This is a genomic window from Halomonas sp. LMYGS-3 (genome assembly GCF_059509875.1).
On sequence record NZ_JCAKFQ010000020.1, the window covers coordinates 1 to 57,244 of the forward strand.

Here is a 57,244-nt window from a genome sequence, read left to right on the forward strand (position 1 = left end):
AGAAGCGGTTGGCGACCCAGCCGCGGATCTGTTCCGGCGTGGCGCGCCCCGCGGCCATGTCGACCTGGTAGGGGTGATGGACATGGTAGTAGGCGCCCTTGGCCAGCAGGGCCTCGCGGAAGGCCTCGGGCGGCAATGGAGCTACATCGGATGGCGTGGCGGCGATCGCACTCATGGCTGGCTCCCGTCGGTAGGATTCACAGCGTCAGACGCATGCCGTCGTAGGCGACCTCGATGCCGTGGGCATCGAGCGTGGCCCGCTCGGCGGAGGTCGTGTCGAGAATCGGATTGGTATTGTTGATATGGATGAGCAGGCGGCGGGTGGCCTCTGGCAGGGCATCGAGCTCAGCGATCATGCCCCCTTCGCCTGCCAGCGCCAGATGGCCCATCTCCGCTCCCGTCGACTGCCCCACCCCCAGCCGCTGCATCTCGTCGTCGTGCCACAGGGTGCCATCGACCAGAACACAGTCGGCCCGCCGCATGAAGCCGCGCACCTCGTCGGTCAACCGGCCCAGCCCCGGGGCATAGAACAGCGTGGCGCCGCCGGCGGCGTCCTCGATGAACAGCCCGAGGTTATCGCCCGGGGTGGGCGAGCCGCGACGCGGCGAATAGGGCGGCGCATTGCTGTCCAGTGCCACCGCGGTGAAGCGCAGCCCGGGGCAGCTCGGCACGGTGAAGGCCACCCGGCGATGCTCGCCGTCGAGCCGGATCGGTTGCCAGCGCAGCCCGCCCCGCCAGTGATGCAGCATCGGGAACAGTGGAAAACCGCTGCTCAGGTCATGATGTACGCCGGGCGTGCACCATACATCCAGTGGGCAGCCTTCGCGCAGCGACAGCAGCCCGGTGACGTGATCGATCTGGGCGTCCACCAGCAGCACCTCGGCGATGCCGCTGTCGCGCAGCCCGCGGCGTGGATGCAGCTCGGGAGTGGCGGCGAGCTGAGCACGGATGTCCGGCGAGGCATTGCACAGCAGCCAGCGCTCGCCGTCGCTGCTGATGGCGATCGACGACTGGGTACGCGGCGTGACGGTCGGCTCACCCTGCCGTGCAGCCCGACAGTTAGGGCAGTTGCAGTTCCACTGCGGCAAGCCGCCGCCCGCTCCGGATCCCAGTACCAGAATCTGCATGCGTGATCCCCCCGGTGGCGCGTGCTCGGTGACGCCGGCGGGCCCGGCACGCGCCGTCAGGACGCACCCGGCCCGCCGCGGCTCTCAGCGGTTGGCGATATAGAGGGTCACCTCGAAGCCGAGGCGCAGGTCGGTATAGCTAGGCTTGGTCCACATGGGAAGTTCTCCTGTCGTGTGACGAGTGAAAATGGCATTGCCAGACACAGTTAAGCACCGGAAGCCGCTGCAGAATGCAGTACTTTGGCAGGAGCACGGCACCTCATTTCGACCCCCTCGGACACGGCACCGGGGAACCGGCCATGGGCCTTCGCCGGGTGCCGAGGCCGGGCCCGCGCGTCCCGCCACGCCGACGAGTATGAGCGTCTGGTACTTTGGACGGCAGGGAGGAAAAGTTGACAACGATCAAGGGCAATGATCGGGCAAGGAGCCTACCTTGTGTTGACGGAGCCCGGAAGAGGCCCGAGTGACAACAGGAGAGAACGCCGTGCCACCGCTTACGTCAAGCAACGCCGCCCACGCCTGCCCGACCGATGAACAGCTTCGCCTTGCCCACGACCACGAGCACCGCGAGATGCAACGCTATCGCGGCCTCGCGCTGAGCTTCCTGCCCACCCGCCCCCGGGTCAGCCGGCTGATGGCCGCCATCGGCATCGAGTGCGAGCAGCGACTCGCCGCGCTGGAGGCCCTGGCCGACCACCTGCGGCTGCGCCACTGCCTGCCGGCAGCGCCCCCCCGCCGCCTGCGGCTGCCGGAGGCCCATCGGTTGCATCTTTTCATCGCCAACGATGCCATGGCCTGCCAGGCCCTCGGCTATGCCCACGCCGCCGCCCATCACTCACGCCAGTTCAGCGAACTGCTGGTGCGGTTCTGCCACACGGCGGAACTCGAGGCCCTGCTCGGACACTTCGTCGAGCAGAAGCGACACGAATGCCGCCTGCTGGAAGAGGCCCAGGACTCCGCCTACGCGGCCTCCGCCTGGGCTTGACCATCGAGCACGCCCCCATTCGAGCGCCATGATGGGCCACCGCGGCACCGTCGTGAGCATCGAGCGCAAGACGCCCCCGGGCCTGGCGGTCCGGGGGCGTCGCGTTGCAGCGGCATCGGTCAGGCGCTGGCCTGGACCGCCACCTCCTGGCCACCGCGCTTGATCGTCGCGTAGCCAAGCCCGGTGACCAGTGAGCCAACGACGATGGCGGCGAGATACAACAGCACCGGCGTGATCGCATTGGGAATCATCAACACGAAGATGCCACCATGGGGGGCCATCAACTGAGCGCCGACCAGCATCGAGAGCGCACCGGTCACCGCGCCACCGGCGATGCAGGCGGGGATCACCCGCAGCGGATCCTTGGCGGCGAAGGGGATGGCCCCCTCGCTGATGAAGCACAAGCCGAGGACAAAGGAGGCCTTGCCCGCCTCGCGCTCCGGTTCGGAGAACTTGTGCCTGGCGACGAAGCTGGCGATGCCCATGCCGATGGCCGGCACCATGCCGGCGGCCATGATCGCCGCCATGGGCGCGTAGGTCTGGGAGGCCAGCAGGCCGACACCGAAGGTGTAGGCGGCCTTGTTGACCGGCCCCCCCAGGTCGAAGCACATCATGGCGCCGAGCAGGATGCCCAGCAGCACCGCATTGGTGGAGTCCATGGCGGCCAGGAAGCCGGTCAGCCCGGCGAGGATCGCCGCCACCGGCTCGCCGATCACGTAGATCATGGTCAGACCGGTGACCAGGCTCGATACCAGCGGGATGATCAGGATCGGCTTGAGCGACTCGACGCTCGACGGCAGCTTGACGTGACGGGTCACGGCCAGCGCCACATAGCCCGCCAGGAAGCCGGCCAGGATGCCGCCGATGAACCCGGCCTCGATGTTGGCCGCCAGCATGCCACCGATCATGCCCGGGGCGATGCCCGGCCGGTCGGCGATGGAATAGGCGATGTAGCCGGCGAGCACCGGGATCATCAGGGCGAACGCCGTGCCACCGCCGATCTGCATCAACGCCGCGGCGAGCGTCCCCTCCTGCTCGAAGGCCTCGATGCCGAAGACAAAGGAAAGCGCGATCAGCAGGCCACCCGCCACCACCATCGGCAGCATGAACGACACGCCGGTGAGCAGGTGCTTGTAGACGCCCTTCTCCTTGATGCTCTTCTTCCCTTCGCCCCCGGCACCTGGGGTGGCGCCGGCGCTTTCCACCTCAGCCTGTTCGAGGGCCGCCTCGATGGTCGGCTGCGGCTTCTTCAGGGCGTTGCCGGTGGAGGTACGGTAGATGCGCTTGCCGGCGAAGCGGGTCGGGTCGACCTCGATGTCGCAGGCCAGGATCACCAGGTCCGCCGCGGCGATCTCCTCTTCGGTGAGCTTGTCCTGGGCACCCACCGAGCCCTGGGTCTCGACGCGGATCGCATGGCCCAGCGCCCTACCCGCCTCGCTCAGCGCTTCGGCGGCCATGAAGGTATGCGCGACCCCCGTCGGACAGGCAGTCACGGCGACGATCCTGCGTGCCCCACTGGCAGTCGCCGAGTCGGCCGGGGCCGTCTCGGCAGGCGGTTGGTAGTCGCTGGCTTCACGGCTGGCCCGCTCGAGGAAGGCGCGCGGGTCGGGCAACGCCCGGTCGATGGCGGCGTGATAGAGCCGCTTGCCGGCGAAGCGCTGGGGCGCCGGCACGTGATCGGCGGCGACCACCACCAGGTCGGCAGCGGCGATGGCCTCGGCGGTGACCGGCGTAAGCGGTTCGAGCTCGCCGTGCATCTCTACATGGGTCTGCCAGCCGAGGCGTTCGGCGGCCTGTTCGAGCCGGCGGGCGGCGAGGAAGGTGGTGGCCATGCCGCTGGGGCAGGCGGTGATGATGATGGCGTTCATGCGAGTGCTCCCCCTGCATCGACATCGTTGAGACGGCGAACGCGGGTCTGTTGTTGGAGTTGAGGGAAATCCAGGGCGCGAGGGTTTCCCACGCCCACGTGGCGAACGGCTTCGGCGGAGAGCGCCGTGGCCAGCCGCAGGACCTGCTCGGGGGGGTGCCCGGACAGGACCCCGTGCAGCATGGCCGCAACCAGGGTGTCGCCGGCGCCCACGGTGCTGGCTACGGCAAGGCGTGGCGGCAGCGCCTGCCAGGCACCGCGGCGGCTGACCCAGAGCACGCCCTCGGGGCCGGCGGAGATCACCGCCTCCTCGACCCCCTCGGCGTAGAGCCGCAGCGCCGCCTGGAGCCGGGCCCCCGACGCCGTCAGGGCCATGCCGGCCCAGGCGGCGAGCTCCTGTTCGTTGGGCTTGACCGCGGTGGGGCCGGCCGTAATGGCGGCATCGAGGGCGGCGCCACTGGTATCGAGCCACACCGGCAGGCCGGCCGTTCGCAGGCGCGTGACCAGCTCGGCGAGCGCCTCCGGTGCGATGCCCGGCGGCAGGCTGCCGGCGATCACCACCGCCTGGGGCCGGCGGGCAGGATCGGCGGTGCGGCCGTCGAGCCAGTCGAGCAGCTGCTGCCAGGCACCGGCGCCAATGGCCGCCCCGGGGCCGTTGATATCGGTGACCCGCCCATCGGCCTCGGCGACCTTGGCGTTGATGCGAGTCTCACCGGGTACCCGGATGAAGGCATCCTCCACGCCCAGCGTCTCGAAGGCACGCAGGAAGGGGCCGTCGTTGTCGGCGCCGAGGAACCCCGAGACGGCGACCTCATGGCCGAGCCCGACCAGCACCCGGGCCACGTTGACGCCCTTGCCGGCAGCCTCGAGGTGGGTCGCGCGGGTACGGTTGACCTCGCCGGGAACCAGCCGCGGAAGCTCGATCGAGAGATCCAGGGCGGGATTGAGGGTCAGGGTCAGGATCCTGGCCATCAGCGCACCTCCAGGGCGTCGCGTACCGCCTCGCCGGTGGCCTGGGCCAGCGCCAACTCCGCCTGGGCACGCGCCTCGGCCAGGTCGAACTCGCGCAGCCGTGCCTTGACCAGCGGCACCTGGCGGGCGCTGACCGAGAGCTCGTCGACGCCGAGCCCCACCAGCACCGGCACGGCGGCGGCGTCACTGGCCAGCTCACCGCACACCCCCACCCACTTGCCGTGAGCGTGGGCGGCCGCCACGGTCATCTCGATCAGCCGGAGTACCGCAGGGTGCAGGCCATCGGCCTGGGCGGAGAGTTCCGGGTGGCCGCGGTCGATCGCCAGGGTGTACTGGGTCAAGTCATTGGTACCCACCGAGAAGAAATCCACCTCGGTGGCCAGGGTCGGCGCCAACAGTGCCGCCGAGGGCACCTCGATCATCACCCCGAGCTGTACGTCACTGGCGCGCTCGGCCTCGGGGATCTCGACCAGCAGACGGTCGAAGATCGCCTTGGCGGCGCGGAATTCGGCGAGATCCTTGACCATCGGCAGCATGATGCGCAGCGGCCGGGGCTGTTTATCCGCTACGGGCGCCGCCGCGAGCAACAGGGCACGCAACTGGGTCTCCAGCACCTCGGGGCGGGTCAACGCCAGGCGAATGCCGCGCAGGCCCAGGAAGGGGTTGTCCTCGCGGGGCACTGGCCAGTAGGGCAGCGGCTTGTCGCCGCCCACGTCGAGGGTCCGCGCCACCAGCGGGCGGCCGTCCAGCGCGTCGAGGGCTTCTCGATACTCGTCGATCTGGGTCTCCAGGTCGGGGGCGTCGGCGTGGGCCATGAAGATGAACTCGGTGCGCAGCAGGCCGACCCCTTCGGCGCCACGCTCCACGGCATCCAGGGCGTGGGCGGTGTTGCCCAGGTTGGCAGCCACCTCGACGCGGTGGCCGTCGCGGGTCTCGGCCGTCTGGTGGCGCGCCTCCCAGGCCTCGGCCTCGCGGCGGCGCTGATCGGCCAGCCGCTGCTCGGCGCTCGCCAGGCGCTCCCCGGAGGGCGAGGCGGTGAAGCGGCCGCGCTCGCCATCGAGGATCAGTGGCGTGCCGTTTTCGAGCGTCAGCACCCGCTCGCCTGCCCCCACCGCGGCCGGGATGCCCAACGCGCGAGCGAGGATGGCGCTGTGGGACGTGGCCCCGCCGCGAGCCGTGAGCAGGCCGCGAACACGGGCGGTATCCAGGCGCGCCACATCGGAGGGCCCGACGTCGTCGGCCACCAGGACATAGGGCTCGTCCGGCGGCGTCGGAAGCTCGACGTGGCACAGGATGCCCAGCACCCGTCGGCCCACGTCGCGCAGGTCGGCGGCGCGCTCGGCGAGCAGGCGGTCGGCGAGCATCTCCTGGGCGTGGGCAGCGGTCTCGATGGCGTCCCACCAGGCGGCCTCGGCGGAGCAGCCCTCCTGGATGCCCTCGCGGGCTGCCTGGGTCAGTTCCGGGTCGCCGAGCATCTCCTCGTGCATCGAGAGGATCTGGGCCACCTCGCCGCCGCGGGCCTTCTGGACCAGGGCCTCGAGCTGCTCGCCCCCCTCGTGGATCGCCTGCTCGAGGCGACGGGTCTCGGCGGCGGGATCCGAGGCCCGCTCCGGATAATCGAAGCGCGGGGTGCGCAACACGAAGGCCGGGGCGATGGCCAGCCCCGGCGAGGCGGCCACCGCCACCTGGGGTTCATCGTCGGGCAGCGGCAGGATCTCGACCTTCGGCTCGGGCATGTGGTGCTCGCGACTCTCGTCGAAGGGCTGCACCGCCTCGCCCAGGCCCTCGGTCACCGCCTGGCAGACGGCGTCCAGCGCGCGCTCGGCGGTAGTGGCCGGGATGTCCTCGCCATCGATGGAGAACAGCAGCAGCTGACCGCGGCGGGCACCGAGGTTGATCACCTTGGTCAGGCTGGTGGCCGAGACCGCCTGGCCACCCCCCTCGGCCAGGCGCACCCGGATCGACACCTCCTGTTCACGGACCACCTGGACCAGTTGCTTGGCGGGACGGGCGTGCAGACCGTGGGCGTTGAGCACCCGCACTTGACGGGTGGTGGCATCGGCGGACTCCCCGGCCAGGCGCGCCAGCACGGTCGCGGCATCGGCGCCGCGCAACTCGCCCACCGCGCCACTCTCGAGCAGGGCGACGATGCGCTCCAGCAGGCCGCGATGGGCATCCCCTCGGGCAGCCAGGCAGAAGACGCCGGCTACCGTCTCGCCTTCCTGCTCCAGGAGCGACGCGGGTGTGGCCAGCGACAGCGCCGGTGCCTCGACGCCACGGTCGCTGCTGACCAGCCACATCCCCTGGCCGAGCCCCTGGGGCGCATGCTCGGCCACGGCGGCGACGAAATCGCTGCCCACACAACCGGCCTGACGCAGCCGGGCGGCACCGGCAAGTGCCAGCTCCTGGTGATCGCGGGCGGGAAAGCCGAGGCAGAGGGTGTCGGCGTCGAGTCTCGCCTCGACCACCGCCTTCGACAACAGACCGGCGATCTCGCCGCGCGAGTCGGCGGCAGCCAGGCGCTCGGCGACGCCCTCCCGGTCCAGCACATGGGTCAGCTGGCGCAGGATGTCGAGGTGTTCGTCGCTCTGGGCGGCGATGGTCACCAGGACATGGACGCGGTTGCCGTCGTGCCACTCCACCCCGGCCGGAAACTGCAGCACGCGAACACCGGTGCGGAGCACGTGAGAACGGCTCTCGGGCGTGCCGTGGGGGATGGCGATGGCGTTGCCCAGGAAGGTCGAGGATTGGGCTTCGCGGTCGAGCAGGCCATCGCGGTAGCCGGGCGCGACCAGGCCGGCCCGGTACAGGGCGTCGGCAGCGCGATCCAGCGCCGTGCGCCAGTCGTCGGCTCGGCAGTCGAGCAGGATGTCTTCCTGGCGTAGGGTCAACATGTGGCGCTCCTGAGGTTACGAGACATTGTGATGACGCCGGCCGTGGTGGCCTGACCTTCAGCCGACATCGCATCGCAGCATGTATCCAGAGCTTGAAATGGCTGTCGGCTGAATCGTGTCACCTGTTATGATTCCAATGCTGGATCGATTCATACTGCTTGGCAAGGAAGAATATCTACGACATTGGTAGGGGGCCGTGGAGTGGCACCTGACGTAGAATCGAGGCAACGCATTCGAGGTGGCCCATGACACTTGCTGAAATAGCCCGCCTGGCTGGGGTCTCGCGCACCACGGCCAGCTATGTGATCAACGGCAAGGCCGAGGAACGACGCATCAGCCGGGAGACCGTCGACCGGGTAATGGCGGTGGTCCGCGAGCATCGCTACCAGGTAGATGCCCAGGCCGCGGCGCTGCGCCGCGGCTCCAGCCGGATCCTGGGGTTGATCATTCCCGATCTGGAGAACGTCAGCTATGCACGGCTGGCCAAGCGCCTCGAGCGTGGTGCTCGTGAACGGGGCTACCAGCTGCTGATCGTCGGCTCCGATGACCAGCCCGAAAGCGAGCGGGAGCTGGCCCTGGCGCTGCGTGCCCAACGCTGCGAGGTGCTGATCACTGCCAGCTGCCTGCCGATGGAGGATCCCTTCTATCGCGAACTGATGGCCGATGGCCTACCGGTGGTGGCGGTGGACCGCGGTTTCGATCCACGCCACTTCGCCAGCGTGGTCAGCAACGACCGGGAAGCCGCCGAACGGCTGACCCGTTCGGTGCTCGACGACGACGTGAAACGCATCGCCTGGCTCGATGCGGTGCCTCGGCTCTCGATCAGCCGGGAGCGACGTGCCGGCTTCCAGCAGGCGCTGGCGGATAGCCGTGCCGAGGTACTCACCGCCGCCGCCGAGCGCTACGATCGCGCCGAGGGCGCATGCCTGATGCGTGAGTTGCTCGACCGCCACGGCCTGCCCGATGCGTTGGTCACCGCGTCCTACACCCTGCTCGACGGGGTCTTCGACGTGCTGCTGGAGGATGGCGGCCTACCCCAGACGCTGCGCCTGGCCACCTTCGGCGACAACCGCCTGCTGGACTTCCTGCCACTGCCGGTCAACTCGGCGGTACAGGATCACGACCGCATCGCCGCCGCCGCCCTGACCTGCGCCCTGGCAGCGGCCCGGGGCGAGTACCGCCCGGGCCAGCAGGTGATCGCCCGCAACCTGAGGTGGCGGCTGCCGGAGCGTTCGGTGCCGTTCCCCGGGGCCCTCGGCCGATAGCGAACCCTCAGCCGGTGGGTGACCAGGACTCCAGGTGGGAGAGGGCGGTCGTCAGGCAGTCACGCAGGATGACCACGACGCCGGCGGCCTCCCCCAACCTCTCGTCTCGGCCCATATGCTCCAGGCGCAGGGCCAGCCCGGCCACCTTCACCGCCCCCAGGCTCGAGGACTCTCCCTTGAGCTGGTGGGCCAGCCCCCTGACCCGCGCCGCGTCCCCCTCCATCACGGCCCGCTCCAGCTCCGCCAGGCGGTCGATGGCCTGACGACGGTAGAGCGCGATCAGCGCCGCCAGGCCCGCTTCCCCGAGGCTCTCCCGCAGGGCCGCCAGCGCGGCCGGATCCAGCGGCTGATCGGCGGCGACCGACTCGCCCGGCCCCTTCGGCCTGACGGGCACCGTACCGACGTGTTTCAGCTGGCGATGCAGGATCGCCACCAGGGCATCCTGGAACAACGGCTTGGTCAGATAACCGCTCATGCCCGCCGCCAGACAGCGCGTCTGCTCGCCACCTGGCCCCCCGGCAGTCATTGCCACGATCGGTATCTCGGCCGCCCAGCCGCCCCGCTGACGCAAGCGGCGGGTCACCTCAAGCCCATCCATGTCGGGCATCTGCACGTCCATGAAGATCAGATCGAAACGCTCTCGGGACATCCGCTCCAGGGCATCGGCGCCACGCTCGACGACACTCACCTGGCAGCCGAGGCGCTCCAGCATCGCCTTCGCCACCTGCTGGTTGACGGGATTGTCTTCGACCACCAACAGGCGAGCCTCGTCCAGGTGCAGCGGGCGTGGCACCGACGCCTCGCTCGCCGCCAGCAGGGGCTCGACCGGAGCCGGCACCAGCGGCAGCGTGAACCAGAAGCGGCTCCCCAAGCCGGACGCACTCTCCACGCCGATTTCTCCCCCCATGGCCTCGACCAGGCGCCGGCAGATCGCCAGGCCGAGGCCGGTCCCCCCGAAGCGACGTGCGGTGGAAGCATCGCCCTGCTGGAAGGGCTCGAACAGTCGGGACAGGTGCACCGGCGCGATCCCGCAGCCGGAATCGATCACCTCGAAACGCATCGTACGCTCATCTTCAATCAACACCACGAGGCGGACCTCGCCCTCGGTGGTGAACTTGATGGCATTGGAGAGCAGGTTCAGCAACACCTGGCGAAGACGGCTGGGATCGCTGATCACCCGGGGTGGCAACTCGGGGGCCAGGCAGCTGACCAGTTGCACGCCACGGGCGTCGGCGCGGTGGGTGAAGAGTGTCAACACGCCGTCGACCAGCTCGCCGAGCTCCAGCGGGCGTGACTCCAGCTCCAGGCGACCGGCCTCGATCTTCGAGAAATCGAGCAGGTCGTTGATCAGTTCCAGCAGCAGGCCGGCGCTGTCGTGGATGGTGGCGGCAAAGTGGCGGGCACGCGCCTCGAGCGGCTGATCGAGGAGCAGGTCGCTCATGCCGATCACCCCGTTGAGCGGCGTGCGGATCTCGTGACTGACCGTGGCGAGGAACTCCGACTTGGCCTGGCTGGCCGATTCGGCGCTGCGGGCGGTGACCTCGAGCTCACGACTCAGCGCCTCGAGGGTCCGCCGGGCAGCGGCGTTGGCGCGTGCCTCGCGGAACAGGAAGATCACTACCAGCAGCGCCGCCACGCTCATGGCCAGGATCAACGCCAGCAGCAACGCGTAGAGCGTCTGCAGTTGCTCCCGCTCACGGGTGCTGGTATCGGCCAGGTAACCGTTGATGGCAATGATCAACCGCTCGGTGCGCCCCCCCAGGGCCTCGAGCTGACGGTCCAGAACGAGCCGGGAGTCGCTGCCCAGGCTCTCCAGCCGCTCGATAGCGGCATCCAGCGCCTCGATCCGCTCCTCGATCTCGCTCATCAGGCCGGGAGCCACGGGAATGGTGTCGAGCAGCTCGGTGATATCGCCCTCCCGCAGCAGGGTAAGGCGGCTGTAGAGCAGCTCGAAACGCAGGTCCAGCTCCTTCAGGTTGCGGTCCGGCTGTCCCAGGTAGTTGCGCAGCTGTACCGTATCGCGGTCGAGCTTGTAGGCATGCCAGGCCGCATCGCCGCCCACGCTCTGGGCCATGCTGTCCTGTCGCCAGGAGACCAGCCCGACCACCACCAGGGCGGCGGCGAAGAACAGCAGTGCCGCCATGGCGCCCAACTTCAGGCGCAGGGGGTAGTGCAGCGCCGAGGGCATCCGGGCGCTCAGCTCATCCAGGCCTCAGGGCACATGCAGGTGCCCCACCTGCCAGACCGAGCGGAAGCGGATCGTCTCGGTAAGCAGCTCGGGATGGTCATCGAAGGGGTAGAGCACGAACAGCGGCCCGAAGTCGCGGATCGCCATCTCCTCGCCGTTGCGCTTCATGGCCAGGATGACGTCATAGTCGTGGAGGTCGGAGAGGGGAATCTCGGCCTCGTAGTCGTTCAACGCGCGTACCCGCACCCGATCGCCATTGGCGCCGGCGGCCGCCAGTACGTCCCTGAACAGCGGTCCCTCGAAGCGGCCCGGCCCGCTGTGCCAGGGCGTGTGCGTCTCTATCGTCATCGCCGAGAGAGCCTTGAGCATGCCACGGTCGAAACGCGCCTCGTCCCCCACGTTGGGGTGGTCGATGTCGCCACTGATGGTCAGGATGACCTCGTCGGAGGGCGGGGGCAACGAGGAAGCCGCGGCCGATGCCCCGGTCAGCAGGACGGTGGTGATCAGACCGAGCAGAAGAGACGTCGCAGCTCTCTGGCGCATGAAATCGATCCTGTTCGAGCAAACGGATGTCGGCAAGATTACGCGATTCGCGGGCAAAGGTCAGGTCGCCGTCCGCGGTATGGCGACTCACTCAGGGCGACGGTTCCTCGTCCCTGGGTGCCGACTCGCGGATCGCCTCCAGTCCATCGAGGAAACGCTGCAGACGATCGACCCGTCCCTCGAGCACGGCATTGCGATGCAACTGGCGCGACAGGGGGATGAGTTCGGGGTCGCCGAGTTCGGCCTCCTCGAGCTGGGCATGGTAGGCATCGACGAACGCCAGGTCAGCGTCGCGGCTGACCCGCCAGGCCCTGTTACTCGCCTCCAGGGCTTCCCGTGCCTCGCTGCCGAGCACGCTGGCCAGGCGAGCCGTGAGGCGCTCGACCTCTGCCTGCCACTTCGGCTCGGCGGCTTCGGCGCAGGCCAGCATCGCCTCGGGCACCCAGTCGCCCTCCTCCATGCAACCATCGAGCTGATGCGCGATGGGATGACTCGCCGACGCCGGTGGCGCCTCGGCGCGTTCGGCGAGAACCGGCATGGCCAGCAGGCAGAGAGCCAAGGGGCCGGAGACGCGGAGAACGGAAAGCTGGGCGAAACACGGCGGTAGCATGGCGGCATCCGACGACACAAAAACGAAGGGGGCGATGAACGCCCCCAGCATAGCGCTGCTTGCCGGGGAGCGCGACCGCCCCTGGCAGCTCCCCGACCGGTCAGCCGTGCAATTCCTCGGCGCCCTCGACCGGGTCGATACGCACCAGATCCTCGTAGGCATGCCAACTGGCGTGCCCGAGCACCGGCAGGATCAGGGCCAGTCCGATGTAGAAGGTCATCACCCCGATCAGCACGCAGCCGGTGAGGATGGCTGCCCACAGCAGCATGGGTCGGAAATTGCGTCCCACCGAGCGCACGCTGGCCTCGATCCCTTCCATGAAGGTCAGGTCCTGGTCCATCAGGGTCGGGATCGCCACCACGCTGATGGCGAAGGCGCCGAAAGCCAGGATGCCGCCGATCACGGTACCCACCGCGATCATGCCCAGCCCCTCCGGCGTGGTCAGCAGGGAAGCGTAGAGGGTCGTCGGACTGGGCACCTCGAAGCCGAAGAAGAGGGCGAACAGCAGGGTCGCCAGGCGGATCCAGGCGAGGAAGAAGATCATCATCATCACGCCCATCATCGCCAACTGACCGGCATGGGGACGCCAGGCCCCGAAGGCGTCACCCAGGTGCGGGGCACGATTGGCCTCCAGCGCCTTGCTGATGCCGTAGGACCCCACGGCGACCAGTGGCCCCAGGAACATGAAGCCGGCCACCAGCGGCAATAGCCAGTGCCACAGCCCGAGGGTCAGGGCGCCGGCGGTGATGGCAATGCTCAGCCCTACCCAGAACATCCCGTAGGCCAGGCTGACGGCCGTGGCCCGGCGGAAATCCTCGAAACCCGCCGCCAGCCAGGCCCGCGGCCTGTCCATGCCCACCGGGTTGATGGTGATCTTGACCCTGGGCGCTGCAGCCTTGTCGTGCGCTTTTGTTGATGCCGCATTCATGGTTTCACCCCTTCCGCCAAGTACAGCCCGACGCTACCGGGCCCGATCATGGTGGCACCCCCGGCCTGTGCCTCGATACCACCGTCTTCCCTTGATACAGCCTTACTGTAGTCGAGCGTGGACCATCCCGCCGGCTCGCTGGTCAACGCAATGCCAGCAGGCCGATCCATCGAGAATTCATAATGCCAGCACGAATGGTTCTTTGGCGCCCACTCCCGTGGATCATAGGCTCTACTTGGTGCAACTGCATCAACAATAACCGGAATTTCCGGCGTTCGAATCTCACGATCGCGAGGGAACCTGACGATGACCTGGGTAACTCACCGCCCGGCAGCCTGGCTGCTGGGCCCCCTTCTGCTGGGAAGCCTGAGCCAGGCCGGGCTGGCCGACGACGCCGCCTCCGATGCCCAACTCGCCGTGATGGCCGGGGGTTGTGCCAACTGCCACGGCACCGATGGCCGTCTCTCCGGCGCCGTGCCTCCCATCGCCGGACGCCCGGCCGAGGAACTGGAAAGCAGCTTGTTGGCCTTCAAGCGCGACGAGATCGACGGTTCCACCATCATGCCGCGCATCGCCAAGGGCTTCAGCGACGAGGAACTCGCGGCCCTGGCGCAGCACTTCGCCGCCATCGACGAGCAGTGAGGGGAAGATCTCATGAGTCAGCCATCCAACCATCACGGCTTCACGCGTCGTCGACTGCTCCAGGGCATCGGCGCCGCCTCGGCCCTGCCCCTGCTGGGCGGCGTCGCCCCCTTCGCCATCGGCAACCAGAGCGCCGGCCGCGTGGTGGTGATCGGCGGCGGCTTCGGCGGGGCGACCGCCGCCAAGTACCTCAAGCGTGCCAACCCGGCCATCGACGTCACCCTGGTGGAACCCGCCGAGGTCTTCTATACCTGCCCGTTCAGCAACCTCTTCCTGGGCGGCCTGCGCGACATGGCCTCCATCGCCCACGGCTACGACGAATTGCGCGATCGCTATGGCGTCACCGTCGTGCATGCCATGGCCGAGGACGTCGACCCGGACGGTCATCGGGTGACCCTCTCCACCGGCGATACCCTGGACTACGACCGCCTGGTGCTCTCGCCGGGCATCGATATCCGCTGGAACGCCCTGGAAGGCTACGACGAAGCCGCCGCCGAGCGAGCTCCCCACGCCTGGAAGGCCGGCCCCCAGACCGAGCTGCTCAAGCGCCAGCTGGAGGGCATGGATGACGGCGGTACCTTCGTCATGGTGGCCCCCGCCAACCCCTTCCGCTGTCCGCCGGGGCCCTACGAGCGGGCCAGCATGGTGGCCCACTACCTGTCGCAGCACAAACCGAATTCCAAGGTGCTGATCCTCGATGCCAAGGACAACTTCTCCAAGCAGGGCCTGTTCACCACCGGCTGGGAGCGACTCTACGGCGATCGTATCGAGTGGGTGGGACTCTCCGACGACGGCCGCGTGACCCGTGTCGACGCCGACAGCCTGGAGGTGGAGACCGAGTTCGGCACCCGCCACCGGGCCGATGTACTCAACGTCATCCCGCCCCAGAAGGCGGGCTGGATCGCCGACCGCGCCGGGGTCACCGACGACTCGGGCTGGGTACCGGTCAAGCCCGAGACCTTCGAGTCCCAGCGGGTCGCCGACATCCACGTGGTGGGCGACGCCAGCGTGGCGGCGCCGATGCCGAAATCCGGCTTCTGCGCCAATGCCCAGGCCAAGGTGGTGGCCGCTGCCATCGCCGCCGCCCTCGACGGTCGCGAGGCCCCGGAGCCCTACTGGACCAACACCTGCTACAGCCTGATCGGGCCGGAGTACGGTATCTCGGTGGCCGGGGTCTACCGGGTCCAGGAAGGCGTGATTGCCGAAGTGGAGGGTGCCGGCGGCCTCAGCCCGACTGACGCCCCCGACACCATCCGGGCGCTGGAGGCCGAATACGCGGTGGACTGGTACAACGCCATCAGCCAGGACACCTGGGGCACCGGCGTCTGAGACCTGCCCCCGCCATCGCTGGTATTCTTTCGGGGCCATCCGCGGGATGGCCCTGTCAGTTCGGCTACCAAGGAATTCGTCGTCATGAGCCATACCGAGCTGGTGGTCTGGTCCGGGCTGGTGATCGGCCTGCTGTTCGGTGGCGTCGGCCAGGCCAGCGGCTTCTGCCTGATGCGAGGCCTGACCAACGCCTGGACCCAAGGCGACAGCCGCAAGCTGCGGGCCTTCGGCCTGGCCATGGCGGTGGCCCTGCTGGGCAGTCAGGCCCTGGCCTTTGCCGGCACACCATCGCTGGACGATGCTCACCACCTGACACCGGCCCCCTCCTGGCTGGCGGTGCCGCTGGGCGGCATGCTGTTCGGCTACGGCATGGTGCTGGCCAACGGCTGCGGGGCACGCTCGCTGGTGCTGCTCGGCAGCGGCAACCTGAGAAGCTTCGTGGTGCTGGTCTGCCTCGGGCTCGCCGCCTACATGACCCTCTCCGGGGTACTGGCGCCGTTGCGGGTCTGGCTCGAGGGCGCTACCACGCTCACCCTGCCCGCCCGGGACCTGCCCGGTCTGCTGGGGACGTCACGCTGGCTCCCGACCCTGCTGCTGGGGGGTGCCCTTCTGGCCTGGATCCTGGCCTCGCGTGAGTTTCGAGCCTCTCGCCGTGACTGGCTGGGCGGGCTGGTGATCGGCGCCCTGGTCCCGGCGGGCTGGTACGCCACCGGGGTCATCGGTTTCGATGACTTCGAGCCGGTACGCCTGGCCAGCCTGACCTTCGTCGCCCCCATCGGCGAGTCGCTGCAGTACCTGATGCTCGCCACCGGCACCCGCCTCGGCTTCGGCGTGGCCGTGGTGGCCGGCGTGGTGCTCGGCGCCCTGGCCACGGCCCTGCTGCGCCGGGACTTCGCCTGGCAAGGCTTTTCCGGCCCGGGACACATGGGACGCAGCATGCTCGGCGGCACCCTGATGGGCATCGGCGGCGTCATGGCCCTGGGCTGCTCCATCGGCCAGGGCCTGTCGGGCTTTTCGACCCTGTCGCTGACCACCTTCGCCGCCCTGGCCGGCATCCTCATCGGCACCCGCCTGGGAGTGAAAGGCCCCCTGGCGCTGTCGAACCCTTTATCCCATTGAACGAGAGCCCAGCAGAGAGGCAAAGATGCACCGAACCGTCCCTTCCCCTCGCCGACTGCTGCGTAGTCTGTGCTGTGCCGTGGCCGGCCTCGGCCTGCTGGCACTGATGCCGGCGGCCCTGGCCGACGGCCCCTGGCAGCGGCTGGAAGCGGCTCGCGACGTGCTGGGCGAGACCACGCCCAGCACCGAGGGCCTGCAACTCGCGCTCCCCCTTGTCTCCGAGGACGGCTCGGCGGTGCCGTTGAGCGTGAGCTTCGACGGCACGCTGAACGCGGGCGACTACCTCGAGGAGATCCACCTCTTCGCTGCCGGCAACCCCAACCCGGAGATGGCCGTCTTCCACCTGACACCGCTCGGCGGTCTGCCCGAGATCTCCACCCGGGTACGGCTCAACGAGACCCAGCAGGTGATCGCCGTGGCCAGGAGCCACCAGGGCGAGACCTTTGCCACGGCCCGGGAAGTGCGCATCACCGTCAGCGGTTGCCTGGCGCGCGGCGATGACGATCCTCCGGAGGCGCTCTCCAACCCCCGGGTCAGCGTGCCCTCGCGCTTCGCCGCCGGTGCGCCCGGCGAGGTACGCACCCTGATCAACCATCCCATGGAGACCGGCCTGCGCGAAGGTCTCGATGGCGAGCTCCTGCCACGCCACATCATCGAACGCTTCCGGGTCAGCCTGAACGGCGAGATCGCCTTCGAGGCCGAACTGCACCAGTCGGTATCGGCCAACCCCTACCTGCGCTTCCACCTGACCCCCGACGAGGAGGGGGAACTGCTCTTCGAGTGGCTCGACGACAACGGCGATAGCGCCCGCCACCAGGCCGAGATCGGCGTCGGCTGAGCTGGTCCGGCCAACGACCAGCATGAAACCGGGTGACTAGCGCACGATCATCACCGAGATCCTGGTGTGATGCACCACGTGCTCGGCGTTGGGGCCGAGCACATAGTCGGCGAACTTGCGCTTGTTGTGGGAGGCCATGACGATCAGGTCCACCTCGAGTTTCTTCGCCGCCTTGATGATCGCCTCCCAGGGCGAGCCATCGACGATCACGCTCTGCACCTGGATGTCATCCGGCACATGCTCCGCGATGAACTTGTGCTGCGCCTCGGATACCGCTTCATGGGCCTTCTCGGCGAAGTCCTCGGGAAAGTAGGAGCCCACCAACGGCATGCGGTAGTCCGGCAGCACCGTCACCACGTGCAGCGAGGCGCCGAAGGTACGGCACAGGGTCAGGGCGGTAGGCAGCGCTTTCTTCCAGGAACTCTCCTCGTTGAGGTCTACCGGCAACAGGATCTTGCTGTACATGATCTACACCTCTCTCAGGCAGTGGCGGCCGCGCCGGTACCGGATTGACGACGGCGGCGCTGCAGCAGTACCACCAGGCCGAACACCAGGAAGCCTGGTATCCACATCCACTCCTTGGCCCAGCGATCCACCGGCGCCGAGACGTCGATGATCTCCTGGTCGAAGTCGAAGCCCAGGTCCGCAGCCAGGCTACCGAACTCGACGAAATCCACCATGGCCTGGTCGCCGTCGACGTAGAGCTCGATCCCCAGGTTCTCCAGGCGTTCCTGCCCGGTGTCGCCGCTGGGCACCGGCACCAGCACGAAAGTGGTCAGGGGGTCACCGAAGGCATCCTCGCCGGCGATCTGGACCCGCAACTGGCTGCCTTCATCGACATCGCCGAGCGCCTGAGCGAACTGGGCCGGCGGCACCTGTTGGTAGGGGTCGTGGACCATGTCCATCCAGAACCCGGGCCTGAACAGGGTGAAGGCCACCAGCAGCAGCAGGATGCTCTCGTACCAGCGGTTGCGGGCGAGCATGAAGCCCTGGGTGCCGGCGGCGAAGATCAGCATCGCGATGGTCGCCACGACGAAGACCACGATGCCCTGCAGGAAGGTGACCTCGATCAGCAGCAGGTCGGTGTTGAAGATGAACAGGAACGGCAGTGCCGCGGTCCGCAGGCTGTAGTAGAAGGCCTGGAAGCCGGTGCGCAGCGGGTCGCCCCCGGACACCGCGGCGGCGGCGAACGAGGCCAGCCCCACCGGTGGCGTGACATCGGCCATGATGCCGAAGTAGAACACGAAGAGGTGCACGGCGATCAGCGGCACGATCAGGCCGCTCTGCTGACCCAGCGTCACGATCACCGGCGCCAGCAAGGCCGAGACCACGATATAGTTGGCGGTGGTCGGCAGGCCCATGCCGAGGATCAGGCTGAGCACCGCGGTGAACAGCAGGATCAGCATCAGGTTGCCCATGGAGAGGATCTCCACCACGTCGGCCAGCACCAGGCCGACACCGGTCTGGGAGACCGCACCGACGATGATGCCCGCTGCCGCGGTAGCGATGCCGATACCGATCATGTTGCGGGCACCGGCCACCAGGCCGTCCCACAGGTCCCTGAAACCTTCCTTGACGTCTTCCGCTATCCGGCTGCGGCCGCGGAAGACGGCGATGACCGGGCGCTGGGTGATCATGATGAAGATCATGAACACCGTGGCCCAGAAGGCCGACAGGCCAGGCGACAGCCGCTCGACCATCAGGCACCAGACCAGCACGATCACCGGCAGGATATAGTGCAGCCCGACCATCACGGTGGGCCGCGTCTGGGGCAGCGTGAGCACCTGGGAGGTCGGATCGTCGAGCTCGAGCTCGGGGTACTTCGAACCTACCTTGAGCAGCCCCACATAGACCCCGGCCAGCACCACGGCCACCACCCAGGGGGTGGCGTCGCCGAGCACCGGCTTGAGCCAGCCGAGGCCGTAATACACCGCGAACGACAGCGCCATCAGCAGCAGCAGGCCAGTGAGGAAACCGATCACCTTGTTGAGGAAGGGCCGTGCCGGGTTGCTGGTGGGCAGCCCCTGCATGTTGGCCTTGAGCGCCTCGAGGTGAACGATGTAGACCAGCGCGATGTAGGAGATCAACGCCGGCAGGAAGGCGTGCTTGATCACCTCCACGTAGCTGATGCCGACATATTCGACCATCAGGAAGGCCGCGGCACCCATCACCGGCGGCATGATCTGGCCGTTCACCGAGGACGCGACTTCCACCGCGCCGGCCTTCTCGGAGGAGAAACCGACGCGTTTCATCATCGGGATGGTGAAGGTGCCGGTGGTCACCACGTTGGCGATCGACGACCCGGAGATCAGGCCGGTCATGCCAGAGGCCACCACGGCGGCCTTGGCCGGCCCGCCCTTGTAGTGGCCCAGCAGCGAGAAGGCCACCTTGATGAAGTAGTTTCCGGCACCGGCCTTGTCGAGCAGGGCGCCGAACAGCACGAACAGGAAGACGAAGCTGGTCGAGACCCCCAGCGCGATGCCGAAGACCCCCTGGGTCGTCAACCACTGGTGGTTGACCAGACCGAAAAAGCTGACCCCGCGGTGGGCGAGAATCCCCGGCATGTAGGGGCCGAACAGCGAATAGACGATGAATACCGAGGCGACGATCATCAGCGGCGGCCCGAGGGCTCGTCGTGTTGCCTCGAGCAGCATCAGGATACCGATGATGCCGACGATCACGTCCTGGGTGATCGGCGCACCGGGTCGCTGAGCGAGCTGCTCGTAGAAGAGAAACATGTAGGCGCCACAGAAGGCTGCCACCGCCGCAAACACCCAATCCTGGATGGGGATGCGGTCTCGCGGCGAACGCTTGAGCGCCGGGTAGGCCATGAACGCCAGGAAGAGCGCGAAGGCGAGATGAATCGAGCGCGCTTCGGTGGCGTTGAAGACCCCGAATCGGAACAGGTACGGTAGCGGCGAGGCGATCCATAGCTGGAACAGCGACCAGGCAGCGGCAATGCCCACCAGCAGTTTGCCGGGCGTTCCCGCGGGTTTGCGCGCTCCCGAATCACTGGAGGCGACCATGTCCTCCAGGTCGACATCCTTGGCGCTGGAAGTCTTCTTGTCGTCAGTCATAGCGAACCCTGCCCACGGTCGATTGACGTGCTTTCCATGTGATGGCGCTTGGCGGCGCCCCTTTCGATGCCACCAACGAGATGCGCGGACCCCCCGAGAGGCGTCCGCGCATCGCTCACCGAAGGTGAAACCTGATCATGACAGGATCACTCGATCCAGCCACGCTCGCGGTAGTAGCGTGCCGCGCCGTCATGCAGCGGAGCGGTCAAGCCATCGGAGATCATGTCCTCCTCGTTGAGGTTCTCGAAGGCCGGGTGCAGCCGCTTGAAGCGATCGAAATCCTCGAACACCGCCTTGACGGTCTCGTAGATCACGTCCTCGTCCACCGCGGTGGAGCTGACGAAGGTGGCCGCCACGCCGAAGGTCTCGACGTCCTCGTCGTTGCCGCGATACAGGCCGCCCGGGATCACCGACCGGGTGTAGAAGGGGTTCTCCTCGATGATCTCGTCGATTTCCGGCCCGGTGACGGGTATCAGACGGGCATCGACGGTGGTGGTGGCCTCCTGGATGGAGCCGTTGGGGTGCCCGACCACATAGATCATGGCGTCGATGTTGTTGTCGGAGAGCGCCGCGGCCTGTTCGGCGGCATCCAGCTGAGAGGCTAGGGCGAAGGTGTTGGTATCCCAGCCCATGGCCTCCATCACCACGGCCATGGTGTTGCGCTGGCCGGAGCCCGGGTTGCCGATGTTGACGCGCTTGCCCGGGAAATCGGTGAAGTGTTCGATGCCGGAATCGGCACGGGCCACCACGGTCAGCGGCTCGCCGTGCATGGTGAAGACGGCACGCATCTCCTCCCAGGGACCAACATCGGCAAAGTTGTCCTCGCCGTGGTAGGCACGATACTGGACGTCGGACTGTACGACGCCCATGTCGAGCTCGCCGCTCTTCATGCCGTTGACATTGGCCACGGAGCCGCCGGTGGTCGGCGCGTTGCAGCGAATGTTGTGCTCGTCACTCCCGCGGTTGACCATGCGGCAGACCGACTGGCCGACGACATAGTAGACCCCGGTCTGACCACCGGTACCGATGGTGATGAAGCGCTCCTGGGCCACAGCGGGCGCGGAAACCATTGTGGCTCCCAGTAACGCACCGGAAAAGGCGGCAGCGGAGAAAGCGTGGCGTTTCATGAACACACCTCTTGACGTTATGGACAAGCGTTTCTGGTTGGCAGCCCTGTGACCGCCGGCGGTTTGACCGCCCTCTTCTACTTTAGCAAAGACGCCTGCCTGATGAGGCCTTTTTACGGCATGTTCAAAGTCTAGACGCCACCAACGTTTAGGGAACGTTAATTTTCGCCGCTCCCGAGATTCGCCATCGCGGGGAACGCCTCCCCGCGATGGCCTCACGACGCCTTCATGATCAGCGCCTGGTTCTCGTCCTTCATGGCGGCGAACTCGGCCTCATAGAAGAACTCGCTCTCGCCCAGGGCGGGCTTCAGGTGGTTGAGCCAGGTGGCGGCCTCGTCGTACTTCGCGAAGAACGGCCGCTGCACCCAGTCGGCGTCACGGCCCTGGATAAAGCGCAGCACGAAGACCTTCTCGCCCTTGATCTTGGTGACGCCCTGGATCTCCACCTTGCCGGGATCGGCGGACATCGAGGGTCCACGAGCCGTGCGCGCCAGGCCCGGCACCTGCTTCATCGCCTCGCGGTAGATCTCCCAGGCTCGCACCAGCGGCACCTCGAAGTAGTGGCGGGCGCCGGTGTCGCGCTCCACGAACATGTAATACGGGATCATCCCCAGGCGCACCTGGGTGGTCCACATGCGTGCCCACTGGTCGGCGTCGTCGTTGATGTGCCTGAGCAGCGGCGCCTGGGTGCGGATCTCCGCCCCGGTGGCGCGGATGCGGCGGATCGCCTCGCGGCAGATGGGGGTGTCCATCTCCTTCCAGTGGTTGAAGTGCGCCATGAAGGCCACGTGCTTGCCGGCCGCCGTCAGCTCGCGGAACAGCTCGAGGATATCCTCGGCATCCGAGTCGGTGACGAAGCGATAGGGCCAGAAGGTCAGGCTCTTGGTGCCGATGCGGATGTCCTGGACGTGGTCCAGTTCCGGGGTCATCAGCCCCTCCAGGTACTGGCGCAGGTGCTTGGCCTTCATCACCATGGGGTCGCCGCCGGTCATCAGCAGATCGGTGACCTCAGTATGCTCGGCCAGGTAGCGATGCAGCGAATCCGCCTCGTTGGAGGCGAACTTGAGGTCCTTGTCGCCCACGAACTGCGCCCAGCGGAAACAGAAGGTGCAGTAGCTGTGGCACACCTGCCCCTGGCTGGGAAAGAAGAGCACCGTCTCACGGTACTTGTGCTGCATGCCGGGCAGCGGCTCACCATCGAGCAGCGGCAGATTGAGGTCCATCTGCCCGGCGGGATGGGGGTTGAGCTCGCTGCGGATGCGCTCCACCACCGGCTTCGTCTCGGCGGCCGAGGCCTCGCGGCGCAGCAGTTCGGCCACCTCGTCGAAGTGCTCGGGCCTGAGCATCCCGCGCTGGGGAAAGGTGAGCTGGAAAACCGGATCCTCGGGGATATTGCGCCAGTCGATCAGCTCCTCGATCACATACTCGTTGACGCGAAACGGCAGCACCTGGCTGACCACCCGCATGTCGAAGCGCAGATCATCGGGCAGGTTCTGGATCGCCTCGATCTTGTCCAGCTGACGATGGGTATAGACCTTGAACGGACGGGCCTCGAAGGCTTCGATCCGGGAATCACGGAACTCGACGCTCAGTCGCTGGTTCATGCCACCTCCTCTTCTTCTCGTTTCGCACGGCGCGCGGAAGCGCCCTGCGCGACGGCTGTTCGCCGCCGCCACACCGGCGAGACCCGGTGCAACGTGAGTGGTTCGGGGGGAGGACATTGGTACAGACTCGACCAGTGACTTGCAAGTTTCTGCGCCGATTTGCAACGAATGTCGCGGAATCACAAGGAAAACGCAACGATCTATTCAAGACAGGCATTCGGCACGGCCCAGGGCCGTCTCTCGAGGAGCCATGCCGACAGGACGCACAGGGCCTTGATGCTCCCCGGCCACGGCACCAGACTGAACAGGCAGGTCCGAGGCAAGTAGGGAGTGAGGAGATGAGCGCGACCATCGAATGCATTCAGGGCGATATCGCCCATCAGCCGGACATCGACGCCGTGGTCAACGCCGCCAATGCCAGACTGCAGACCGGGGGCGGCGTGGCCGGGGCCCTGCACCGGGCCGCCGGCCCCGAGCTCGCGGAGGAGTGCCGCCCCCTGGCACCCATCCAGCCCGGCCAGGCGGTGATCACCGGCGCCCACGGGCTACCCAACCGACACGTGATCCATTGCCTGGGACCGGTCTACGGCGTCGACGAACCCTCCGACGAGCTGCTCGCCGCCTGCTACCGGCTCGCCTTGCAGCTGGCCGAGCAGCACGGCATCGCTTCGATCGCCTTTCCGGCCCTCTCCGCCGGCGCCTTCGGCTACCCTGCCTCCGAGGCCGCACGCATCGCCCTGGCCTCGGTCATCCAGACCCTGCCGGAGTGCCCCGGTATCGAGCGGGTACGCTTCGTGCTGTTCGACGCCGCCAGCACCGAGCTGCACCAGCGCACCCTGGAGGCCTTGCAGAAGGGGTGAAGGTAGAAGCTCCCTTGGCGGCCAGGGGCGATCTCGGGGCCAGGCGCAAAGCCATTGGAAGGTGATCAACGCCCCTCCGGGGCATCGGGCAGGCCGATACGGATAGGACAATGGCGCGCGCCGAAGCGGCCGCCGCTGCCGAGCTGATATGCTGGCGCCTGTGCTAACCGACTTCAAGGACGAGACGTGCCACTCCGGGATCTGCTGCTGGGCCTCGCCGTCATCGCCATCTGGGCGCTGAACATCATCGTCATCAAGGTGGGGGTGGCGGAGATGCCGCCGCTGCTGATGACCACCCTGCGCTTCATGCTGGTGGCCATCCTGCTGGTGCCCTTCCATCCCGTCGCAAGACACCAGCTGCCGTTCCTGCTGCTGCTCTCGGTGACCTTCGGCACGCTGCACTTCGCGTTGTTGTTCATCGGGCTGAGCCAGGCCGAGGCCGGCACGGGCGCTCTGCTGGTACAGATGGGCACGCCCTTCGCCACGCTGCTGGCGGTGATCTTTCTCGGGGAGCGGCTGGGGCCGAAACGCCTGGCCGGATTGACGTTGTCGTTCGCAGGCGTCGTGGTACTGGCCGGCGGCCCCACCCTGCCATCACCGCTACCGCTGACCCTCCTGCTGCTCAGCGCCCTGGGCTGGGCGGTCTCGCAGCTATTGATCAAGCGCGGACCGAATATCGCCCCCATGGCACTGGCTGGCTGGGTGGCGCTGTTCGCCGTGCCCCAGGTGGCGCTGGGCTCGCTGCTCTTCGAGAGCAACCACCTCGAGGCCATGCGTCAAGCGGGCTGGGCCGGCTGGGGGGCCGTGGTCTACACCGCGGTGATGTCCTCCACCCTCGCCTACGGGCTCTGGTACGGCCTGCTGCGCCGCCACCCGGTCAACCGGGTGGTGCCCATGACCCTGCTGGTGCCGGTGCTGGCGGTGCTGCTCGGGGTACTGTTGCTGGGTGATGCCCTGGGGTTCCACAAGCTCGCCGGCGGCGGCCTGGTGGTAGCGGGCATCGCCCTGATCGTGCTGCGCTTCCGGCCGAGACGCCCCGAGGCGTGAACGCCTAGTCGTCGGTCACGTCGACCAGACACTGACTGCCGCTGCCCGGCCAGCTGACGCAGTCACCCTCCTCGACCCCCTTCTCCGCGAAATAGCCGGCATTGACCTCCAGCGCCGCCCGGTAAGGCACCCCGGGGTAGGTGACCGGGCACTCCCCGGGACGCTCCGAAGCACAGGGCTGCATCTGGCGGATCGCCACGATGCGGCCATCCGCGTCGATGAAGGCAATGTCGAGGGGAATCCGCGTGCGATACATCCAGAAACCATTGCGCGGTGACTGCTCGTTGCGGTAGAGGAACAGCATGCCGGCCTCGGCATCGAGATGGTCACGGTCCATCAGCCCCTGACCACGCTGGGGCAGGGTTCGGGCGACCTCGACCCGCAGGCGGTGGGGGCCCTGGTCGCTATGCAGCGCCAGGGTCACGGTGTCCAGCGGGTCGGGGCCCTCGGCCAGCAGCGAATGCGGGAGCAGGGCGGTGGCCGGCACCAGGGCGGTCAGGCCCAGCAGCAGTCGGCGTCGGGTCGGGTTCATGTCGGGGTCCTCGCAGTGGTGTCGACGGTATCGCCGAGGGGCATCAGGTGGATACCCGACGCCAGCAGCGACACCTGAACGGTCTCGCCACGCGCCAGGGCGTTGCGGCGCGCGGCGTGGGTGGCGATCTCGAAGCGCAGGGTCTCCATCCCGTGCGCAAAGGCAAGCGATACCGAGGTGATGCCCCCCAGCACCACCATCTCGACCACTCGCCCGGATACTGGATTCTCGCGCTCGCCCAGGGAGGGACGCCCGCGGCGATGCAGCACCACGTCGGAGTGTGGCAGGTACCAGGCGACCCGCTGACCCGGTGCCAGCGCCTCCAGGCCGCGCGCGACCTCGAGCGCCCAGGGCCCCCACTGCAGGCGGCGTTGCCCATTCACTTCCACGACCTCGCCCTCGAAGACGTTGTGGCGGTCCAGCAGCCGGGCCACCTCGGGACTGGCGGGGCGCCGGAACAGCGCCTCCGGGACATCCTGTTGCAGGCTGCGACCGGCATGCAGCACGCAGAGCCGATCGGCCAGGGCCGAGGCCTCGTCCAGGTCATGAGTGACCAGCACGATGGGGATGCGGATCTGCTCACGCAACAGGGCCAACTCCCGCTGCAGGCGACGCCGGGTGACCTGATCCACCGCCGAGAAAGGCTCGTCGAGCAGCAGAACCCGTGGGTTTCTGGCCAGGGCCCGGGCCAGGGCGACCCGCTGACGCTGGCCGCCGGAGAGCTCGGAAGGGTGACGCTCGGCCAGGCCCTCCAGGCGCACCCGCGTGAGCCAGGCCAGGGCCTGCTCACGGCGCTCGCCGCTCGGCAGGTGATCCAGCGCCACCATGACGTTGGCCACGGCACTCAGATGGGGGAAGAGCGCATAGTCCTGGAACACCAGCCCCACCCGGCGCTGCTGGGGACGCAGCGAGCGGCCGCGGGCGGCGTCGAACCAGGTCTCGCCGGCACAGCGCACCAGCCCGCCGGCCGGCCGATAGAGGCCGGCGATGGCTCGCAGCAGGGTGGTCTTGCCACTGCCGGAGGGGCCGACCAGCGCCAGCAGCTCGCCGGGGCGACAGTGGAAGTCCGCGGCCAACGGAATCGGACCAGACTGCTGCAGGCTGACCTCCAGCCTCGCCTCGGGCGTGGTAGGCAACGACTCAGACACGGCGCCACCTCCGTCGCCCGGCCAGCCCGTAGACCACGCCAATGGTCAGGAAGGAGACCAGCAGCAGCATGGCCGACATGATGCCGGCACCGGCCTCGTCGAAGGCCTGGACACGATCGTAGATGGCGATGGCCAGGGTGCGGGTCTCGCCGTCGATGGAGCCGCCGACCATCAGGATCACGCCGAACTCGCCCAGGGTATGGGCGAAGGTCAGCGCCAGCGCCGAGACCAGACCGGGCCAGGCCAGCGGCAATTCGATGCGCACGAGGGTCTGCCAGGGCGAGAGGCCGCTGCACCAGGCCGCTTCCCGCAGGTGAGGGGGGATCGTCTCGAAGGCGCGCTGAATCGGCTGCACCGCGAACGGCAGGTTGGCCACCAGCGAGGCGAGCAGGATGCCGGTGAAGGTGAAATTGAGACCGCTGCCGAACAGCTGCTGCCAGAGGGCGCCGAAGGGGGCATCGGCGCCGAACGACTGCATCAGGTAGAAGCCCAGCACCGTGGGCGGCATGACCAGTGGCAGGGCGACGAGCGCCTCGCACAGTGGCTTGCCGCGAAAACGGGTGGTGGCCAGCGTCCGCCCCAGCCAGAGGCCGAAGGGCAGCAGCAGCAGGCAGGTGCCGACCGCCAGTTGCAGCGAGACCGAGAGCGCCGTCCAGTCCATCAGGGCTGCGTTTCCGTATCCGCGTCGGGCAGCTGGAAACCGTACTGCGCGAGCAGCTCGCGAGCGTCGTCCTGCTGCAGCCAGGCGTAGAAGGCCCGCGCCGTCTCGCCGGCCCCCTGGACGAGCGCCATGCGCTGCACCAGCGGCGTGTGCCAGGCCTCGGGGATCAGCACATGCTCGCCGCGTTCGGCAAGCGACGGGGCCAGCACCAGGGAGTAGGCCACCAGGCCGCCACGGGCATCGCCGGAGAGCGCGAACTGAGCCGCCTGGGAGACATTCTCACCGAGAATCCTCAGTGGGCCGCTCGCCTCCCAGAGCCCGGCATGCTCGAGCACCTGGCGTGCTGCGACGCCATAGGGCGCATGCTCGGGGTTGGCCAGGGCGAGGCGCGGCCGGCCCTGCCCGGCCTCGTGGGCGGCGATGGCCTCGTGCACCCCGGCCAGCGGCGCGTCGCCCGCCGGCAGGTCGCCACGACCGGCCCGCTGCAGCCAGGCCAGGCGGCCGATGGCATAGATCACCCCCGCATCCTCGGTACGGCCCTCCTCGTGCAATGCCAGCACATAGGCTTCGTCAGCGGAGAGATAGAGCTCGAAGGGAGCACCCTGACTGATCTGGCGGCGGAAATTGCCGGAGGAGCCGAAGTTGAGACGCAGCTCCCGCCCCGTCTCTTCCCGAAAGCGCTCGGCAGCCGCGGTGAGGGCGAACTGCAGATCCGAGGCCGCCGCCACGATGGGCACCTCGGCCCGGGCGAGCAGGGGGAGCCAGGCCAGCAGGACGAGGGTCAGGAGGGGGCGGACGAAGCGCATGGGGGCGGCATTCCTTGTGGCGATGAGTCGGCATTGTCGGCCAGGGCAACGACGCGGACAAGGCGGGGCCGTCGACGCGGCGGCCCACCCTGCCCCCGATCAAGCCCGGCTCACGCCTCGGCCGGGCTCGGCCGGCCGAGGATCGCCATCAGGTCGGTCTCGGTCTCCCGGGGGCCGAGGTCGAGCAGGTTTTCCAGCGACGCAAGGTGCTCGTCGATCACCTCACGCGCCTTCTCCGGCTCGCCGGCGCGCAGCTGCGCCAGCAGCCGGGGATGGTCGCCGTCCAGATAACAGGAGGCGAGCGACGGGCGCTTGTAGAGCGCGATGACGATCGAGGTGCGCAGGATCAGGTCGGTGAGCATGGCGCCGAGCACGCGATTGGGCGACAGCTCGGCCAGCTGGTGGTGAATGGCCAGGGAGTGCTCGATCCGCGCCGGCTCATCGCCACGGCCATGGGCCTCGATCTCGCGCTGCGCCTCCTGCTCCAGTGCCAGCAGCGCCACGTCGTCGAGCTGACCGGCGAGCAGTGCCGCGACTTCGCCCTCCACCAGCCGCCGGGCGGCGAAGGTTTCCCGCGTCTCCTCGATGCTGGGGGCACGCACCCGCGCCACCTGGTTCGGGCGCTGGTCGACCACGTGGTCGGCGGCGAGTCGGGTCAGTGCCTTGCGCACCACCGAGCGGCTCACGCCGAAGACCTCCCCGAGGGTCACCTCGGGCAGGCGGGTCCCCGGCGGCAGGCGCTGGGTCAGCACCGCCCGGCGCACCTTGTCGACGATATGCTGATCGCTGATGCGCACGCCCGCCCTGATGGCGGCCTCGATGTCCTCCTTCCAGGCGCTGCTCATGATGCCCTCGCTCTCGTCTCACCTCGGAAGCACCTTCTCATGTTTCCCCTCTGCCGACCACATCCTGCCAGATTTATGTATACAAAAAATCGATCACTCGTCACCACACACCCGGGAGGCGAGGCCCCGACAGGACCTCCAGGACGATGACTCAGAAGCAGGTGATCATCTCCTCGATCACTTCCAGGTGCTCGTTTGCCAGGCAGATGCGCCGCCACTTGTCGAAGGTCAGGCAGGGGTGCGAGACACCGAAGGCGATGATATCGCCCACGCGCACGCCGTTGCGGATTGGCTCGCCGTCCTCCTCCGACTCCCCGGGCAGTCGCAGGAAGGCGTGCTGGTCCATCAGCTTGACCACCTCCATGCCAGCCACCGACAACGGCCTGCGGGGGGAGCCGCCCTCGCGGTAACGCCGCAGCGGCTCGGGCAATCGGTCGCCGCCGACGTCGCGACGCCCCATGGCGACAATGGCCAACCCCGGCTCGGGCAGCGACTGCACCTGGGCGAACACCTCCAGGGCCGGCTCGAGGCCCCGCTCCAGCTCCGGGCGGCGGCCCAGCACCCTGTGCTGGGCCTCGCGATAGAGCCCGTGGTCGTGCACCACGTAGCAGCCCGGGCGCAGCACCGGCACGAAGTGGGAGCCCAGGTGCGCCTCGCGGAACACCTCGGCGATGAGATCGTACCAGGCCGACCCCGAGCCGGTGATGAGCGGCTCATGCAGCTCGATCAGGCCGTCGTGGTCCAGCGCCTGGGCCGCCTCCACCAGTTGCCAGGCGTAGTCGCGGACGGCATGCGCCGGGTCGTCGCCGAACACCACCCCCTCGTAGCCCTCGAGCCCGGCCAGCACCAGGGCCGGCTCGGCGTCGATCAGCTCGCCCAGCGCCATCACCTGGTCGTGATCCCGGCAGCCGCAGCGGCCACCGTTCACGCCCAGTTCGATCAGCACCTGCAGGCGCAGGTCCCGGGCCGCGAAGTAGTGCCCCAACTGGCGCACATTGTCGGCATTGTCGACGACGCAGTAGAAGTCGGCCCCCGCCTCGATCAGGTCGGCGACGATCGCCATGTTGGCTTCACCGACCAGCTGGTTGGCCATCAGCAGTCGCTCCACGCCATGCGCGAAGGCCGCCCGACTCTGCGCCGCCGTGGCCAGGGTGATGCCCCAGGCCCCGGCCTCGAGCTGGCGCCGGAACAGCGCCGGGGTCATGGTGGTCTTGCCGTGTGGCGCCAGCCGCGCCCCGTGCTCGGTGGCGAAGCGCTGCATCCACGCCAGGTTGTGCGCCAGGGGTGCCTCGAACACCACCGCCGCCGGCAGACTGACCCCGCTCAGCAGATCGGGGGCCGTCTGGATGGTGCCCTTGTCACCGCACCCGGTCGCCTGCTGCGCCGGTCTCTCGCTCATCACTGGTCTCCTGAAAGGTCATCGAGGGCCGTCCATAGCTCGCTTGCTCGACCCTTCAGCATACCAAAGGCCTCGCCGGCACTCTCGAGTTCACCCGCCCGAGCCAGGGCCTCGAGGTGCTGAGCCGCGGCCCCGAGCGCCTGACCGCCGACCACCAGCGCCGATCCCTTCAGCGTGTGCGCCGCCCGACGCAGGGCCACGGCATCCTGCGTGGCGATCGCCTCTTCGATTTCCTGCAGCAACCGAGGGCCCTCCTCACGGAACAGGTCGATCATCTCGTCCAGCAGCAGACGATTGCCTTCGAGGCGCTGCAGCGCTCCCTCCTGGTCCAGGCAGGGAAGCGACTTAACCTTGCCTGCTGCAAGCGCCTCCGGCAGCAGCCTGTCGCGCGGCGCCTCTCGCGCCGTCGACTCCTCCACGGCGCGAAACAGCTCGGCGGCCCGGAATGGCTTGGTGACATAGTCGTCCATGCCCGCCGCCAGGCAGCGTTCGCGATCCTCCTTGGTGGCACTGGCGGTCATTGCCACGATGGGAACATGCTCGCCCGTCTCACGCTCCCGCTCGCGGATCGCCCGCGAGGCGGCCAGGCCATCCATCACCGGCATGTGGATATCCATCAGCACCACGTCGAAATCACGCCGGCGCATGTGTTCGAGTGCCTCGGCGCCATTGCACGCCAGCTCGACCTCATGGCCGCGATGGGTGAGCAGATCGACCGCCACCTTCTGGTTGGTCAGCCCGTCCTCGACCAGCAGCACCCGACGGGCGAGCCAGTCCTCGGGCAACCGCTTGCCGGCGGAGGGTGTCCTGCCGGCCGCGGCGGTGATGCCCAGCGCCTCGGCAACAGCATTCAACAACTCTGACTGCTTGACCGGCTTCATCAGCAGGCGCGAGATCCGCAAGCGACGCCGCCGCGAGACGTCACCGGAGCGAACACCGGAGGAGAGCATCAGGATGCGCATGCCGGCGAGTTCGGGCCGCTCGCGGATGCGGGCGGCCAGCGTGTAACCATCCATGGCCGGCATCATCACGTCGAGCAGGGCCAGCGGAAAGGGAGCGTCGCGGTGGCGGTCGAGGATATCGAGTGCCCGTTGACCACTGGCGACCACCGTGGGCCGCATGCCCCAGCTGTTCAGGATCTCCTCGAGGATCATGCGATTGGTGCGGTTGTCGTCGACCACCAGGACCGCCTGGCCGTGCAGGCCAAGGGGCTGGCTGACCTCGTCCCGCTCGGCCGGCAGCTCGAAGTCGATGGCGAACGAGAAGCGGCTGCCGAGACCGCCGGATCCGCTGGCGAGCTGGATCCGGCCGCCCATCATCTCCACCAGTTGGGCGGCGATGGAGAGCCCCAGACCGGTGCCGCCATCGCGGCGGGTGGTGGAGCTGTCGGCCTGACCGAAGGCCTCGAAGACCCGCTGGCGCTGCGCCTCGGGAATGCCCACCCCGGTGTCTCGCACCTCGAAGGCGATCCGGGCATGCACATCGTCGAGCGCCTCGAGCGCCAGGTCCACCACCACTTCGCCGGCCTCGGTGAACTTGATGGCATTGCCCACCAGGTTGACGACCACCTGGCGCAACCGCATCGGATCGCCGAGCAGCCGGTCGGGGACCTCGGGCGGGATATGCACCGCCAGCTCCAGCCCTTTCTCGTCGGCGCGCAGTGCCAGGGTCTGCAGGGTGTCACTCAGGGTGTCACGCAGGTGAAAGGCGACCGATTCGAGCTCCAGCCGCCCCGCCTCGATCTTCGAGAAGTCGAGGATGTCGTTGATCAGCCCCAGCAGCGTGTCCGCCGATTTCTGGATGATGGCGACATATTCCGCCTGCTGCTCGGTCAGCTTGGTGCGCTCGAGCAGTTCGGCGATACCGATCACACCGTTCATGGGGGTGCGGATCTCGTGGCTCATGTTGGCCAGGAACTCACTCTTGGCAAGGCTGGCCTGCTCGGCCAGGTCCCGCGCCTCCCGCAACTCGTTCCGGGAGCGCCGTAGTTCCTCGGTGGTGGCCTGCAGCTCCGCGGTGCGCGCGTCGACCAGTTCCTCGAGACGATGCCGATGCTGCTCGAGCTCGGTGATGTCGGAGTAGACGGCGACATGGCCGCCATCCCGGGTGCGGTGCTCGCTGATCTGGACACTGATGCCGTCACTGCGCACGAACTGGTAGGGGCCGGCAGGGTCGTGATGTGCGGCGAGGCGCTCGGCGATCCAGGCTTCGCTCGAGGCATAGCCTCGCGGCGTCATGCCACGCTCGACCACGGCCCGCAGCAGATCCTCGAAGTACAGCCCGATCTCGACCAGGTCGTCGGGGGTGACGAAGTGCTCCTTGAAGCGGGAGTTGTAGAGCACCAGGCGGTCGTCGGCATCGAACAGCGCGAAGCCTTCGGCGATGGACTCGAGGGCCTCGGTGAGCTGGTCGCGGGCCGCCTCGGCCCGGGCCTGGGCCTCCTCGGTCAGCTGGACCTGGACCTCGAGGTGAGCGCGCTGGGTCTCCAGCTCGGTGATGTCGGTATAGATGGCCACCACACCGCCGTCACCGGTGCGCCGCTCGCTGATCCGCAGCTGTCGGCCGGTGGCGGTGCAGATCGTGAAGGGCGGCCCCGGATTGCGACGCTGGGCGAGGCGCCAGGCGATCCACTCCTCCGGGTCCCGGTCGCCGATGTCGATGATCTTCTGGTAGACCACCGTGCGGATCAGGTCCTCGAAGTGCATGCCCGGCTTGACCAGGTCGGGAACGCCCGAATACTCGTCCCGGAACCGCGAGTTGCTGGCCACCAGGATGTCATCGGCATCGTAGAGGGTGAAGCCCTCGGAGATCGACTCGAGCGCCTCGATCAGTTGCTGGCGCTGCAGGCAGCAGGGTGCCATCTCTCGCGGCCGTTCGGGCTCAGTGGTCATGCGCCGCCCCCCTCATTCCTGACGGATCGACTGTTGCGCGGCTAGGGAAAGACGCCGCGTAACAGCTTGGCCTCGGTGACCCGCGCGACGCCTTCGATCAGTGCCGCCGTGCGCATGTCGAGCTTGTCGCGCTGGGCACGTTCGAGGGTGCGCTGGAAGGCATCGAGCAGGATCCCCCTGAGCCGACCGTTGATCTCCTCCAGGGTCCAGGTCAGGTTCTGCATGCCTTGCACCCATTCGAAATAGGACACCGTCACCCCCCCGGCGTTGCCGAGGATGTCGGGCAGCACGAAGATACCGCGCTCGTGAAGGATATCGTCGGCCTCGAGCATGGTCGGGCCATTGGCGCCCTCGGCCAGCAACCGGCAGTTGATGTCGGCGGCATTCTCCACCGTCACCTGGTTCTGCAGGGCCGCCAGCACCAGGATGTCGCAGTCGAGTTCCAGCAGTTCCGCGGCGTCGATCGGTTCGGCATCCGCGAAGCCCGCCAGCACCCGGTGCTCGTCGACATGGGCCTGCAACGCCTCCACCGACAGCCCCTCGGGGCGATGCAGTGCGGTGGAGACATCGCCGACGGCGATGATCCGCACGCCCCGCTCGGCGAGAAAGCGGGCGGCGTGGCTGCCGACATTGCCGAAGCCCTGGACCACCGCGGTGGCGCCGGTGAGGTCGAGCCCCAGGTGCGCCGCCGAGGCCTCGATCAGATAGACCAGGCCGCGGCCGGTCGCCTCCTTGCGCCCCAGCGATCCTCCCAGCACCACCGGCTTGCCGGTAACCACCGTCGGTACCGCATGGCCGACCTGCTGGCTGTAGGTGTCCATCACCCAGGCCATCACCTGCTCGTCGGTGCCCAGGTCAGGCGCCGGGATGTCCTTGTCCGGGCCGATCATGTCGATGATCTCGGTGGTGTAGCGTCGCGTCAGCCGCTGCAGCTCCGTGCCGCTGAGCGCGGTGGGGTCGACCCGCACGCCCCCCTTGGCGCCGCCGAAGGGTAGCCGCATCAGGGCGCACTTCCAGGTCATCCACGTCGCCAGGGCGGCGACCTCGCCCAGGGTCACGTCCTGGTGATAGCGAATGCCGCCCTTGGTCGGCCCCATGGTCAGCACGTGCTGTACCCGATAGCCGAACACCGTCTCCACCTGGCTGTGGTCGTCGCGCAGGAAGGGGAAGGAAACCATCTGGGCGCGCTGTGGAAACAGCAGCCGCTGGCGTACGTTGTCGTCCAGGTTCATGTATTGGGCAGCCTTGAGGAACTGCTGCTGGGCTAGGCGGAACATCGGCGAGTCCCACTCGCCTCCCCTGGCCCGAGCACGGGCCAGGGTATAGCGCACCGCACGCCCCAGGGCGGCACCCTTGAGATGCGACTTGACCAGGTAGTCGTAAGCGCCCGACTCCACCGCCCGGGCCGCCAGCTTGACGTCGTCGAGGCTGGTGAGGATCACCACCGGCACCTGGGGTGCCACCAGGCGGACGCGCCACAGCGTCTCCAGTTCCTGGCTGTCCGGCAGCACCAGGTCCAGCAGCACCAGGTCGACGTTGCCCTGGGCGAGGCGCGTCAGGCCACTGTCGAGGCGCTCCACCGCCTCGACCTCGCACTGCAGCTGGATATCCGCCTTGAGCAACTGCTGGATCAGGCGGCGATGCAGGGCATTGTCCTCGATAAGCAGCAGGCGTATGGGGTTGGCGGACATGATCGAAGCCCTCGCGGTAGGCCGACCCTGGCCAGGATCCCAGAATCCCGCCCAGGATCGGGAAGAATTCCGCTAGCCTAAGCGTAGGCCAGACGGGCGTCGTCGGCGCCCTACTCGATCATGAGGATCTTCAGGGTATTGGTCCCGCCGTGGGCGTTCATGTGATCGCCTCGAGTGAGCATCACATGATCCCCGGGCTCGGCGATGCCCTGCTCCACCAGCAGCGCCAGGGCGCGCGCGTTGAGTTCGGTGGGCGCCATCCCGCTGGTGTCGAAGGGCAGCGACACCACGCCGCGGTAGAGCGCCATGCGTCGCTGGGCGATGGGGCTGTGGGCCAGCCCGACGATCGGCAGCCCCGAGCGGATCCGTGAGGCGATCAGCGGCGTGTAGCCGGTGGCGGTCATGCAGGCGATGGCGGCCACCCCGGCGAGGTGGTTGGCGGCGTACATCGCCGACAGCGCGATGGTCTCGTCGACCTGCGAGAAGCCCTCGTGGATGCGGTGCCCGGACTCCTGGGCGATGCGCTCGCGCTCGGCGCCCAGGCACACCCGGTCCATGGCCTCGATGGTCTCCACCGGGAAGTCGCCGGCGGCGGTCTCGGCCGAGAGCATCACCGCGTCGGTGCCGTCGAGCACGGCGTTGGCGACATCGAACACCTCGGCGCGGGTGGGCAGCGGCGATTCGATCATCGACTCCATCATCTGGGTGGCGGTGATCACCGCGCGGTTGAGGGTGCGGGCGCGCTTGATGATGCGCTTCTGCATGCCGATCAGCTTCTCGTCGCCGATCTCCACGCCGAGGTCGCCGCGCGCCACCATCACCGCCTCGCTGGCCTCGATGATGCCGTCGAGCGTCGCCGCGTCGGCCACCGCCTCGGCGCGCTCGAGCTTGGCCACCAGGCCGATCTCCTTGCCGGCATCTCCCAATAGTTCCCGAGCTTCGCGCATGTCGGCGGCGGAGCGCGGGAAGGACACCGCGAGATAATCCACGCCGATGGCGATCGCGGTCTGCAAGTCGGCGCGGTCCTTGTCGGTGAGCGCCGGGGCCGAGAGCCCGCCGCCCTGCTTGTTGATGCCCTTGTTGTTGGAGAGCTTGCCGCCGACCGCCACGCGGGTGTGGATCTCGCGGCTCCTCACCGCATCGACGTCGAGCACCAGGCGGCCGTCGTCGAGCAACAGGCGGTCGCCGGGGACGACGTCGTCGATCAGCTCCTTGTAGTCGCAACCGACGCGCTCGACGGAGCCTTCATCGCTGCCCAACGCCATATCGAGGATGAAGGGGGCGCCCTCCTCGAGGGTCACCGCACCGTCGCGAAAGCGGGCGATGCGGATCTTGGGCCCCTGCAGGTCGCCCAGGGCGGCGACGCTGCGGCCCAGGCGGTCGGCGATCTCGCGCACCGCCGCGAGGCGCCGGCGGTGGTCGTCGGGTGCGCCGTGGGAGAAGTTGAGGCGCACCACGTCGACGCCGGCTTTGATCATCGCCTCGAGCACGCCGTCGCGGTCGCTGGCCGGCCCCAGGGTGGCGACGATCTTGGTGCGGCGGATGGGCTCGTGGATGGGGGCATGGGGGGGAAGCGTCATGGTGTCCTCGGCAAGACCAGAATGGCACGGAAATCGTTGACGTTGGTGCGCGTCGGCCCGGTGACGATCAGATCACCGAGGGCCTCGAAGAAAGTATAAGCGTCATTGCGTGACAGATACGCGCTCGGGTCAAGACCCGACGCCTCGGCGCGTGCCCAGTCGCCGGGATCGAAGAGCGCCCCGGCGTTGTCTTCGGAACCATCGATGCCGTCGGTGTCGATGGCCAGGGCATGGATCCCCTCGGCGCCCTGCAGGGTCGCGAAGAGCCCCAGCAGGTATTCCACGTTGCGCCCGCCGCGACCGTCGCCGGTCACCGTCACGCTGGTCTCGCCACCGGAGAGCAGCAGCAGCGGACGCTCGAGGCCCTCCTGCACGGCCAACGCCAGGCGCCCCTGGGCGCGGCCCAGGTCCCGGGCCTCGCCCTCCAGGTCGTCGCCCAGCAAACGCACCTCGACCCCCGCCGCTTCGGCGGTCGCCCGGGCGGCTTCCAGCGCGTCGCGGGCCCGGGCCAGCACCCGGACCTCGTCGCGGGCGAAATCGGCATCGCCGAGTCGGGGCACCGCCTCGCTGCGAGTCGGGTGATCACGCACCGCGGCCGGTATGTCGATGGCATGGCGCTCGAGAATCGCCAGGGCATCCGCCGGGGTCGAGGCATCCGGCAGGGTCGGCCCGGAGGCGACCAGGGCCGGGTCGTCGCCGGGGACATCCGAGATCAGCCAGGTCAACACCCGCGCCGGATGGGCCGCCGCGGCAAGCCGGCCCCCCTTGATCGCCGAGAGGTGGCGGCGCACGGTATTGATCTCGCGGATCGGCGCGCCGCAGCGCAGCAGCTCGCGGTTGATCGCCTGCTTCTCGGCGAGCGCGATGCCCTCCGCCGGCAGACTCATCAGCGCCGAGCCGCCGCCGGAGATCAGGGCGATGACGAGGTCGCCCTCGCCGAGCCCGGACACGGCTTCGAGCATGCGCCGGGCGGCCCGCTCGCCGAGGGCGTCGGGCATGGGGTGTGAGGCTTCCAGCACCTCGATCCGCTCACACACGGCACCATGGCCATAACGCGTCACCACTAGCCCCTCGAGGGGCGCCTCGGGCTGACGGGCCTGCCAGGCTCGCTCCAGGGCAGCCGCCATGGCCGCAGCGGCCTTGCCGGCCCCCACCACGATGGTACGTCCCGCCGGCGGCTCGGGCAGCACCTCGGGCAGCAGGGCATCGGGGTGGACGGCGGCGACGGCGGTATCGACCAGTCGCCTGAGCCAGGCACGCGGGTCCAGCACGCCAGACGTCGGCTCGGGGATCCGGGAGGGTGAGATCGCGGTCATCGGGTACTCCTCGCCGCCTCCGGCAGCAACAGGAAGGAAAGGGGGAAAGCAGAAAGAAACGAAAAGAACCCGGCGGCGGGCGGGGATTCCCGAAGGACACCCGCCGCCGGGCAAGGCCACCTCGCGGTGGCCGGGCAGGCGACGACCCGACGCCTGCCCTCAGGGAGCAGTCACCTCCCCGTCTTTCGCCGTCCAAGCACGAAGGCCGGCGAAAAACCTCGCTCGCCGTGAAACCACCCGCCGTAGCGCGGGGGTTCCACGCGCCCTCAAGGATGGCTCAGGGCGGCTCGCCCGTTCAGGAGCCGACCTCGTGGTCGGCCAACGCCTCCAGCGCCCGCAGGATGCCGGCGTGGTCCCAGTCGGCGCCGCCATGCGCCGCACAGGCCTGGAACAGCTGCTGGGCGTTGGCGGTACCGGGCAGTGCCAGGTTGAGGCTGCGCGCACCCTCCAGCGCCAGGTTGAGGTCCTTCTGGTGCAGGCGGATCTTGAAGCCCGGGTCGAAGGTGCGCTGGATCATGCGTTCGCCATGGACGTCGAGGATCTTCGACTGGGCCAGGCCGCCGAGCAGCGACTCGCGCACCTTGGCCACGTCGGCGCCCGCTTTCGAGGCGAACAGCAGGCCCTCGGCCACCGCCTCGATGGTCAGGGCGACCACGATCTGGTTGGCGATCTTGCAGGTCTGGCCGGCGCCGTGGCCGCCGATGCGGGTGATGGTCTTGCCCATCACCTCGAGGAGCGGCCGGGCGCGCTCGAAGCCCGCCTCGGTGGCCCCGACCATGATGGTCAGGGCGGCATTGATCGCCCCACCCTCGCCCCCGGAAACCGGGGCATCGACGTATTCGCCGCCGGCATCATGGATCCGCTTGGCGAACGCCTGGGTGGCGATGGGGGCGATGGAGCTCATGTCGATGACCAGGGTGCCGGGCTTGAGTCCCTCGATCACCCCGCCTTCACCGAACAGCACCTGCTCGACGTCGGGGGTGTCCGGCACCATGGTGATGATCACCTCGCAGGCCTCGGCCACCGCCCTGGGGCTGTCGACTTCCTGCATGCCCTTGGATGCCAGGGTCTCGTCGAGCTTGCCGCGCTTGACGGTCACCAGGTCGTGGCCGGCGTCCAGCAGATGGCCCGCCATGGGGCGCCCCATGATGCCGAGGCCGATGAATCCGATCTTGCTCATGATGTCTCTCCTCTTGTCTTGCTTGTCGTTGCGCCTCGATGCGGCTTGTTCGTGGCATGCGCCGGCGGCATGGCTCCTTTGGGGTCAGACCCCATAGGGGCAGGCCTCGGCGCCTTCATTCGACGCACATGCCGCTCGGAATCTGACTCCATGGCGCACTTTCAGCCCCGCGCCGCATCCAGCCAGCCCAGGCCTTCTTCGGTGGTGGTGGCCGGCTTGTACTCGCAGCCGATCCAGCCCCGGTAGCCCAGGCGGTCGAGGTGGGCGAACAGGAAGGGGTAATTGATCTCGCCGGTGCCGGGTTCGTGGCGGCCCGGGTTGTCGGCCAGCTGCACATGGGCGATGCGGTCCAGGTGCCTCTCGAGGGTCGGCGCCAGGTCCCCCTCCATGATCTGCATATGGTAGATGTCGTACTGCAGCTTGAGGTTTCGGCTTCCCACCGCATCGAAGAGCGCCAGCGCCTGCTCGGTGCGGTTGAGGAAGAAACCCGGGATATCGCGGGTATTGATCGGCTCGGCGAGCAGCAGGATGCCGGCGGCCTCGAGCTTGTCGGCGGCGAAGCGCAGGTTCTCCACCAGGGTCTGGCGCGCCTGGTCGTCGCTGACGCCCGCGGGCTGGATCCCGGCCAGGCAGTTGACCTGCGCACAGCCCAACGCGGTGGCGTACTCGATGGCCGTGTCGACGCCCTCGCGGAACTCGCCGACGCGGTCCGGGTGGCAGGCGATGCCGCGCTCGCCGGCGCCCCAGTCGCCCGCCGGCAGGTTGTGCAGCACCTGGGTCAGGCCATGCTCGTCGAGCTTCGCCTTGATCTCGGCCGGGGCATAGTCATAGGGGAAGAGGTACTCCACGCCCTGGAAGCCGGCCTTGGCGGCGGCCTCGAAGCGGTCGAGGAAGTCCACCTCGGTAAACAGCATGCTGAGGTTGGCGGCAAACTTGGGCATAACGTTCTCCTCTGGGTCGTTAGTCTTGTCTGGGGGCTAATCCGGCGACTACCCGGGGCTGATCCGGCGACAGGTCTACGAGGAGGCGCTGTGAATACATCCCTGTACGCTACCGATTCCTTCCCTGGAATCGGACCTCCTCTTCGCCCTGTCCCCGGCGCCCCTATTCGCATCGTGTCGTCTTCCTGGGCTTCGTCCTCTAGTTGGCGAGCGCAGGCACTTTCGGGCAAAGCCTAGGTCAGGGCGGCGATGGAGGTCGGCGCGTCGGCGACATTCTCGGCCAGGGCCTCGAACTCGTTGACGCCGTCCAGGTCGGTGCCCATGGCGATGTTGGTCACCCGCTCGAGGATCACCTCCACCACCACCGGCACCCGGTACTCGGCCATCAGCTTCTTCGCCTCCTCGAAGGCCGAGGCGATCTCCTCGGGCTGGGTGACGCGCAGCGCCTTGCAGCCCAGCCCCTCCACCACGGAGACGTGATCGACGCCGTAGTCGTTGATCTCCGGGCAGTTGACGTTCTCGAAGGAGAGCTGCACCTGGTAGTCCATGTCGAAGCCGCGCTGGGCCTGGCGGATCAGCCCCAGGTAAGAGTTGTTCACCAGCACATGGATATAGGGCAGCTTGAACTGGGCCCCGGCGGCCAGCTCCTCGACCATGAACTGGAAGTCGTAGTCGCCGGAGAGCGCGACGATCTCGGCGTCGGGGTCGGCGCGACGCACGCCCAGGGCCGCCGGAATGGTCCAGCCGAGCGGCCCCGCCTGGCCGCAGTTGATCCAGTGGCGCGGCTGGTAGACGTGCAGGAACTGCGCGCCGGCGATCTGCGACAGGCCGATGGTGGTGACATAGCGGGTGTTCCTGCCGAAGGCCTTGTTCATCTCTTCGTAGACCCGCTGCGGCTTGACCGGCACGTTGTCGAAGTGGGTCTTGCGCAGCAGGGTGCGCTTGCGCTCCTGGCACTCCTCGACCCAGCGGCTGCGGTCCTTCAACCGGCCCGCCGCCTTGAGTTCGCGGGCCACCTCGACGAACAGCTCGAGTGCCGCCTTGGCATCGGAGACGATGCCGTAGTCCGGGCCGAAGATGCGGCCGATCTGGGTCGGCTCGATATCCACATGGACGAACTTGCGGCCAGCGGTATAGGTCTCGACGTTGCCGGTGTGGCGGTTGGCCCAGCGATTGCCGATGCCCATCACGAAGTCCGAGGCGAGCATCGTCGCATTGCCGTAACGGTGAGACGTCTGCAGCCCGACCATGCCGGCCATCAGCGGATGATCGTCGGGAATGGTGCCCCAGCCCATCAGGGTGGGGATCACCGGCACCCCGGTGAGCTCGGCGAACTCCACCAGCAGCTCGCTGGCGTCGGCGTTGATGATGCCGCCGCCGGCCACGATCAACGGCTGCTCCGCCTCGTTGAGCATGGCGATTGCCTTCTCGGCCTGGGCCCGGGTCGCCGCCGGCTTGTAGACGGGCAACGGCTCGTAGGTGTCCGGGTCGAACTCGATCTCGCTCATCTGCACGTCGATGGGCAGGTCGATCAGCACCGGGCCGGGGCGCGAGGAGCGCATCAGATGGAAGGCCTGCTGGAAGGCGCGCGGCACCTGGGCCGGCTCCAGCACGGTGACCGCCCACTTGGTGACGGGACCGGCGATCTCCTGGATGTTGACCGCCTGGAAGTCCTCCTTGTGCAACTTGGCGCGGGGCGCCTGGCCGGTGATGCAGAGGATCGGGATGGAGTCGGCGGTGGCCGAATAGAGGCCGGTGATCATGTCGGTGCCGGCGGGGCCGGAGGTGCCGATGCACACCCCGATGTTGCCGGCCCGGGTCCGGGTGTAGCCCTCGGCCATGTGCGAGGCACCCTCCACGTGACGGGCCAGGACATGATCGATGCCACCGATCTTGCGCAGGGCGGCGTAGAAGGGGTTGATAGCGGCGCCGGGTACCCCGAAGGCGACATCGACGCCTTCCTTGCGGAGCACGTGAACGGCGGCTTCTGCGGCGGTCATTCGAGCCATGACGGTTCCTCCCGTGAGTGGCCTTGTTCTTGTGGAGAGTTGTTTTTGGAAAATATTTCTGTACACGAGACTAGGAGCCCCCGCAGAGGGCGTCAATATTTTTTGGAAAATATTTTCATAATAAACTTATAGCGAAGAAAAACCCAAGTGATGTCAGTCACCTGGGTTCGTTAGCCTGCGAAAATTCTGACCGATCGGTCAGGCCATGCAATCTCAGCCGCCACCATGCTGGCGGAATGCTCAGTTCTGGCCCGGTGTCACCTCGCCATCGAGGCTCAGGCGATAGGCGGCCTCCTTCATCCGGGAGAGGTCGTCGACGGATAGGCCGCCAGCAGCCGCTCGGCGGCGGTATCGCTCAGCGTCTCCATGTTCATGCTCAGAACCCCTTGGCGGCGCCACGGGGGCGGGCCGGCTGTGGCTTGTCGCACTTCAGGAACCGGCCATGGCCCGGCGCGACGGTGGGCTCGCCGTCCCGGGAGACCACGGCGCCCCGGCACAGGGTCAGCACCGGGCGACCGGTGAGCTCGAGGCCCTCGTAAGGGGTGTAGTCCACCGCATGGTGCAGGCGCTCGTTGCGCACCGTCAGGGCCGCGCGGGGATCCCAGAGGGTCAAGTCGGCGTCGCTGCCGATGGCGATGGTGCCCTTGCGCGGGTAGAGGCCATAGATCTTGGCCGGGTTGGTGGCGGTCAGGGCCACGAAGCGGGTGGCGTCGATGCGTTCCTTGAGCACCCCCTCGGAGAAGAGGATCGGCAGCCGCGTCTCGAGCCCCGGGATGCCGTTGGGGATATGGTGGAAGTCGGCGTCCTCGCCGTGCAGCTTCTTGCCCTGGGGGTCGTCGTAGCGGAAGGGGGCGTGATCCGAGGAGAAGACCTGGAAGACGCCATTCTCCAGGGCCTGCCACACCGCCTCCTGGGCCCTGGGGTCCCGGGGTGGCGGGCTGCACACGCACTTGGCGCCCTCGAAGCCCTCCTGGTCCAGGTCGGCGGCGGTGAGCATCAGGTACTGGGGGCAGGTCTCGCCATAGACCCGCAGGCCGCGGCCCTGGGCCCAGCGGATCTGCTCGATGGCCTCGGGGCCGGAGACATGCACGATCAGGACCGGCACATCGATCAGCTCGGCGAGCGAGATGGCGCGGTGGGTGGCCTCCCGCTCGGCGATCGCCGAGTGAGCCTCGCCATGGTAGCGCGGGGCGGTCTTGCCCTGGGACTCGAGCAGCTCGGTGAGGTAGGCGATGCAGTCGGCGTTCTCGGCGTGGATCATCACCATGCCCCCCTCGCGGCGGGCCATGGCCAGCACCTCCAGCACCTCCCGGTCATTGAGCTTGAGGTCGTCGTAGGTGAGGTAGATCTTGAAGGAGCTGTAGCCCTCCTGGATCAGCGCCGGCAGCTCCTCGGTGAGCACCGTCTCGGTGGGGTCGGTGACGATCATGTGGAAGGCGTAGTCGATGGACGCCTTGCCCTCGCTGCGGCGGTGGTAGTCCTCCACCGCGGCGCGCAGGCCCTGGCCCTTCTGCTGGGCGGCGAAGGGAATCACCGTGGTGGTGCCGCCGCAGGCCGCCGAGCGGGTGCCGGTCTCGAAGTCATCGGCCATCACCGCGCCGTCGCCGAGCGGCTGGTCCAGGTGGCAGTGGGCATCGATGCCGCCGGGCATCACCCACAGGCCCTCGGCGTCGATCACCTCTTCGGCGCCCGAGAGGCCCTGGCCGAGGGCGACGATGCGCCCGTCCTGGATGCCGATATCGGCGTGATAGCGGTCGGCGGCGGTGATGATCAGGCCGTTGGTGATCAGGGTATCGAAGTGACTCATGGAATAGTCCTTGCAGGTTCAAGGGCGTTCAGCCCATGGCATTGGGCAGCCACATCACCAGGCCGGGCCAGGCGATGATGGCGAAGACGAAGGCCAGCATGATGGCGAAGAAGGGCAGGCTGCCGAGCATCACGTCGGAGATGGAGCCGCGCCCGCGCACCCCCTGCACCACATAGAGGTTCATGCCGATGGGCGGGGTGATCAGCGAGATTTCCATCATCACCACCAGGAAGATGCCGAACCACACCGGGTCGAAGCCGAAGCTCACCACCATGGGCACCACGATGGGCACGGTGGCGATCATCATCGACAGGGTCTCCAGGAAGCAGCCCAGCACCAGGTAGAAGAGCACCAGCGCCAGGATCAGCCCCAGGGGCGTCAGGCCCAGCTCCATGACCCACTGGGTCAGGGCCGCAGGCACGCCGAGGATGCCCACCACATAGTTCATGAAGAAGGCGGCGATGATGATCAGCAGGATCATCGCCGTGGTGCGGGCCATGGAGAGGAAGCACTCGTGCAGCATGGTGAGGCTCAGCTTGCGGTTGAGGGCCGCCAGCCCCAGCGCCGCCACCACCCCCAGGGCCGCCGCCTCGGTGGGGGTGGCCCAACCGGAGTAGATGCTGCCGATGACGATGGCGAAGACCCCTGCCGGCGGCAGCAGGTCGACCAGGGAGGCGAGACGCTTTGGCAGCGGCACCGGCGGCTCGCCCTGCCCCGCCACTCCGGGGCGCAGCAGGCTGTAGGCCATGATCGCCAGCATGAACCCGCCGGCCAGCATCAGCCCCGGCAGGATGCCGGCGATGAACAGCTTGCCGATGGAGGTATTGGTGATGGCGCCGTAGATGATCATGTTGATGCTGGGCGGGATCAGGATGCCGAGCGTCGCCCCGGCGGCCAGGGTGCCCAGCGCCAGGCGTTCGCTGTAGCCCCGCTCGTTGAGGGCCGGCAGCGCCACCGTGCCGACGGTGGCGGCGGTGGCCACCGAGGAGCCGGACATGGCGGCGAACACCGTGGAGGCGCCGATATTGGTGTGCAGCAGACTGCCCGGCAGGCGGTTGAGCCACACCGACAGGGCGCTGTACATGCGCTCGGTCACCCCGCTGCGCAGCAGCAGCTCCCCCAGCAGGATAAACAGCGGGATCGCCGTCAGCAGGAAGCTGTTGAGGGTGCTCCACAGCTTGTCACCGAAGGAGAAGAGCACCGGGGTACCGAGAAACATCAGGGTGCCGAGGGCAGCCACGCCGAAGATGGCCACCGCCACATGGATGCCGATGGCCATCAGCCCCAGCATCAACAGGAAACCGAGCAGGACGTCGCTGGGACCGATCATAGGGGCTGCTCCTCGGGTGAGCGGCTGGGGGCGGCGGCATACTCCTGGCGGGCCTCGTCGAGCTCGTCCTCGGTGGTGCGCGGGCCGAACTCGGCATTGACGGCCTCGCCGCGGCCGGCCAGGGTCAGCCACAGGGCGCGCCCCGCGAGGCACAGCGCCAGCAGGGCGAAGAGCCCGAGGCCGGCGACCCACAGCGCCTGGGGGATCCACAGCGGGGTCTGCAGGGGAGTGCTGGCGCGGCTGCCGAACTCCAGGGTCTCGCCCAGGGTCGACAGGCCGCGCCAGGCCATGAAGCCGGCCAGGGCCGCCAGGGCCAGCATGGCGGCGAGGTTCAGGGGCGTGCGCAGCGGCGCCGGCAGCCGCTCCAGCAGCACGTCGACCCGGGTATGGGCCCGCTGCAGCAGGGCGTAGGCGAAGCTGAAGGCGACGCCGATGGCCAGCACATAGCCGCCGATCTCGTCGACGCCCTGGAGCGAGAAGCTGAAGAACTTGCGAGCGATCACCTCGAAGGTGATCAGCGCCGACAGGCCGAGGGCGGCGTAGCCGGCGATCAGGGCGCCGGCGGTCACGAGCCTGTCGATGCCAGCCGTGATGCGTCGTTGCATGGCGTGGCCTCCTCTGGTGGGCGGGGGCCGAGGCCCCCGCCGCTGGTCGACTTACCGGGACTCGATGGTGTAGCCGGCGCTGGCGCCGACGGTCTGGTTCCAGGCCTCGCCGCAGTCGGCGTACTGCTGCTCGCAGCTCTCGGCCCAGACCGGCAGCACAGCACTATCGGTCACTTCGCGGATCAGGGCCCCGGAATCGCCATTCAGCTCGACCAGGGTCATGTCGTAGGCGGTATGCCGCTCACACTGGGGCTGACCGGTGTTGCAGGCGATGGCATCGTCGTTGACCTCGTAGGCCACCCGCCACATCTGCTCCTCCATCTCGGCGAAGGCCGCGGTCAGCTCCTGTTGCTGGGCTTCGTCGAGGCGATTCCAGGTGTCCAGGTTCATGAAGTGTCCCTGGACCGAATAGGAGAGCGGCAGCGGCATGAAGTGGCTGGTCACCTCCGGCCACTTGCCGTTGTTGCCGGCGGTCGGGGCGGTCACGGCGCAGTCGGCCACGCCCCGCTGCAGGGCCATGTAGACCTCGCTGAACTGCAGGGTCACCGGGGTGGCGCCCAGGCCCTCCACCAGCCGCGACATGGAGGGGGTGAAGACCCGCACCCGCTTGCCGGCCAGGTCGTCGACGCCGCCGATCTCGGCATTGCAGTAGAGCATCTGGGGGCCGAAGGGCCAGAGGGTCATCAGCTTGGCGTTGAAGCGCTCCTGGAGGCGCGCATCGAAGCGCTCGCGGATGGCATCCACGGCGGCCCGCTGCTCGTCCAGGTTCTGGGAGACCCCGGCCAGGTCGATGCCCTCGAAGAAGGGATCGTCCCGGGAGGCCATGCCGATCTGCACCGACATCACGTCGAAGGTGCCGGAGCGCACCCGGCGCAGGGCATCCGCCGCATCCACGCCGATGCTGTCCATGGTGTTGTAGGTGACCCGCATGTCCTCCCGGGCATCGAGGGCCTCGAAGAAGGGGCGTTCCACCTCCTCCACATGGATGCGGTTGCCGGAGTAGTTGCCCACCACCCGCAGGTTGATCTCGGCGGCCTGCACCGCGCTGCCGATGCCGATACCGCCCACCAGCAGGGAGAGCAGGGCCGCCTGTCGCGTCATCTTGTTGGTCATTGTCGCTACCTCGTTGTCAATCGCTTTGTTGTTGTGAATCAACGGCTCGAGAAAGGGCCGGGGGTGTCTCAGTCGCGCAGACGCGGATCCTGGAAGAGACCGCCCCAGCCGTGGATGGCGGCGGGGTCCTGTCCCGCCAGTTGCAGGCACTTCCACACCGTGACGCTGACCGAGTCGTAGATGGGAATGCCCAGCTCCTGCTCCAGCGCCGACACGATGCCGGCGCCACGCAGATTGGTGCAGAGGATGGTGATCGCCTGAGGGCGGTGCCTGGCGACGTCGCGCACCAGCCCCGCCAGGGTCTGCTCGTCGTATTCCGAGAAGGAGAAGTTGCCGCGGTCATCGAGGTGGCGCTCCGCCACCACCTCGATACCCTCGGCGGCGTAGTTGGCGACGATGGCCGCCTGGATGTCATCGAGATAGGGCGTCACCAGCCCCAGCCGGGTCACCCCGGTGCGCGCCAGGACCTCGTTGAGCGCCAGCACGCTGCTGGTCGCCGGCACCCCGGTCGTCTCGGTGATGGCGGCGCACAGCCGACGGTCGGTCTCGAAGCCGAGCCAGCTCGCCGAGGTGCCGTTCCAGGCGATCACGTCCATGCGGGCGTCGTGGAGCAGGCGCGCCGCCTCCAGCTGAGGCGTCGGATCGAACTGCGCCAGGGCCCGATCGCTGAGGGAGATCTCCTTGACGGTAAAGCGCTGGAAGTGGGCCGTGACCCGGGGAAAGAACCCGTGCAGCAGAGCCGCGGTATAGGGCTCGAGCACGGTATTGGAAGAGGGCGTCAGCATGCCCAGCAGGGTGCGATTCATGGCTGGCTCCGAGGCTGTTGTTGATATTCTGTATACTGTATTTCGCCTCAAGGCAGGATCGCACAGCGCCGAGATTTTGCAAGCCACACGCGTCACTTGGCCATGAAATCAACCAAAAATAATGTTCATATCATTGTTTTTAAACAAAAACATAAAATACAGTATTCTATGTTTTGTATTTTACAAAGACTTGCACTAAGGTTCAGACAGTCGCCCACGTCGAGACTGGGGCGCTCACCGACCGCTCGTGGAAAAGAGGACACCCGCATGACAACAACAAACCGCCGTGCTTGCCGTTCCGCCGCCCTGCTGCTGGCCCTGGGCCTCGGCACGCCCCTGCTGGCCAGCGCCGAGACCCTGCGCTTCAGCGGCAACTTCCCCGATGATCACTCCAGCAGCCGCGCCATGGAGATCTTCCAGGAGGCGCTGGCCGAGCACACCGATGGTGACCTGACCGCCCAGCTGTTCCCCAACATGCAGCTGGGCGGCGCCAGCGAGAACGTCGATCAGGTCTCGACCGGTTCCATCGCCGGCACCTGGGTCGGCATCGCCTACCTGTCGCGGACCGTCCCCGAGCTGGAGGCGCTGAGCCTGCCCTTCGCCTTCGCCAACCGCGAGGACGCCTTCAGCCTGATCGATGGCGACTTCGGCGCGCTGCTCGACGAGAAGCTGGCCGAGAAGGGCTTCGTGGCCCTGGGCTATATGGAGCTGGGTTTCCGCCATGTGACCAACAGTCAGCGACCGATCGAGACCATCGAGGACCTCCAGGGCCTGAAGGTCCGCCTGCAGCCCAACCAGACCCACCTGGACACTTTTCGCGCCATCGGCGCCAGCCCGGTCTCCATGGATATCAATGAGGTCTATGGTGCCCTCCAGCAGGGAGTGCTGGATGGTCAGGAGAACCCCTACAGCATCATCAGCACCCGGCGCCTGGATGAGGTACAGCAGCACCTCTCCGACACCGGGCACTTCTACGACTTCATCGTGGTGGCGGCCAACCGCGATGCCTTCAATCGCCTGAGCGATGACGAGCAGCAGGCGGTGCGCGAGGCCATGGCCGAGGCGGTGGCCTGGCAGCGGCAGACCGCCGCCGAGGAGGACGAGGCCGCCCGCCAGGCACTGATCGAGCGTGGCATGCAGTTCACCCCGATCAGCGACGAGACCCGCGCCGCCCTGCGCGAGGCCAGCCAGGACGTGGTGGACGACCTGCGCGACAAGATCGGCGCCGAGATCGTCGATCGGGTGCTCGAGGAGCTGGCGTCATGACACCCGCCTGGCACCGGCTGGAGGCACATGCCTCCAGCCCGGGCAAGCGCCACTTCCTGCATGGCCTGGCGCTGCTCGACCGCACCTCCTACTACGCCATCCTGGTGGCCATGGGCGTGATGACCACCCTGGTCTCGGCCCAGGTATTCGCCCGCTACGTGCTGGGCACCTCCATCGACTCCGCCGACGAACTCTCCCGGCTGTTCTTCGTCTGGGCGATCTTCCTGGCCATTCCCCACGGCATCAAGGTGGGCATCCATGTGGGCATCGACGCCCTGGTGACCCACTTCCCCGAGGGGCTGCAGCGGCACCTGGCGCGGCTGATGGCCTGGATCGGCGCCGCCATGATGGCCGCGCTGTTCTGGATCAGCCTGGGGGCGGTGGCCGACAAGTGGCAGGAACTGATGCCCACCCTGCCGATCACCGCCGCCGTCTTCTATATCGCCGTGCTGGCCTGTGCCGGCCATAGCTGCCTGCACCTGATCGCCCAGGCACTGGGCCTGGAGCCGCTGCCCAGCGCGCCCGACCGCCGCGGAGGAACCCCCTCATGACTCCGGCCATCATCTTCACCTTCCTGGGCTTCGCCCTGCTGCGCATGCCCCTGGCCTTCGCCCTGGGCCTGGCCTCCCTGGTCGGCCTCCATGTGGGCGGCATGGACTTCTCGGTGCTGCCCCAGCGCATGATGCACTCGGTCAACAGCTTCCCGCTGATGGCCATCCCGCTGTTCATGCTGGCCGGCGAACTGATGGTCGCCGCCGGCATCCTGCAGCGCCTGGTGGACTTCGCCAACTCGCTGATCGGCCGCGTGCATGGCGGCCTGGCCCATGTGGCCATCGTCGCCGGCATGGTGCTGGCGGCGGTCAGCGGCGCCGCCGTGGCCAGCGCCAGCGCCCTGGGCAGCTCATTGGTGCCCTCCATGCGCCAGCAGTACGGCACCGGCTACAGCAGCGCCGTGGTGGCCTCCGCCGCCAACCTGGGCGCCATCATCCCGCCCAGCAACGCCATGATCGTCTACGCGCTGATGGCGGGATCCAGCGTCTCGGTGGGTGGGCTGTTCATGGCGGGGGTGATCCCCGGGATCATTCTCGCCCTGGGCTTCATGGGGCTGGCCAGCTTTATCGCCATGCGCCGCCACTACCCGCTGGGCGCCGAGGGGGTGATCGGCCTCAAGCATGTGCTGGTGCAGACCTGGCGCGCCCTGCCGATCCTGCTGATGCCCATCGTGGTGGTGGGCGGCATCGTCGCCGGCGCCTTCACCCCCACCGAGGGGGCCGCCATCGCCGTGGTCTATGCGCTGCTGATCGGCTTCTTCGTGACTCGCAAGCTGCGCCTGGCCGACCTGCCCAAGGCGATGTTCAATGCCGCCGTCACCGCGGCCATGGTCGGCGCCCTGATCGCCTTCGCCTCCACCATGACCTTCGCCTTCACCATCGACCTGATCCCCATGCAGCTGACCCAGTGGCTGCAGGACTTCACCCAGGACCCGCTGGTGTTCCTGCTGCTGGTGATGGCGCTGCTGATCGCGGTGGGCATGTTCATCGAGTCGAATGCCGCCTACATCATGCTGGTGCCGCTGCTGGCGCCCATCGCCCTGGCCTATGGCATCGACCCGCTGCTGTTCGGCTTCCTGTTCGTGATGAACCTGGTGGTGGGGATGATGACGCCGCCGGTGGGGGTGCTGCTGTTCGTGATGTGCGGCATCTCCAAGATCAGCCTCAACGAGCTGATGAAGAGCGCCTGGCCGTTCATCGCCTTCCAGTACGCGGTGTTGATCGCCTGCATCGCCTTCCCCGGCATCGTCACCTGGCTGCCCCGGGCCCTGGGCTACTGATTGCCTCTTCCTCCGGCCCCACTCGGACGGGTGCCGGAGGCTCTTTCTTCCCTCGCCGCGGGTCCGCCCACGGCGAGAAATAACAAGCGAGCACGCCATGAAACTACTGGTCATCAACCCCAATATCTCCCCCGACGTCACCGCCCTGATCGAGCGCGAGGCGCGGCGCAGCACCCGCCCCGGCACCGAGCTGAGCATGGCCACCGCGCCCTTCGGCGTGGCCTATATCGAGACCCGCGCCGAGGCCCAGATCGGCGGCTATGCCGCCATGCAGGTCGCCGCCGAACGCTACGCCGACCACGACGCCGTGGTGGTGGCGGCCTTCGGCGACCCGGGGCTGACCGCCCTGCGCGAGATCCTGCCGATCCCGGTGGTGGGCATGACCGAGGCGGCCCTGGTCAGCGCCTGCCAGCAGGGCAGCCGCTTCTCGGTGATCGCCATCTCCCAGCGCATCCAGGCCTGGTATCGGGAGACCATTGCCGGCTACGGCTTCGCCGATCGCCTGGCCAGCATCCGCGCCCTGGACGAGCCCCTGGCGCATATCGGCCGGGTCCAGGAGGACCAGGGCGAGCGCCTGGTGGCACTGGCCGAGCGGGCGGTGGCCGACGACGGCGCCGACGTGCTGATCCTCGCCGGGGCGCCCCTGGCCGGCCTGGCCCGTGACGTGGCCGCACGCCTGCCGGTGCCGGCGCTCGACGGCGTCACCTGTGCCCTGCATCAGGCCCAGGCCCTGGTCGACCTGGGGGCGACGGCACCCTCTGCGGGCAGCTTCGCCGCCCCGCCCAGCAAGTCCTGCCGGGGCCTGCCCGAGCCGCTGGCACGGCTGGTAGGTCGCCAGGACCTGGTGAATCGCACCTGACTGGACTTCCCTCGTGCCAGCGGGACAATGGAACCATCCGGCCAAGAGGAGATGCCCATGAGTACGGATTCCCCTGCGGGCGTTGCTCGCATCAGTACGCCGACCCTGGCGGAAGAAGCCTATCAAGCCCTGCATCGGCTCATCGTGCGCGGCCAGCTACCCCCTGGGGAACTCCTTCAGGAACCCACCCTGTGCGCTCAGTTGGGCATCTCCCGCACCCCGCTGCGGGAGGCCCTGAAGCGCCTGGCCGGCGAGGGGCTGGTGGTCATGCCGCGCAATCGCCGGGCCCGGGTGGCCCCCATCGACGCCCAGGAGCTGGAACACCTCTTCGAGGTGGAGGCCGGCCTGGAGAGCCTGGCTGCCGGCCTGGCGGCGGCGCGCATGACCAACACCGAACTCAAGCGCCTGGAGACGTTGCAGGAGCGCCTCGAACGCCTGCTGACCAAGGGCGATCGTAACGCCTATTTCGAGCTCAACCAGCGCATCCATGGATTGATCGTGGCCGGTGCCAAGAATCCCGTGCTGGAGGAGACCCACCGCAGCCTGCTGGGCCGACTGGAGCGCGCCCGCTACCTGGCCCTCGACCGTCTGGGCCGTTGGCAGGAGTCCACCAGCGAACACCGTGAGATCCTCGACGCCCTCAAGGCCCGAGACAGCGATCGAGCCCAGCGCCTGCTGGCCGATCATGTCCAGCACACCGGCGAGGCCATCGCCGCCCTCAATCGTCCCGGGTCCTGAGACGAAAGCGGCGAGCCCGCCACTGGGAGGGCCCGCCGTCGACAGCTTGGCGCAAGCGCCTACAGGGTCACCCGTACCGCCAGCGGATGCTCGTCACAGTTGTGTCCCTCGCCGCCACGATCGACCACCAGGAACTCCCCTTCGCGCTCCAGCACCGACTGGATGGCGTGCCAGGTGCCGGCGCGATAGTTGACCCCCTGGCGGCCATCGGTGACGAAGGCGCGCACCTCGGCGGGGTCGATGGTCTCGCCCCGCGGCGCCACCACGATCACGAAGCGCTCCTCGTGGAGCGGCATGAAGGCCTGGCTGCCCAACGGATGGCGCTCGAGGAAATCGAGCTCCAACGGGACCGACACGGGCTGGCTGACGAAGATGCTGATCAGCGCCCGCGCCTCCTCGCCCAGGGTCTCGACCTTCGCCAGGTCGTGGTAGCGCCGGGTGCGTCCGGCGTTGATGTGAAAGTAATCCGCCGTGCGGGTATCGATGACATCGCCGAACGGCGCGAAGGCCTCCGGCGTCAGCGGCTCGGCTTTCAGTTCCAGCATGTTAGCCCCTCAACAGGTTTTCTCGGCAGTTAGCCTGGATCACCGGGGCTGTTCCGGCGGCAGACCTGCGAGGAGGCGCTGTGAACCCTTCCCTGGGCGCTACATTTGCCATCCATGGCAAATGACCTCCTCTTCGGTCTGCCCCCGGCGCCCCTAACGCCCTGAAAAACTCGGCGAGCGACGGTCAGGCAAGGCGAAAATCGGCGAAAAAGCGGAGTTTACTGTTGTAAATGAGCATTTTAAGACGATTTTCAACGCCGCATGACCGAGCGCAGCCAGTTTTCACAGCCGCAGCGCCGCATGGCGGTTGACGTCCTTGTACAGCAGGTACCGGAACGGCCCCGGGCCGCCGGCGTAGCAGGCCTGGGGGCAGAAGGCGCGCAGCCACATGAAGTCGCCCGCCTCGACCTCCACCCAGTCCTGGTTGAGGTGGTAGACCGCCTTGCCCTCGAGCACATAGAGGCCATGCTCCATGACGTGGGTCTCGTCGAAGGGGATCACCGCCCCCGGCTGGAAGGTGACGATGTTGACGTGCATGTCGTGGCGCACGTCCTCGGGGTCGACGAAGCGGGTGGTCGCCCAGCGGCCCTCGGTGCCGGGCATGGGGTTGGGCTCGAGGTCGTTCTCGTTGGTGACGAAGGCCTGGGGCACCTCGATGCCGTCCACCGCCTCGTAGGCCTTGCGCACCCAGTGAAAGCGCACCGGGGCGTCCGCCTCGTTGCGCACCCGCCAGTCGCTCCCCGGCGGAAGGAAGGCATAGCCCCCCGGCATCATGCGATGGCGCTCGCCGCCGAGGGTCAGGGTCATCTCGCCCTCGACCACGAACAGCACCCCCTCGGCGGCGGGGTCGAGCTCGGGCCGGTCGCTGCCGCCCCCCGGGGAGACCTCCATGATGTACTGGGAGAAGGTCTCGGCGAAGCCGGAGAGCGGGCGTGCCAGCACCCATAGCCGGGTCTTGTCCCAGAACGGCAGGTTGCTGGTGACGATATCGCCGAACACCCCCTTGGGAATGACGGCGTAGGCCTCGGTGAACACCGCCCGGTCGGAGAGCAGCTGGGTCTGGGGCGGGTGGCCCCCGGCTGGCGCGTAGTAGTTTCTTGTCGTCATGATGTCATCCTTCATATACACCTCGGGCCTTACGTCAGGCCCAAAAACCGTATCCACCTGACTTGTGAAACTATCGTGTCAGGAGTACGGTGTCTAGCAACTTTCGTTTCATTCATGAGCAAGGATCGAGCCCAGCCATGAATCCTCGAGACATACCCGGGGCAGTGACGTGGTCCGGAGCCAACACCGTTAGAAGCGGGAACGTCCCGTCAGGACGACAGTTCGTCGAGCCGGTGGTAGAGCTCGCTCACCGCATCGATACGGGCACGCCCCTCGGCGAGCCGGTGATGCAGGACCCCGTTGGCCAGCAGGCTGATCAGGCTCATGGCACTGGCATAACTGTCGAAGGCAGAGACACTGTCGATCGGACATTCCATCCACCAGTCCACCTGCTCGGCGTAACCACCGGCCGTGGCATCGGCGATCAGCAGCACACGGCACGGCATCGGCGCCAGTTCTTGCACCAGGGCGTCGAATACCCTGGGGCGGCGGCGAAAACCGAACAGTACGACCAGGTCTTCCTCGCCCAGCCCGACCAGCTCCTCGGCCAGCGACTGGTTGGGCTCGGGGGCCAGGCTGACCCCGTCACGCGCCTGGATCAGCTGCTGGCGAAAGTGCACCGCCAGCGGATAGCCGTTGCGAAAGCCGACCAGCACCACCCGGCGCGCCCCGTCCAGCCTCTCCACCACGGCCTCGAAGGTCCGCGGCTCGATACCCTCCAGGGCGGTCTGCAGGTTCTGCCGCTCGCGTTCGTGGTGACGCTTGAAGCGCTCCCCGTTTCCCGCCACGGCTCCGGGCTCGGTCACCAGGGGCATGCCCTGGCTGCGCAACTCGCGGGCATGGTGCTTCACGGCCTGGAAGTTCTCGAAGCCGAGACGCTTGAACAGTCGGCTGACCGTGGACTTGGAAACCCCCGTCAAGCGGGAGAGGTCCGCGGCACTGTAGACCGCCAGATCGTCGAAGTGATCCAGGATGAAGGTCGCCACCCGCTGCTCCTGGGCGGTCAGATCGGCATACTGCGCCGAGATTCGCTGGCCGATATGCGGCCTCATGCCGGTCTGTTGCGTCCGCAAGAACAACTCTCCCACTGTCCAGGGCGCAGACGGAACATCGCCCCGTCAGGCGCCACTCGTCTCACCGGGCCCATCGCCGACCCCCATTCACGAAATGCCCATCGGCGAGGCCCACTCCAGGCAACTTCCCCCCGGTCTCGATCCTTCCTGCGGCGCCAACCGCGACCGGGGCGCTTCGGCGCCGCTCCACTATAGCGACACCCCCAACAACAACGCGAGGCACACCATGTCCCAATCCTCCGACACCACCCAGGCCACCAGCGCCAAGCGGCGCCACTGGCAGATCCCGCATATCTACGTGATCCTGTTCGTCTTCATCGCCATCGCGGCGGTGGCGACCTACTTCGTCCCGGCCGGCGAGTTCGAGCGGATCCCCGGCCCCGACGGCCGAACCACCATCGATGCCGAGTCCTTCCAGTACGTGGCCTCGAACCCCACCGGCGTCGTCGACTTCATGCTGGCGATCCCCAATGGCCTGATGAGCGCCGGCGAGGTGGTGTTCTTCACCTTCATGATCGGTGGCATGTTCATGGTGCTGAGGCGCACCGGCATCATCGAGATCGGCGTCGACAAGCTGAGCCGACGCTTCGCCGATCGCAGCCTGCTGATGATCCCGGTGCTGATGACGGTGTTCGCCGTGGTGGCCACCATCATCGGCACCCAGGAGCTGGCGCTGGTCTACGTGCCGGTGATCCTGCCACTGATGATCGCCCTGCGCTTCGACTCGGTGACCGCCGCCGCCGTGGCGCTGTGCGCCACCACCGCAGGCTTCACCACCGGCATCCTCAACCCGATCAACACCGGCCTGGGACAGAAGCTGTCCGACCTGCCGCTCTACTCCGGCTTCGGCCTGCGCGCCACCGCCTTCGTCGTCGTACTCGGCGCCGGCATCTACTTCGTGATGCGCTATGCCCGTCGGGTCCAGTCCAGCCCCGAGCTGAGCCTGATGGCCGGTGATGACACCGAGGCCGAGAAACGCTCGCTCTATCAGCATGCCACCGACGAAGGGGCCCTCCTCGCCAACGGCCGCCAGAAGCTGGCCGCGCTCGCCACCTTCGCCTTCTTCGGCATCCTGGTCTACGGCGTGCTGCGCCAGGGCTGGTTCATGATGGAGATGGCCGGCCTGTTCATCGTCATGGGCATCGTCGTCGGCCTGATCGCCGGCCTGACCACCGAGAGCATCTGCGAGGCCTTCAACAAGGGCTTCCGCGACGTGCTGGTCGGCGCCATGATCGCCGGCGTGGCCCGCGGCGTGGCCGTGGTGCTGGAGGATGGCCAGATCATGGATACCCTGGTCTACGGCCTGGGCAACCTGGTCGGCGAACTGCCTACCCTGCTCTCGGCCATCGGCATGTACTTCGCCCAGTTGGCCTTCAACTTCGTGGTGCCCTCCGGCAGCGGCCAGGCCCTGGTGACCATGCCGATCATGGCGCCACTCTCCGACATCATCGGCGTGACCCGTCAGACCGCGGTGCTCGCCTACCAGCTCGGCGACGGCATCGGCAACATTCTCTTCCCGACGTCCGGCTACTTCATGGCCACCCTGGCCATCGCCGGCGTGCCCTGGCAGAAGTGGGTGAAGTTCTTCTTCCCGCTGTTCTGCGTCTGGGTGCTGATCGCCGTGGGCTTCCTCGCCTTCGCCCAGGCCACCCAGTGGGTCGGCTAACGAACTGAAGCGCGGCCACCAGGCCCACCACCAGGCCCCGCCCGGCATCACCGGGCGGGGCCTGCTCGTCTTCCTCGGCGTCAGCATTCCCTGAGCCTCAGCGTGCCGGCGCCGGATGGTGCTCGGCCCAGTGCCGGGCGATGTCCACGCGGCGGGTCACCCAGACCCGGTCGTGGGCCTCGATATGGTCGAGGAAGCGCTGCAGGGCACGGAAGCGCCCCGGGCGGCCGAGCAGGCGACAGTGCATGCCCACCGACAGCATCTTGGGCGCCTCCTCGCCTTCGGCGTAGAGCACATCGAAGGCGTCGCGCAGGTAGGTGAAGAAATGATCCGCGGTGTTGAAGCCCTGAGGAGCGGCGAAGCGCATGTCGTTGCTGTCCAGGGTGTAGGGCACGATCAGGTGGTCGTGTTCGACGCCCTGGCTGTCGGTCTCGCGGGTCCAGAACGGCAGGTCGTCGCCGTAGTAGTCGCTGTCGT

Annotated in this window: 49 protein-coding genes (1 of these 49 cut by a window edge); 14 read left to right on the plus strand and 35 right to left on the minus strand. The window is 67.9% G+C overall.

The window, feature by feature from the left end; all coding sequences use genetic code 11:
- Positions 1-197: 197 nt before the first annotated feature.
- On the minus strand, positions 198-1,127 hold the full coding sequence (gene pqqB / locus AC5W54_RS16320) for a pyrroloquinoline quinone biosynthesis protein PqqB (protein WP_495963152.1): 930 nt from the start codon (positions 1,125-1,127) through the stop codon (positions 198-200).
- Between the two features lie 84 nt (positions 1,128-1,211).
- Positions 1,212-1,283, minus strand: coding sequence for a pyrroloquinoline quinone precursor peptide PqqA (gene pqqA / locus AC5W54_RS16325; RefSeq protein ID WP_102629406.1), 72 nt, complete (start codon positions 1,281-1,283; stop codon positions 1,212-1,214).
- A gap of 328 nt (positions 1,284-1,611) precedes the next feature.
- Here pqqA and AC5W54_RS16330 point away from each other — a divergent pair, with 328 nt between their 5' ends.
- Positions 1,612-2,112 carry a hypothetical protein gene (locus tag AC5W54_RS16330; RefSeq protein ID WP_495963153.1) on the plus strand — a complete coding sequence of 167 codons (501 nt, stop codon included), beginning with the start codon at positions 1,612-1,614 and terminating at the stop codon, positions 2,110-2,112.
- A 119-nt stretch (positions 2,113-2,231) separates the two neighbouring features.
- Here AC5W54_RS16330 and AC5W54_RS16335 read toward each other — a convergent pair whose 3' ends face one another.
- Genes AC5W54_RS16335 through ptsP form a run of 3 tightly spaced genes read right to left on the minus strand, consistent with a single transcriptional unit; the run spans position 2,232 to position 7,845 of the window.
- Positions 2,232-3,980 (minus strand): PTS fructose-like transporter subunit IIB, encoded by a 1,749-nt coding sequence (locus tag AC5W54_RS16335; protein ID WP_495963154.1) that lies wholly within the window; start codon positions 3,978-3,980, stop codon positions 2,232-2,234.
- Positions 3,977-4,951 carry a 1-phosphofructokinase gene (pfkB, locus tag AC5W54_RS16340; protein WP_495963155.1) on the minus strand — a complete coding sequence of 325 codons (975 nt, stop codon included), beginning with the start codon at positions 4,949-4,951 and terminating at the stop codon, positions 3,977-3,979. The genes AC5W54_RS16335 and pfkB overlap by 4 nt, the downstream gene beginning before the upstream one ends.
- Positions 4,951-7,845, minus strand: a complete 2,895-nt coding sequence (ptsP, locus tag AC5W54_RS16345; RefSeq protein WP_495963156.1) for a phosphoenolpyruvate--protein phosphotransferase — start codon at positions 7,843-7,845, stop codon at positions 4,951-4,953. Before ptsP ends, pfkB begins: the two co-directional genes overlap by 1 nt.
- Positions 7,846-8,090: 245 nt before the next feature.
- Here ptsP and cra point away from each other — a divergent pair, with 245 nt between their 5' ends.
- The gene (gene cra / locus AC5W54_RS16350; protein ID WP_495963157.1) at positions 8,091-9,110 is read left to right on the plus strand and encodes a catabolite repressor/activator; all 1,020 of its coding nucleotides are present in this window, start codon (positions 8,091-8,093) and stop codon (positions 9,108-9,110) included.
- 7 nt (positions 9,111-9,117) lie between these two features.
- Here cra and AC5W54_RS16355 read toward each other — a convergent pair whose 3' ends face one another.
- The 4 genes from AC5W54_RS16355 to AC5W54_RS16370 all read right to left on the minus strand — a co-directional run bounded on the left by AC5W54_RS16355 (position 9,118) and on the right by AC5W54_RS16370 (position 13,379).
- A complete protein-coding gene (locus tag AC5W54_RS16355) occupies positions 9,118-11,298 on the minus strand; it encodes an ATP-binding protein (RefSeq protein WP_495963158.1) in 2,181 nt (726 codons plus the stop codon).
- Between the two features lie 24 nt (positions 11,299-11,322).
- Positions 11,323-11,841: a putative pterin-binding protein gene (locus AC5W54_RS16360; RefSeq protein ID WP_495963159.1), complete on the minus strand. Its 519-nt coding sequence runs from the start codon at positions 11,839-11,841 to the stop codon at positions 11,323-11,325.
- A gap of 91 nt (positions 11,842-11,932) precedes the next feature.
- Entirely contained in the window at positions 11,933-12,451 is a 519-nt protein-coding gene (locus AC5W54_RS16365) for a lysozyme inhibitor LprI family protein (RefSeq protein WP_495963160.1), read from the minus strand.
- Positions 12,452-12,551: 100 nt separating this feature from the next.
- Complete coding sequence (locus tag AC5W54_RS16370) at positions 12,552-13,379, minus strand: DUF2189 domain-containing protein (protein ID WP_495963161.1); 828 nt, start codon at positions 13,377-13,379, stop codon at positions 12,552-12,554.
- 306 nt (positions 13,380-13,685) lie between these two features.
- On the opposite strand from AC5W54_RS16370, the gene AC5W54_RS16375 reads away from it, so the two are divergent.
- From AC5W54_RS16375 to soxZ, 4 genes are all read left to right on the plus strand, one after another.
- Positions 13,686-14,021 carry a c-type cytochrome gene (locus AC5W54_RS16375; RefSeq protein ID WP_495963162.1) on the plus strand — a complete coding sequence of 112 codons (336 nt, stop codon included), beginning with the start codon at positions 13,686-13,688 and terminating at the stop codon, positions 14,019-14,021.
- A 12-nt stretch (positions 14,022-14,033) separates the two neighbouring features.
- Positions 14,034-15,350 carry an FCSD flavin-binding domain-containing protein gene (locus AC5W54_RS16380; RefSeq protein ID WP_495963163.1) on the plus strand — a complete coding sequence of 439 codons (1,317 nt, stop codon included), beginning with the start codon at positions 14,034-14,036 and terminating at the stop codon, positions 15,348-15,350.
- Positions 15,351-15,434: 84 nt separating this feature from the next.
- A complete protein-coding gene (locus AC5W54_RS16385; RefSeq protein ID WP_495963164.1) occupies positions 15,435-16,469 on the plus strand; it encodes a YeeE/YedE family protein in 1,035 nt (344 codons plus the stop codon).
- Positions 16,470-16,494: 25 nt separating this feature from the next.
- Positions 16,495-17,307, plus strand: a complete 813-nt coding sequence (soxZ, locus tag AC5W54_RS16390) for a thiosulfate oxidation carrier complex protein SoxZ (protein ID WP_495963165.1) — start codon at positions 16,495-16,497, stop codon at positions 17,305-17,307.
- A 36-nt stretch (positions 17,308-17,343) separates the two neighbouring features.
- On the opposite strand, the gene AC5W54_RS16395 is transcribed toward soxZ, so the two are convergent.
- From AC5W54_RS16395 to AC5W54_RS16410, 4 genes are all read right to left on the minus strand, one after another.
- Complete coding sequence (locus AC5W54_RS16395) at positions 17,344-17,772, minus strand: universal stress protein (RefSeq protein WP_495963166.1); 429 nt, start codon at positions 17,770-17,772, stop codon at positions 17,344-17,346.
- Positions 17,773-17,786: 14 nt separating this feature from the next.
- Positions 17,787-20,384 (minus strand): TRAP transporter permease, encoded by a 2,598-nt coding sequence (locus tag AC5W54_RS16400; RefSeq protein WP_495963167.1) that lies wholly within the window; start codon positions 20,382-20,384, stop codon positions 17,787-17,789.
- 146 nt (positions 20,385-20,530) lie between these two features.
- On the minus strand, positions 20,531-21,511 hold the full coding sequence (locus tag AC5W54_RS16405; RefSeq protein ID WP_495963168.1) for a TAXI family TRAP transporter solute-binding subunit: 981 nt from the start codon (positions 21,509-21,511) through the stop codon (positions 20,531-20,533).
- A 215-nt stretch (positions 21,512-21,726) separates the two neighbouring features.
- A complete protein-coding gene (locus AC5W54_RS16410) occupies positions 21,727-23,115 on the minus strand; it encodes a KamA family radical SAM protein (protein ID WP_495963169.1) in 1,389 nt (462 codons plus the stop codon).
- Positions 23,116-23,453: 338 nt separating this feature from the next.
- Between AC5W54_RS16410 and AC5W54_RS16415 the strand changes: the two genes are divergently transcribed.
- Positions 23,454-23,975 (plus strand): macro domain-containing protein, encoded by a 522-nt coding sequence (locus AC5W54_RS16415; RefSeq protein ID WP_495963170.1) that lies wholly within the window; start codon positions 23,454-23,456, stop codon positions 23,973-23,975.
- 186 nt (positions 23,976-24,161) lie between these two features.
- Entirely contained in the window at positions 24,162-25,022 is an 861-nt protein-coding gene (locus AC5W54_RS16420) for a DMT family transporter (protein ID WP_495963171.1), read from the plus strand.
- 4 nt (positions 25,023-25,026) lie between these two features.
- Here the strand turns inward: AC5W54_RS16420 and AC5W54_RS16425 are convergent, their stop codons facing one another.
- The 18 genes from AC5W54_RS16425 to AC5W54_RS16510 all read right to left on the minus strand — a co-directional run bounded on the left by AC5W54_RS16425 (position 25,027) and on the right by AC5W54_RS16510 (position 47,682).
- Complete coding sequence (locus AC5W54_RS16425; RefSeq protein ID WP_495963172.1) at positions 25,027-25,554, minus strand: DUF192 domain-containing protein; 528 nt, start codon at positions 25,552-25,554, stop codon at positions 25,027-25,029.
- Positions 25,551-26,702, minus strand: coding sequence for an ABC transporter ATP-binding protein (locus AC5W54_RS16430; protein WP_495963173.1), 1,152 nt, complete (start codon positions 26,700-26,702; stop codon positions 25,551-25,553). The genes AC5W54_RS16425 and AC5W54_RS16430 overlap by 4 nt, the downstream gene beginning before the upstream one ends.
- Positions 26,695-27,363: a molybdate ABC transporter permease subunit gene (modB, locus tag AC5W54_RS16435; protein ID WP_495963174.1), complete on the minus strand. Its 669-nt coding sequence runs from the start codon at positions 27,361-27,363 to the stop codon at positions 26,695-26,697. The genes AC5W54_RS16430 and modB overlap by 8 nt, the downstream gene beginning before the upstream one ends.
- Positions 27,363-28,169: a molybdate ABC transporter substrate-binding protein gene (modA, locus tag AC5W54_RS16440; protein WP_495963175.1), complete on the minus strand. Its 807-nt coding sequence runs from the start codon at positions 28,167-28,169 to the stop codon at positions 27,363-27,365. Before modA ends, modB begins: the two co-directional genes overlap by 1 nt.
- A gap of 110 nt (positions 28,170-28,279) precedes the next feature.
- A complete protein-coding gene (locus AC5W54_RS16445) occupies positions 28,280-29,014 on the minus strand; it encodes a GntR family transcriptional regulator (protein ID WP_495963176.1) in 735 nt (244 codons plus the stop codon).
- 151 nt (positions 29,015-29,165) lie between these two features.
- Positions 29,166-30,413, minus strand: a complete 1,248-nt coding sequence (locus tag AC5W54_RS16450) for an amino acid deaminase (RefSeq protein ID WP_495963177.1) — start codon at positions 30,411-30,413, stop codon at positions 29,166-29,168.
- Positions 30,413-33,304 carry a response regulator gene (locus tag AC5W54_RS16455; protein WP_495963178.1) on the minus strand — a complete coding sequence of 964 codons (2,892 nt, stop codon included), beginning with the start codon at positions 33,302-33,304 and terminating at the stop codon, positions 30,413-30,415. The genes AC5W54_RS16450 and AC5W54_RS16455 overlap by 1 nt, the downstream gene beginning before the upstream one ends.
- Before the next feature lie 41 nt (positions 33,305-33,345).
- On the minus strand, positions 33,346-34,995 hold the full coding sequence (locus tag AC5W54_RS16460) for a Glu/Leu/Phe/Val dehydrogenase dimerization domain-containing protein (protein WP_495963179.1): 1,650 nt from the start codon (positions 34,993-34,995) through the stop codon (positions 33,346-33,348).
- A 110-nt stretch (positions 34,996-35,105) separates the two neighbouring features.
- Positions 35,106-36,575, minus strand: a complete 1,470-nt coding sequence (pyk, locus tag AC5W54_RS16465; protein ID WP_495963180.1) for a pyruvate kinase — start codon at positions 36,573-36,575, stop codon at positions 35,106-35,108.
- Positions 36,572-37,891 (minus strand): glycerate kinase type-2 family protein, encoded by a 1,320-nt coding sequence (locus AC5W54_RS16470; protein WP_495963181.1) that lies wholly within the window; start codon positions 37,889-37,891, stop codon positions 36,572-36,574. The genes pyk and AC5W54_RS16470 overlap by 4 nt, the downstream gene beginning before the upstream one ends.
- Positions 37,892-38,186: 295 nt before the next feature.
- A complete protein-coding gene (locus AC5W54_RS16475; RefSeq protein WP_495963182.1) occupies positions 38,187-39,071 on the minus strand; it encodes a 2-hydroxy-3-oxopropionate reductase in 885 nt (294 codons plus the stop codon).
- 161 nt (positions 39,072-39,232) lie between these two features.
- Entirely contained in the window at positions 39,233-40,012 is a 780-nt protein-coding gene (gene hyi / locus AC5W54_RS16480) for a hydroxypyruvate isomerase (protein WP_495963183.1), read from the minus strand.
- Between the two features lie 233 nt (positions 40,013-40,245).
- Positions 40,246-42,021 (minus strand): glyoxylate carboligase, encoded by a 1,776-nt coding sequence (gene gcl / locus AC5W54_RS16485; RefSeq protein WP_495963184.1) that lies wholly within the window; start codon positions 42,019-42,021, stop codon positions 40,246-40,248.
- 376 nt (positions 42,022-42,397) lie between these two features.
- Positions 42,398-43,828 carry a dihydropyrimidinase gene (gene hydA / locus AC5W54_RS16490; protein ID WP_495963185.1) on the minus strand — a complete coding sequence of 477 codons (1,431 nt, stop codon included), beginning with the start codon at positions 43,826-43,828 and terminating at the stop codon, positions 42,398-42,400.
- Positions 43,829-43,856: 28 nt separating this feature from the next.
- Complete coding sequence (locus tag AC5W54_RS16495) at positions 43,857-45,158, minus strand: TRAP transporter large permease (protein ID WP_495963186.1); 1,302 nt, start codon at positions 45,156-45,158, stop codon at positions 43,857-43,859.
- A complete protein-coding gene (locus tag AC5W54_RS16500; RefSeq protein ID WP_495963187.1) occupies positions 45,155-45,763 on the minus strand; it encodes a TRAP transporter small permease subunit in 609 nt (202 codons plus the stop codon). The genes AC5W54_RS16495 and AC5W54_RS16500 overlap by 4 nt, the downstream gene beginning before the upstream one ends.
- Before the next feature lie 51 nt (positions 45,764-45,814).
- Entirely contained in the window at positions 45,815-46,876 is a 1,062-nt protein-coding gene (locus AC5W54_RS16505) for a TRAP transporter substrate-binding protein (protein WP_495963188.1), read from the minus strand.
- Positions 46,877-46,944: 68 nt separating this feature from the next.
- Positions 46,945-47,682: a maleate cis-trans isomerase family protein gene (locus AC5W54_RS16510; protein WP_495963189.1), complete on the minus strand. Its 738-nt coding sequence runs from the start codon at positions 47,680-47,682 to the stop codon at positions 46,945-46,947.
- Between the two features lie 267 nt (positions 47,683-47,949).
- Between AC5W54_RS16510 and AC5W54_RS16515 the strand changes: the two genes are divergently transcribed.
- From AC5W54_RS16515 to AC5W54_RS16535, 5 genes are all read left to right on the plus strand, one after another.
- Complete coding sequence (locus AC5W54_RS16515; protein ID WP_495963190.1) at positions 47,950-48,948, plus strand: TRAP transporter substrate-binding protein; 999 nt, start codon at positions 47,950-47,952, stop codon at positions 48,946-48,948.
- Complete coding sequence (locus AC5W54_RS16520) at positions 48,945-49,499, plus strand: TRAP transporter small permease (protein ID WP_495963191.1); 555 nt, start codon at positions 48,945-48,947, stop codon at positions 49,497-49,499. The genes AC5W54_RS16515 and AC5W54_RS16520 overlap by 4 nt, the downstream gene beginning before the upstream one ends.
- Positions 49,496-50,779 (plus strand): TRAP transporter large permease, encoded by a 1,284-nt coding sequence (locus AC5W54_RS16525; RefSeq protein WP_495963192.1) that lies wholly within the window; start codon positions 49,496-49,498, stop codon positions 50,777-50,779. Before AC5W54_RS16520 ends, AC5W54_RS16525 begins: the two co-directional genes overlap by 4 nt.
- A gap of 97 nt (positions 50,780-50,876) precedes the next feature.
- Entirely contained in the window at positions 50,877-51,638 is a 762-nt protein-coding gene (locus AC5W54_RS16530) for an aspartate/glutamate racemase family protein (protein WP_495963193.1), read from the plus strand.
- 57 nt (positions 51,639-51,695) lie between these two features.
- Complete coding sequence (locus AC5W54_RS16535; protein WP_495963194.1) at positions 51,696-52,376, plus strand: GntR family transcriptional regulator; 681 nt, start codon at positions 51,696-51,698, stop codon at positions 52,374-52,376.
- Positions 52,377-52,435: 59 nt separating this feature from the next.
- On the opposite strand, the gene AC5W54_RS16540 is transcribed toward AC5W54_RS16535, so the two are convergent.
- From AC5W54_RS16540 to AC5W54_RS16550, 3 genes are all read right to left on the minus strand, one after another.
- Positions 52,436-52,921 (minus strand): ureidoglycolate lyase, encoded by a 486-nt coding sequence (locus AC5W54_RS16540; RefSeq protein WP_495963195.1) that lies wholly within the window; start codon positions 52,919-52,921, stop codon positions 52,436-52,438.
- 282 nt (positions 52,922-53,203) lie between these two features.
- Positions 53,204-54,028, minus strand: coding sequence for a bifunctional allantoicase/(S)-ureidoglycine aminohydrolase (locus AC5W54_RS16545; protein WP_495963196.1), 825 nt, complete (start codon positions 54,026-54,028; stop codon positions 53,204-53,206).
- A gap of 209 nt (positions 54,029-54,237) precedes the next feature.
- Positions 54,238-55,101 (minus strand): MurR/RpiR family transcriptional regulator, encoded by an 864-nt coding sequence (locus AC5W54_RS16550; RefSeq protein ID WP_495963197.1) that lies wholly within the window; start codon positions 55,099-55,101, stop codon positions 54,238-54,240.
- A 226-nt stretch (positions 55,102-55,327) separates the two neighbouring features.
- On the opposite strand from AC5W54_RS16550, the gene AC5W54_RS16555 reads away from it, so the two are divergent.
- Entirely contained in the window at positions 55,328-56,767 is a 1,440-nt protein-coding gene (locus AC5W54_RS16555; protein ID WP_495963198.1) for a YfcC family protein, read from the plus strand.
- Between the two features lie 97 nt (positions 56,768-56,864).
- On the opposite strand, the gene puuE is transcribed toward AC5W54_RS16555, so the two are convergent.
- A protein-coding gene (gene puuE / locus AC5W54_RS16560) for an allantoinase PuuE (RefSeq protein ID WP_495963199.1) crosses the window boundary here: on the minus strand, positions 56,865-57,244 show its 3' end. It continues 559 nt past the right edge of the window; 380 of the gene's 939 nt are visible here — the last part of the coding sequence; its start codon lies beyond the right edge, outside the window — the gene reads right to left on this strand; the stop codon is at positions 56,865-56,867.

Bases quoted from the DNA above. Each gene is read 5' to 3' on its own strand.
- pqqB (WP_495963152.1), bottom strand. From the start codon at position 1,127: ATGCAGATTCTGGTACTGGGATCCGGAGCGGGCGGCGGCTTGCCGCAG.
- AC5W54_RS16335 (WP_495963154.1), bottom strand. From the start codon at position 3,980: ATGAACGCCATCATCATCACCGCCTGCCCCAGCGGCATGGCCACCACC.
- pfkB (WP_495963155.1), bottom strand. From the start codon at position 4,951: ATGGCCAGGATCCTGACCCTGACCCTCAATCCCGCCCTGGATCTCTCG.
- ptsP (WP_495963156.1), bottom strand. From the start codon at position 7,845: ATGTTGACCCTACGCCAGGAAGACATCCTGCTCGACTGCCGAGCCGAC.
- cra (WP_495963157.1), top strand. From the start codon at position 8,091: ATGACACTTGCTGAAATAGCCCGCCTGGCTGGGGTCTCGCGCACCACG.
- AC5W54_RS16355 (WP_495963158.1), bottom strand. From the start codon at position 11,298: ATGCCCTCGGCGCTGCACTACCCCCTGCGCCTGAAGTTGGGCGCCATG.
- AC5W54_RS16360 (WP_495963159.1), bottom strand. From the start codon at position 11,841: ATGCGCCAGAGAGCTGCGACGTCTCTTCTGCTCGGTCTGATCACCACC.
- AC5W54_RS16365 (WP_495963160.1), bottom strand. From the start codon at position 12,451: ATGCTACCGCCGTGTTTCGCCCAGCTTTCCGTTCTCCGCGTCTCCGGC.
- AC5W54_RS16370 (WP_495963161.1), bottom strand. From the start codon at position 13,379: ATGAATGCGGCATCAACAAAAGCGCACGACAAGGCTGCAGCGCCCAGG.
- AC5W54_RS16375 (WP_495963162.1), top strand. From the start codon at position 13,686: ATGACCTGGGTAACTCACCGCCCGGCAGCCTGGCTGCTGGGCCCCCTT.
- AC5W54_RS16380 (WP_495963163.1), top strand. From the start codon at position 14,034: ATGAGTCAGCCATCCAACCATCACGGCTTCACGCGTCGTCGACTGCTC.
- AC5W54_RS16385 (WP_495963164.1), top strand. From the start codon at position 15,435: ATGAGCCATACCGAGCTGGTGGTCTGGTCCGGGCTGGTGATCGGCCTG.
- soxZ (WP_495963165.1), top strand. From the start codon at position 16,495: ATGCACCGAACCGTCCCTTCCCCTCGCCGACTGCTGCGTAGTCTGTGC.
- AC5W54_RS16395 (WP_495963166.1), bottom strand. From the start codon at position 17,772: ATGTACAGCAAGATCCTGTTGCCGGTAGACCTCAACGAGGAGAGTTCC.
- AC5W54_RS16400 (WP_495963167.1), bottom strand. From the start codon at position 20,384: ATGACTGACGACAAGAAGACTTCCAGCGCCAAGGATGTCGACCTGGAG.
- AC5W54_RS16405 (WP_495963168.1), bottom strand. From the start codon at position 21,511: ATGAAACGCCACGCTTTCTCCGCTGCCGCCTTTTCCGGTGCGTTACTG.
- AC5W54_RS16410 (WP_495963169.1), bottom strand. From the start codon at position 23,115: ATGAACCAGCGACTGAGCGTCGAGTTCCGTGATTCCCGGATCGAAGCC.
- AC5W54_RS16415 (WP_495963170.1), top strand. From the start codon at position 23,454: ATGAGCGCGACCATCGAATGCATTCAGGGCGATATCGCCCATCAGCCG.
- AC5W54_RS16425 (WP_495963172.1), bottom strand. From the start codon at position 25,554: ATGAACCCGACCCGACGCCGACTGCTGCTGGGCCTGACCGCCCTGGTG.
- modB (WP_495963174.1), bottom strand. From the start codon at position 27,363: ATGGACTGGACGGCGCTCTCGGTCTCGCTGCAACTGGCGGTCGGCACC.
- modA (WP_495963175.1), bottom strand. From the start codon at position 28,169: ATGCGCTTCGTCCGCCCCCTCCTGACCCTCGTCCTGCTGGCCTGGCTC.
- AC5W54_RS16445 (WP_495963176.1), bottom strand. From the start codon at position 29,014: ATGAGCAGCGCCTGGAAGGAGGACATCGAGGCCGCCATCAGGGCGGGC.
- AC5W54_RS16450 (WP_495963177.1), bottom strand. From the start codon at position 30,413: ATGAGCGAGAGACCGGCGCAGCAGGCGACCGGGTGCGGTGACAAGGGC.
- AC5W54_RS16455 (WP_495963178.1), bottom strand. From the start codon at position 33,304: ATGACCACTGAGCCCGAACGGCCGCGAGAGATGGCACCCTGCTGCCTG.
- AC5W54_RS16460 (WP_495963179.1), bottom strand. From the start codon at position 34,995: ATGTCCGCCAACCCCATACGCCTGCTGCTTATCGAGGACAATGCCCTG.
- pyk (WP_495963180.1), bottom strand. From the start codon at position 36,575: ATGACGCTTCCCCCCCATGCCCCCATCCACGAGCCCATCCGCCGCACC.
- AC5W54_RS16470 (WP_495963181.1), bottom strand. From the start codon at position 37,891: ATGACCGCGATCTCACCCTCCCGGATCCCCGAGCCGACGTCTGGCGTG.
- AC5W54_RS16475 (WP_495963182.1), bottom strand. From the start codon at position 39,071: ATGAGCAAGATCGGATTCATCGGCCTCGGCATCATGGGGCGCCCCATG.
- hyi (WP_495963183.1), bottom strand. From the start codon at position 40,012: ATGCCCAAGTTTGCCGCCAACCTCAGCATGCTGTTTACCGAGGTGGAC.
- gcl (WP_495963184.1), bottom strand. From the start codon at position 42,021: ATGGCTCGAATGACCGCCGCAGAAGCCGCCGTTCACGTGCTCCGCAAG.
- hydA (WP_495963185.1), bottom strand. From the start codon at position 43,828: ATGAGTCACTTCGATACCCTGATCACCAACGGCCTGATCATCACCGCC.
- AC5W54_RS16495 (WP_495963186.1), bottom strand. From the start codon at position 45,158: ATGATCGGTCCCAGCGACGTCCTGCTCGGTTTCCTGTTGATGCTGGGG.
- AC5W54_RS16500 (WP_495963187.1), bottom strand. From the start codon at position 45,763: ATGCAACGACGCATCACGGCTGGCATCGACAGGCTCGTGACCGCCGGC.
- AC5W54_RS16505 (WP_495963188.1), bottom strand. From the start codon at position 46,876: ATGACCAACAAGATGACGCGACAGGCGGCCCTGCTCTCCCTGCTGGTG.
- AC5W54_RS16510 (WP_495963189.1), bottom strand. From the start codon at position 47,682: ATGAATCGCACCCTGCTGGGCATGCTGACGCCCTCTTCCAATACCGTG.
- AC5W54_RS16515 (WP_495963190.1), top strand. From the start codon at position 47,950: ATGACAACAACAAACCGCCGTGCTTGCCGTTCCGCCGCCCTGCTGCTG.
- AC5W54_RS16520 (WP_495963191.1), top strand. From the start codon at position 48,945: ATGACACCCGCCTGGCACCGGCTGGAGGCACATGCCTCCAGCCCGGGC.
- AC5W54_RS16525 (WP_495963192.1), top strand. From the start codon at position 49,496: ATGACTCCGGCCATCATCTTCACCTTCCTGGGCTTCGCCCTGCTGCGC.
- AC5W54_RS16530 (WP_495963193.1), top strand. From the start codon at position 50,877: ATGAAACTACTGGTCATCAACCCCAATATCTCCCCCGACGTCACCGCC.
- AC5W54_RS16535 (WP_495963194.1), top strand. From the start codon at position 51,696: ATGAGTACGGATTCCCCTGCGGGCGTTGCTCGCATCAGTACGCCGACC.
- AC5W54_RS16540 (WP_495963195.1), bottom strand. From the start codon at position 52,921: ATGCTGGAACTGAAAGCCGAGCCGCTGACGCCGGAGGCCTTCGCGCCG.
- AC5W54_RS16545 (WP_495963196.1), bottom strand. From the start codon at position 54,028: ATGACGACAAGAAACTACTACGCGCCAGCCGGGGGCCACCCGCCCCAG.
- AC5W54_RS16555 (WP_495963198.1), top strand. From the start codon at position 55,328: ATGTCCCAATCCTCCGACACCACCCAGGCCACCAGCGCCAAGCGGCGC.